The sequence below is a fragment of the Flindersiella endophytica genome, from assembly GCF_054779015.1.
In genome coordinates, this window is sequence record NZ_BAAGYY010000036.1 from 362,247 (window position 1) to 418,204 (window position 55,958).

53 protein-coding genes and 2 pseudogenes (1 of these 55 only partly in view) are annotated in these 55,958 nt (G+C 70.2%); 32 read left to right on the forward strand and 23 right to left on the reverse strand.

The features are described from left to right. Positions 1–76: 76 nt before the first annotated feature. The 6 genes from ACYVF6_RS40215 (at position 77) to ACYVF6_RS40240 (ending at position 6,206) form a co-directional block, all read left to right on the forward strand. On the forward strand, positions 77–2,512 hold the full coding sequence (locus ACYVF6_RS40215; RefSeq protein ID WP_460530091.1) for an alpha-mannosidase: 2,436 nt from the start codon (positions 77–79) through the stop codon (positions 2,510–2,512). Between the two features lie 158 nt (positions 2,513–2,670). Further along, on the forward strand, positions 2,671–3,441 hold the full coding sequence (locus ACYVF6_RS40220; RefSeq protein ID WP_460530093.1) for an ABC transporter substrate-binding protein: 771 nt from the start codon (positions 2,671–2,673) through the stop codon (positions 3,439–3,441). Next, complete coding sequence (locus ACYVF6_RS40225) at positions 3,438–4,007, forward strand: type 2 periplasmic-binding domain-containing protein (RefSeq protein ID WP_460530096.1); 570 nt, start codon at positions 3,438–3,440, stop codon at positions 4,005–4,007. Before ACYVF6_RS40220 ends, ACYVF6_RS40225 begins: the two co-directional genes overlap by 4 nt. Before the next feature lie 7 nt (positions 4,008–4,014). Then, entirely contained in the window at positions 4,015–4,782 is a 768-nt protein-coding gene (locus tag ACYVF6_RS40230) for a carbohydrate ABC transporter permease (RefSeq protein ID WP_460530099.1), read from the forward strand. Then, the gene (locus ACYVF6_RS40235) at positions 4,779–5,597 is read left to right on the forward strand and encodes a carbohydrate ABC transporter permease (protein ID WP_460530103.1); all 819 of its coding nucleotides are present in this window, start codon (positions 4,779–4,781) and stop codon (positions 5,595–5,597) included. The genes ACYVF6_RS40230 and ACYVF6_RS40235 overlap by 4 nt, the downstream gene beginning before the upstream one ends. A 6-nt stretch (positions 5,598–5,603) precedes the next feature. Then, a complete protein-coding gene (locus ACYVF6_RS40240; protein WP_460530106.1) occupies positions 5,604–6,206 on the forward strand; it encodes a D-sedoheptulose-7-phosphate isomerase in 603 nt (200 codons plus the stop codon). 55 nt (positions 6,207–6,261) lie between these two features. Here ACYVF6_RS40240 and ACYVF6_RS40245 read toward each other — a convergent pair whose 3' ends face one another. From ACYVF6_RS40245 to ACYVF6_RS40265, 5 genes are read right to left on the reverse strand one after another with little or no spacing between them, the layout of a single operon-like run. Further along, positions 6,262–8,544: a choice-of-anchor P family protein gene (locus ACYVF6_RS40245; RefSeq protein WP_460530109.1), complete on the reverse strand. Its 2,283-nt coding sequence runs from the start codon at positions 8,542–8,544 to the stop codon at positions 6,262–6,264. 60 nt (positions 8,545–8,604) lie between these two features. After that, positions 8,605–10,740, reverse strand: coding sequence for a hypothetical protein (locus ACYVF6_RS40250; protein ID WP_460530112.1), 2,136 nt, complete (start codon positions 10,738–10,740; stop codon positions 8,605–8,607). 25 nt (positions 10,741–10,765) lie between these two features. Further along, entirely contained in the window at positions 10,766–11,164 is a 399-nt protein-coding gene (locus ACYVF6_RS40255; protein ID WP_460530115.1) for a hypothetical protein, read from the reverse strand. Then, positions 11,161–11,628: an HIT family protein gene (locus ACYVF6_RS40260; protein WP_460530118.1), complete on the reverse strand. Its 468-nt coding sequence runs from the start codon at positions 11,626–11,628 to the stop codon at positions 11,161–11,163. Before ACYVF6_RS40260 ends, ACYVF6_RS40255 begins: the two co-directional genes overlap by 4 nt. Positions 11,629–11,647: 19 nt before the next feature. After that, positions 11,648–12,757, reverse strand: a complete 1,110-nt coding sequence (locus ACYVF6_RS40265; RefSeq protein WP_460530121.1) for a hypothetical protein — start codon at positions 12,755–12,757, stop codon at positions 11,648–11,650. Between the two features lie 131 nt (positions 12,758–12,888). Here ACYVF6_RS40265 and ACYVF6_RS40270 point away from each other — a divergent pair, with 131 nt between their 5' ends. Genes ACYVF6_RS40270 through ACYVF6_RS40280 form a run of 3 tightly spaced genes read left to right on the forward strand, consistent with a single transcriptional unit; the run spans position 12,889 to position 14,247 of the window. After that, positions 12,889–13,422, forward strand: coding sequence for a hypothetical protein (locus tag ACYVF6_RS40270; protein WP_460530124.1), 534 nt, complete (start codon positions 12,889–12,891; stop codon positions 13,420–13,422). Between the two features lie 10 nt (positions 13,423–13,432). After that, the gene (locus ACYVF6_RS40275) at positions 13,433–14,056 is read left to right on the forward strand and encodes a TetR/AcrR family transcriptional regulator (protein WP_460530127.1); all 624 of its coding nucleotides are present in this window, start codon (positions 13,433–13,435) and stop codon (positions 14,054–14,056) included. Continuing rightward, positions 14,053–14,247, forward strand: coding sequence for a hypothetical protein (locus ACYVF6_RS40280; RefSeq protein WP_460530130.1), 195 nt, complete (start codon positions 14,053–14,055; stop codon positions 14,245–14,247). The genes ACYVF6_RS40275 and ACYVF6_RS40280 overlap by 4 nt, the downstream gene beginning before the upstream one ends. Here ACYVF6_RS40280 and ACYVF6_RS40285 read toward each other — a convergent pair. Then, complete coding sequence (locus tag ACYVF6_RS40285) at positions 14,244–15,185, reverse strand: helix-turn-helix transcriptional regulator (RefSeq protein WP_460530133.1); 942 nt, start codon at positions 15,183–15,185, stop codon at positions 14,244–14,246. The genes ACYVF6_RS40280 and ACYVF6_RS40285 overlap by 4 nt on opposite strands. 61 nt (positions 15,186–15,246) lie before the next feature. On the opposite strand from ACYVF6_RS40285, the gene ACYVF6_RS40290 reads away from it, so the two are divergent. Together ACYVF6_RS40290 and ACYVF6_RS40295 are read left to right on the forward strand one after the other, a co-directional pair. Continuing rightward, the gene (locus ACYVF6_RS40290; protein ID WP_460530136.1) at positions 15,247–16,248 is read left to right on the forward strand and encodes a GNAT family N-acetyltransferase; all 1,002 of its coding nucleotides are present in this window, start codon (positions 15,247–15,249) and stop codon (positions 16,246–16,248) included. 20 nt (positions 16,249–16,268) lie between these two features. Beyond that, complete coding sequence (locus ACYVF6_RS40295) at positions 16,269–17,237, forward strand: GIY-YIG nuclease family protein (RefSeq protein ID WP_460530139.1); 969 nt, start codon at positions 16,269–16,271, stop codon at positions 17,235–17,237. On the opposite strand, the gene ACYVF6_RS40300 is transcribed toward ACYVF6_RS40295, so the two are convergent. Next, complete coding sequence (locus tag ACYVF6_RS40300) at positions 17,227–19,479, reverse strand: UDP-N-acetylglucosamine--peptide N-acetylglucosaminyltransferase SPINDLY family protein (protein ID WP_460530142.1); 2,253 nt, start codon at positions 19,477–19,479, stop codon at positions 17,227–17,229. The two genes, ACYVF6_RS40295 and ACYVF6_RS40300, sit on opposite strands and share 11 nt — an antisense overlap. 95 nt (positions 19,480–19,574) lie before the next feature. On the opposite strand from ACYVF6_RS40300, the gene ACYVF6_RS40305 reads away from it, so the two are divergent. Then, positions 19,575–22,838 (forward strand): tetratricopeptide repeat protein, encoded by a 3,264-nt coding sequence (locus ACYVF6_RS40305; protein WP_460530146.1) that lies wholly within the window; start codon positions 19,575–19,577, stop codon positions 22,836–22,838. Between the two features lie 453 nt (positions 22,839–23,291). Here the strand turns inward: ACYVF6_RS40305 and add are convergent, their stop codons facing one another. Beyond that, positions 23,292–24,281: an adenosine deaminase family protein gene (add, locus tag ACYVF6_RS40310; protein WP_460530149.1), complete on the reverse strand. Its 990-nt coding sequence runs from the start codon at positions 24,279–24,281 to the stop codon at positions 23,292–23,294. Between the two features lie 68 nt (positions 24,282–24,349). Here add and ACYVF6_RS40315 point away from each other — a divergent pair, with 68 nt between their 5' ends. Continuing rightward, positions 24,350–24,931, forward strand: coding sequence for a GNAT family N-acetyltransferase (locus ACYVF6_RS40315; protein ID WP_460530152.1), 582 nt, complete (start codon positions 24,350–24,352; stop codon positions 24,929–24,931). A 43-nt stretch (positions 24,932–24,974) separates the two neighbouring features. Then, entirely contained in the window at positions 24,975–26,000 is a 1,026-nt protein-coding gene (locus ACYVF6_RS40320; RefSeq protein WP_460530155.1) for a class I SAM-dependent methyltransferase, read from the forward strand. Positions 26,001–26,085: 85 nt separating this feature from the next. Here ACYVF6_RS40320 and ACYVF6_RS40325 read toward each other — a convergent pair whose 3' ends face one another. After that, positions 26,086–27,165: a glycoside hydrolase family protein gene (locus ACYVF6_RS40325; protein WP_460530158.1), complete on the reverse strand. Its 1,080-nt coding sequence runs from the start codon at positions 27,163–27,165 to the stop codon at positions 26,086–26,088. Between the two features lie 558 nt (positions 27,166–27,723). On the opposite strand from ACYVF6_RS40325, the gene ACYVF6_RS40330 reads away from it, so the two are divergent. Genes ACYVF6_RS40330 through ACYVF6_RS40345 form a run of 4 tightly spaced genes read left to right on the forward strand, consistent with a single transcriptional unit; the run spans position 27,724 to position 31,245 of the window. Beyond that, on the forward strand, positions 27,724–28,689 hold the full coding sequence (locus tag ACYVF6_RS40330) for a glycosyltransferase family 4 protein (RefSeq protein WP_460530161.1): 966 nt from the start codon (positions 27,724–27,726) through the stop codon (positions 28,687–28,689). Positions 28,690–28,727: 38 nt separating this feature from the next. Continuing rightward, entirely contained in the window at positions 28,728–29,618 is an 891-nt protein-coding gene (locus ACYVF6_RS40335; RefSeq protein ID WP_460530164.1) for an ABC transporter permease, read from the forward strand. A 6-nt stretch (positions 29,619–29,624) separates the two neighbouring features. Beyond that, the gene (locus ACYVF6_RS40340) at positions 29,625–30,491 is read left to right on the forward strand and encodes an ABC transporter permease (protein ID WP_460530167.1); all 867 of its coding nucleotides are present in this window, start codon (positions 29,625–29,627) and stop codon (positions 30,489–30,491) included. A gap of 55 nt (positions 30,492–30,546) precedes the next feature. Then, positions 30,547–31,245, forward strand: a complete 699-nt coding sequence (locus ACYVF6_RS40345; protein WP_460530170.1) for a class I SAM-dependent methyltransferase — start codon at positions 30,547–30,549, stop codon at positions 31,243–31,245. On the opposite strand, the gene ACYVF6_RS40350 is transcribed toward ACYVF6_RS40345, so the two are convergent. Then, positions 31,235–32,494, reverse strand: a complete 1,260-nt coding sequence (locus tag ACYVF6_RS40350; RefSeq protein ID WP_460530518.1) for an alpha-amylase family protein — start codon at positions 32,492–32,494, stop codon at positions 31,235–31,237. The two genes, ACYVF6_RS40345 and ACYVF6_RS40350, sit on opposite strands and share 11 nt — an antisense overlap. 171 nt (positions 32,495–32,665) lie before the next feature. Beyond that, positions 32,666–32,935, reverse strand: a pseudogene (locus ACYVF6_RS40355) (MarR family transcriptional regulator); the annotation flags it as partial. A 541-nt stretch (positions 32,936–33,476) separates the two neighbouring features. Between ACYVF6_RS40355 and ACYVF6_RS40360 the strand changes: the two are divergent. Next, positions 33,477–33,872: pseudogene (locus tag ACYVF6_RS40360) on the forward strand (FUSC family protein); the annotation flags it as partial. A 30-nt stretch (positions 33,873–33,902) separates the two neighbouring features. Here the strand turns inward: ACYVF6_RS40360 and ACYVF6_RS40365 are convergent. After that, positions 33,903–34,355, reverse strand: a complete 453-nt coding sequence (locus tag ACYVF6_RS40365; RefSeq protein WP_460530521.1) for a TetR/AcrR family transcriptional regulator — start codon at positions 34,353–34,355, stop codon at positions 33,903–33,905. Between ACYVF6_RS40365 and ACYVF6_RS40370 the strand changes: the two genes are divergently transcribed. From ACYVF6_RS40370 to ACYVF6_RS40385, 4 genes are all read left to right on the forward strand, one after another. Next, positions 34,302–34,457 (forward strand): hypothetical protein, encoded by a 156-nt coding sequence (locus ACYVF6_RS40370; protein WP_460530541.1) that lies wholly within the window; start codon positions 34,302–34,304, stop codon positions 34,455–34,457. The two genes, ACYVF6_RS40365 and ACYVF6_RS40370, sit on opposite strands and share 54 nt — an antisense overlap. Before the next feature lie 11 nt (positions 34,458–34,468). Then, a complete protein-coding gene (locus ACYVF6_RS40375) occupies positions 34,469–35,374 on the forward strand; it encodes a phosphotransferase family protein (RefSeq protein WP_460530173.1) in 906 nt (301 codons plus the stop codon). Between the two features lie 150 nt (positions 35,375–35,524). Continuing rightward, the gene (locus ACYVF6_RS40380) at positions 35,525–35,779 is read left to right on the forward strand and encodes a hypothetical protein (protein WP_460530176.1); all 255 of its coding nucleotides are present in this window, start codon (positions 35,525–35,527) and stop codon (positions 35,777–35,779) included. A 24-nt stretch (positions 35,780–35,803) separates the two neighbouring features. Beyond that, entirely contained in the window at positions 35,804–36,664 is an 861-nt protein-coding gene (locus tag ACYVF6_RS40385) for a MerR family transcriptional regulator (protein WP_460530179.1), read from the forward strand. Here ACYVF6_RS40385 and ACYVF6_RS40390 read toward each other — a convergent pair. The 3 genes from ACYVF6_RS40390 to ACYVF6_RS40400 are packed head-to-tail and all read right to left on the reverse strand — an operon-like array spanning position 36,639 to position 39,610. Further along, a complete protein-coding gene (locus tag ACYVF6_RS40390; RefSeq protein ID WP_460530182.1) occupies positions 36,639–38,189 on the reverse strand; it encodes a cation:proton antiporter family protein in 1,551 nt (516 codons plus the stop codon). The two genes, ACYVF6_RS40385 and ACYVF6_RS40390, sit on opposite strands and share 26 nt — an antisense overlap. 51 nt (positions 38,190–38,240) lie before the next feature. Further along, the gene (locus ACYVF6_RS40395; protein ID WP_460530185.1) at positions 38,241–38,720 is read right to left on the reverse strand and encodes an anthrone oxygenase family protein; all 480 of its coding nucleotides are present in this window, start codon (positions 38,718–38,720) and stop codon (positions 38,241–38,243) included. 29 nt (positions 38,721–38,749) lie between these two features. Further along, positions 38,750–39,610, reverse strand: a complete 861-nt coding sequence (locus ACYVF6_RS40400; RefSeq protein WP_460530188.1) for a Rossmann-fold NAD(P)-binding domain-containing protein — start codon at positions 39,608–39,610, stop codon at positions 38,750–38,752. 81 nt (positions 39,611–39,691) lie between these two features. Here ACYVF6_RS40400 and ACYVF6_RS40405 point away from each other — a divergent pair, with 81 nt between their 5' ends. From ACYVF6_RS40405 to ACYVF6_RS40415, 3 genes are read left to right on the forward strand one after another with little or no spacing between them, the layout of a single operon-like run. After that, positions 39,692–40,639, forward strand: a complete 948-nt coding sequence (locus ACYVF6_RS40405) for an AraC family transcriptional regulator (RefSeq protein ID WP_460530191.1) — start codon at positions 39,692–39,694, stop codon at positions 40,637–40,639. 5 nt (positions 40,640–40,644) lie between these two features. Beyond that, positions 40,645–41,319, forward strand: coding sequence for a class I SAM-dependent methyltransferase (locus ACYVF6_RS40410; protein WP_460530194.1), 675 nt, complete (start codon positions 40,645–40,647; stop codon positions 41,317–41,319). A gap of 30 nt (positions 41,320–41,349) precedes the next feature. Further along, on the forward strand, positions 41,350–42,918 hold the full coding sequence (locus tag ACYVF6_RS40415; protein WP_460530197.1) for an MFS transporter: 1,569 nt from the start codon (positions 41,350–41,352) through the stop codon (positions 42,916–42,918). Here the strand turns inward: ACYVF6_RS40415 and ACYVF6_RS40420 are convergent. Further along, a complete protein-coding gene (locus ACYVF6_RS40420) occupies positions 42,853–43,704 on the reverse strand; it encodes a phosphotransferase family protein (protein WP_460530200.1) in 852 nt (283 codons plus the stop codon). The genes ACYVF6_RS40415 and ACYVF6_RS40420 overlap by 66 nt on opposite strands. 147 nt (positions 43,705–43,851) lie before the next feature. Between ACYVF6_RS40420 and ACYVF6_RS40425 the strand changes: the two genes are divergently transcribed. Continuing rightward, positions 43,852–44,190, forward strand: coding sequence for a YciI family protein (locus ACYVF6_RS40425; protein WP_460530524.1), 339 nt, complete (start codon positions 43,852–43,854; stop codon positions 44,188–44,190). Between the two features lie 16 nt (positions 44,191–44,206). Here the strand turns inward: ACYVF6_RS40425 and ACYVF6_RS40430 are convergent, their stop codons facing one another. The 4 genes from ACYVF6_RS40430 to ACYVF6_RS40445 all read right to left on the reverse strand — a co-directional run bounded on the left by ACYVF6_RS40430 (position 44,207) and on the right by ACYVF6_RS40445 (position 47,271). Then, entirely contained in the window at positions 44,207–44,779 is a 573-nt protein-coding gene (locus ACYVF6_RS40430) for a P-loop nucleotide/nucleoside kinase family protein (protein WP_460530203.1), read from the reverse strand. Between the two features lie 27 nt (positions 44,780–44,806). Next, complete coding sequence (locus ACYVF6_RS40435) at positions 44,807–45,628, reverse strand: LLM class oxidoreductase (protein ID WP_460530206.1); 822 nt, start codon at positions 45,626–45,628, stop codon at positions 44,807–44,809. Then, positions 45,625–46,539 (reverse strand): sigma-70 family RNA polymerase sigma factor family protein, encoded by a 915-nt coding sequence (locus ACYVF6_RS40440; RefSeq protein WP_460530209.1) that lies wholly within the window; start codon positions 46,537–46,539, stop codon positions 45,625–45,627. Before ACYVF6_RS40440 ends, ACYVF6_RS40435 begins: the two co-directional genes overlap by 4 nt. A 99-nt stretch (positions 46,540–46,638) precedes the next feature. Next, positions 46,639–47,271, reverse strand: coding sequence for a DUF2461 family protein (locus ACYVF6_RS40445; protein ID WP_460530212.1), 633 nt, complete (start codon positions 47,269–47,271; stop codon positions 46,639–46,641). 47 nt (positions 47,272–47,318) lie between these two features. Here ACYVF6_RS40445 and ACYVF6_RS40450 point away from each other — a divergent pair, with 47 nt between their 5' ends. From ACYVF6_RS40450 to argG, 3 genes are all read left to right on the forward strand, one after another. Further along, entirely contained in the window at positions 47,319–48,281 is a 963-nt protein-coding gene (locus tag ACYVF6_RS40450; protein ID WP_460530215.1) for a Rossmann-fold NAD(P)-binding domain-containing protein, read from the forward strand. A 43-nt stretch (positions 48,282–48,324) separates the two neighbouring features. Next, positions 48,325–49,182: an aminoglycoside phosphotransferase family protein gene (locus tag ACYVF6_RS40455; protein WP_460530218.1), complete on the forward strand. Its 858-nt coding sequence runs from the start codon at positions 48,325–48,327 to the stop codon at positions 49,180–49,182. A 100-nt stretch (positions 49,183–49,282) separates the two neighbouring features. Beyond that, positions 49,283–50,728 (forward strand): argininosuccinate synthase, encoded by a 1,446-nt coding sequence (gene argG, locus ACYVF6_RS40460; protein WP_460530221.1) that lies wholly within the window; start codon positions 49,283–49,285, stop codon positions 50,726–50,728. Positions 50,729–50,779: 51 nt separating this feature from the next. On the opposite strand, the gene ACYVF6_RS40465 is transcribed toward argG, so the two are convergent. Beyond that, positions 50,780–51,952 carry a S41 family peptidase gene (locus ACYVF6_RS40465; RefSeq protein ID WP_460530224.1) on the reverse strand — a complete coding sequence of 391 codons (1,173 nt, stop codon included), beginning with the start codon at positions 51,950–51,952 and terminating at the stop codon, positions 50,780–50,782. 94 nt (positions 51,953–52,046) lie between these two features. Then, positions 52,047–52,550, reverse strand: a complete 504-nt coding sequence (locus ACYVF6_RS40470; protein ID WP_460530227.1) for a MerR family transcriptional regulator — start codon at positions 52,548–52,550, stop codon at positions 52,047–52,049. A gap of 25 nt (positions 52,551–52,575) precedes the next feature. Here ACYVF6_RS40470 and ACYVF6_RS40475 point away from each other — a divergent pair, with 25 nt between their 5' ends. Continuing rightward, positions 52,576–54,048 (forward strand): MFS transporter, encoded by a 1,473-nt coding sequence (locus ACYVF6_RS40475; RefSeq protein ID WP_460530230.1) that lies wholly within the window; start codon positions 52,576–52,578, stop codon positions 54,046–54,048. Here the strand turns inward: ACYVF6_RS40475 and ACYVF6_RS40480 are convergent. Further along, on the reverse strand, positions 53,990–55,153 hold the full coding sequence (locus ACYVF6_RS40480) for a hypothetical protein (protein ID WP_460530233.1): 1,164 nt from the start codon (positions 55,151–55,153) through the stop codon (positions 53,990–53,992). The two genes, ACYVF6_RS40475 and ACYVF6_RS40480, sit on opposite strands and share 59 nt — an antisense overlap. A gap of 228 nt (positions 55,154–55,381) precedes the next feature. On the opposite strand from ACYVF6_RS40480, the gene ACYVF6_RS40485 reads away from it, so the two are divergent. Then, positions 55,382–55,958, forward strand: partial view of a hypothetical protein gene (locus tag ACYVF6_RS40485; RefSeq protein WP_460530236.1) — the 5' portion only. The gene runs 380 nt beyond the window's last position; the window shows 577 of its 957 coding nt (coding positions 1–577); its start codon is at positions 55,382–55,384; its stop codon lies beyond the right edge, outside the window.

The window sequence follows — 55,958 nt, forward strand, 5'->3', positions numbered from 1 at the left end:
TCGTTTGACGCGTTCGTGACCCGCCCGTACCGTCGTGTGGGAACGATGTCACACGAGCAGGGGCGAGGAAAACCAGATGCCGGTCCACGTACTCCACATGATCGGAAACGCCCACATCGACCCCGTCTGGCTGTGGCAGTGGCCCGAGGGTTTCCAGGAAGCCCGGGCGACGTTCTGGTCGGCGATCCAGCGCATGGACGAGTACGACGACTTCGTCTTCACCTGCGACCAGGTGGCCCTGCTCGAGTTCGTCGAGGAAAGCGATCCCGCACTGTTCGCGAAGATCCGGGAGCGGGTCGCCGACGGGCGCTGGGTGAACGCCGGCGGCTGGTGGGTCGAGCCCGACTGCAACGTGCCGACCGGTGAGTCGTTCGTCCGCCAGGGGCTCTACGGCCAGCGCTACCTCCGCGAGAAGTTCGGCAAGCAGGCGACGATCGGCCTGAACGCCGATCCGTTCGGCCACAACGCCACGTTGCCGCAGATCCTTTCCAAGCAGGGCATGCGCGGCTACTCCTTCCTGCGCCCGGGTCCGCACGAGTCGGAGCTGCCGGGCAACCCGTTCTGGTGGGAGTCGCCGGACGGCTCGCGCGTGCTGGCGTACCGGATCCCGCACGAATACTGCAGCCCGCGCGCCGACATCGCCCATCACACCGACAAGGCCGTCGCCCAGGTCACGCAGGGCATGACCGAGGCGATGGTGTTCTACGGCGTCGGCAACCACGGTGGCGGGCCGACCAAGGCCAACCTCGCCAGCATCCGGCGGCTCAGCGATCTCGGTGTCTACGGCGAGATGCGGCTCAGCAGCCCTGAGGCTTACGTCGAGGCGGTCGCGGCGTCCGGTGTCGAGCTGCCGGTATGGCGTGGCGAGCTGCAGCACCACGCGGCCGGCTGCTATGCCGCGCACTCCGGCATCAAGCAGTGGATGCGCACCACCGAGCACGCGCTGATGCGGGCGGAGAAGCTGGCCACCGTCGCTGCTCGCGCGGTGGGTACGAGATACCCCCACGCCGAGCTCACGCACGCGTGGAAGCTGACGCTGTTCAACCAGTTCCACGACATCCTTCCCGGCACGTCGATCGAGCCGGCGTACGAGGATGCCCGCGACCAGCTCGGCGAGGCGCGTGCGATCGCCCGCCGGGCGGTCAACCTCGCCGTCCAGACGATCGCGCGGGACGTCAACATTCCGTTCGACGAGGACAGCCAGCCGATCCTGGTGTTCAACCCCCACCCGTGGCGGGTGCGCACCGACGTCGAGTGCGAGTTCCCGACGACGCCGGAGCCGATGCGGATCGAGGACGACCGCCGCACCGCCGTGCCGAGCCAGCCCACCAAGCCGAACGCCACCACGTCCCGGCAGCGCCGCCTGGTGTTCCCGGCCGACCTGCCGCCGCTGGGCTACCGGCTCTACTGGGCGCGTCCCACCGCCGAGGCCGCCACACCGGTGGACGCGGGGAGTCGCGTGCTGGAGAACGACCACCTGCGCGTCGAGGTCGACCCCGGCACCGGATGGCTGCGCAGCCTGGTCGACAAGGCCTCCGGCCACGACCTGGTGCAGGGCAGCCCGCGACCGCACGTTGTCGTCTCCGACGACTCAACCGACACCTGGGGACACCGCGTCGTCACCTACGCCCGCGACGGCAAGCCCTTCCAGTGCACGTCGGTACGCCTGGTCGAGGCCGGGCCGGTCCGCTCGGTGCTGCGGATCGAGAGCACGTACGGAAAGTCCACGCTGGTGGAGGAACTGGCGCTCGGTCACGACGACGGGCACCTCGACGTGCGGCTCACGCTCTACTGGCACGAGCAGCTGGCGCTGGCGAAACTGCGTTTCCCGACGGCGCTCACGCAGACGGCCGCGACGTACGAGATTCCCTACGGCACGCTCGACCGCGCGACCAACGGGCACGAGGAGCCCGGGCAGTCGTGGGTGAGCGTGAGCGGGGTCCTGCCCGACGGCTCGCGGGCCGGGCTGGCCGTCGTCAACGACGCGAAGTCGGCTTACGACGTGCTGGACGGCGAGATCGGCATCACGCTGGCGCGCAGCCCGGTCTACGCCTGGCACGAGCCGCGTGAGCTGGAGCCGGACGTGCCGTACAGCTACCACGACCAGGGCCGGCAACAGCTGCACTACCGGCTGGTCCCGCACGCCGGAGACTGGCGCGCTGCCGGACTGGTACGGGCGTCGGCCGAGCTGCAGCAGCGGCCGGTCGTCATGTTCGAGTCGTTCCACCCGGGCTCACTGCCGGCCAGTCGGTCGTTCGGTGCGCAGGCCGCGGGCCCGGACTCCGGGACGGTGACCGTGTCCGTGCTGAAGCAGGCCGAGGACGGCGGCGAGCAGGTGGTCGTGCGCGCGTACGAGTGGGCCGGCCAGGCCGCTCGGCTGAAGCTGGAGCTGCCGCTGCTCGGCCGTACCCTCGAGGCGGACTTCGCGCCGCACGAGATCAAGACGCTGCTCGTACCCATCGATCCGGCTCGGCCGGCCGTCGAGACCAACCTGCTGGAATCGATTCCATAGTCGTCCGCGAAAGCCTTGACCACCCTGTAGCGTCCCGGTAACTTTGGCGCAACCTGGAATCGATCCCATACCAAGCGAGCGACAGGTGATCAGGGTGAGGGCACTTCGCATGGCCGTCGCGATTCTCGCGGCGGGGTTGATCGCATCATGTGGTGGGGTTGGAGAAGCGGGAAAAGACCGGCAAGCCGACGACGCTCAGCGTGTCCGGTTTCGGTGCCGACGACGAGATCGCCCAGATCCGGCTCGATCTCGCCAAGCGCGAGCTGGGCATCACTCCCAAGCTCAACAAGGGCGCGTTCGACGAGCAGCAGTTCCTGTCGGCGGTCGCGGCCGGCGATCCGCCCGACGTCGTCAACATGGGTCGTGTGGTCGCGTCCTACGCCGCCAGGGGCGCGCTCGAGCCGCTCGACACGTGCGTCACCGACGCCGGCATCGACCTCAAGCAGTACCGCGAGCAGGCGATGGCTCCACTCGCGTACGACGGCAAGACCTACGGCATCCCCGAGTTCTACAACTACTCGCTGCTGCTGGTGAACAACCGGGTCGCCAAGCAGGCCGGCATCGACCCGGCCAGCATCGACACCGGCAACTGGCCGCAGCTGCTGAAGCAGGCCAAGGCGATGACCAGGGTCGAGGGCGGCAAGCTCGTCCGGCTCGGCTTCGACCCAGCGCTGCCCGACTCCACGCTGGTCTGGGCCGCGGCTCACGGGGTCCAGCCGATGGCGGACGACGGCCTGACCACCCGGCTGGACGACACGGGGATGACCAACGTGTTCGCCGACATCAAGCAGCTCGCGGACGTGCAGGGCGGCTGGACGAAGGTCAAGTCGTTCAAGGACGGCTGGGACTGTGCTTATCCGGCCCCCGTGGGCGGCAAGCCGCCCACAACCCACCCCACTCCTTCTTCGGCGCCAAGAACCCGTTCGTGACCGACCAGGTGGGCGCGCTGGTCGTCGAGCAGTGGTATCTCACGGTGCTCGCCGAGACGGCACCGAAGGACGTCGACTTCACGGTCGTACCGATCAAGGACGTGAGCGGGACGCCGGTCACGCGCGCCACCGGCGGGGCGTGGGTGGTGCCGAAGGGCTCCAAGCACGCCGCCACGGCGTGCGAGTTCGCCAGGGAGATGACGTCGGTGGAGGCCTGGGTGGTCGCCGGCAAGGGCAAGGTCGAGGCGTTCGCCAAGGAGGGCAAGTACTACGCCGGCACCTATGGCGGCAACCAGAAGGCCGACGTGGAGATCTTCGGCAGCAACGGATCCGGCGGCATCTGGAAGCCGGTCGGTGGTGACATGAAGGTGTTCGACAACGCCGTGACGGCCGCGCTGACACAGCAGCCGAACGCCGTTATCAGTCCGGCCAGCCCGATCGGCGCCCAGTTCACCGACATCCTGCAGAAGGCGCTGAACCGTGTCCTGCAAGGCGAACAGGATCCGGCGGCTTCGCTGAAGCGTGCCCAGGCAGCCGCCGACAAGGCCGCGCAGGCGGTCAAATGAGCCCGAAATGAGCAGGGGCGAGACCCAGGCGGCCTACCTGTTCCTGTCTCCGTGGCTCATCGGGTTCGCGGTGTTCACCGCGGGCTCGATGGTGGCGAGCCTCGTACTGTCGATGACCGACTACGACGTGATCAGTCCGGCCACGTGGGTCGGCTTCGCCAACTACGCCGAGATCGTGTCCGATCCGGTCGCCAAGCGGGCGCTGCTGAACACGTTCTACTACACGGCTCTGCACGTTCCGCTCGCGACCGTCGTCGCGCTCGGACTGGCGATGCTGTTGAACCGGATCTCGCGGCTGCGGGGCTTCTTCCGTACGGTGTTCTACCTGCCGGCGATGACACCGGCGGTCGCCGTGGGCGTGCTGTTCCTGCTGCTGCTGAACGGCCAGACCGGTGTGGTCAACGACTTCCTCGGCCTGTTCGGTATCCCGGGTCCCGGCTGGACCACGGAGTCCGGCTGGATCATGCCGGGAATCATCCTGATGAGCCTGTGGTCGGTCGGCGGCACGATGGTGATCTTCCTGGCTGCGTTGCAGAACGTACCGAGGGATCTGTACGAGGCCGGCGCGATCGACGGCGTGGGGCGGTGGTCGCGGTTCTCCAGCGACGCAGCCACGCTCTACCTCATCTACCTGTTCCAGTCGGCGTTCACGTTCCTGCGGATGGGATACGCCTCGGCGCTGGCGTGGGTGCTGTTCGTCATCATCGTGGTCATCACGCTGGTCCAGGTACGGTTCGCCGATCGCTTCGTCTACTACGAATCCGAGCCGCGATGACCGCCGCCATCCGCTATGTCGTGGCGGTGCTGCTCGGCGCGCTGTTCACCTACCCGTTCGTCTGGCTGGTGACGGCGTCGCTGAAGCCGCGTACCCAGGTGTTCGACAACGTCCTGCTGCCCGAGCGGATCCAGCCGCAGAACTACGTCACGGTCTGGCAGGAGGCGCCCGTCTTCACGTGGTTCCTCAACAGCGTGATGGTGGGCGTCGCGGCGGCGCTGGCCGTGACGATCAGCAGCGCGATCGTGGCGTTCGGGTTCGCCTACTTCCGCTTTCCCGGGCGCAACGTCCTGTTCGGGCTGCTGCTGTCGACGATGATGCTGCCCGGAGCGGTCACGATGATCCCGACGTACCTCATCTGGAACGAGCTGCACTTCGCCGGAACGCAGGTGCCGTTGTGGGCCAACAACCTGTTCGGGTCGGCGTTCTTCATCTTCCTGTTGCGGCAGTTCTTCCTCACGATCCCGCGCGAGCTGTTCGAGGCGGCGCGGGTCGACGGGTGCGGTTACTTCGGGCTGTTCCGGCGGATCGCGCTGCCGCTGTCCAGGCCCGCGATCATCGTGGTGTTCGTCTTCGAGTTCCGCGAGAGCTGGACCGACCTGATCAAGCCGCTGATCTATCTGCGCGACGAGAGCCTGTTCACGTTGCCGCGCGGGCTGAAGACGATCCTGGACTCGTTCGGCTACGGCGGCGAGATGAAGTGGGAGATCGTCCTGGCCGCGAGCGTGATCGCTACGCTACCTCTGATTGTCATCTTCTTCCTCGGGCAACGTCACTTTGTCGAGGGAATCGCCACCACCGGACGAAAGGGCTGACCGCCGTTGACCACTGAGCAACCCGTGCCTGCCGACCTGGCCGCGTTACTGGCCGGACAGCTGGCCGACCATGTGGCCACGGCACAGGCGATGGAGTCGCTGCTGCCACCGGTGATCGAGGTCGGCGAGCTGCTGTGCCGGACGTTCGGCGCGGGCGGCCGGCTGTACACCTTCGGCAACGGCGGCAGCGCGGCCGACGCGCAGCACCTGGCCGCGGAGTTCATCGGCCGCTACAAACGCGAACGGCGGCCGTTGCCCGCCGTCGCGCTGGCCGGTGACCCGTCGGTGGTCACGTGCATCGGCAACGACTACGAGTTCGACGACCTGTTCGCCCGGCAGGTGATCGCGCTGGCTCGTCCGGGCGATGTGGTCGCCGGCTTCACCACGAGCGGCCGTTCGCCCAACGTGGTGGCCGGTCTGGCCTCCGCCCAGGACGCCGGCGCGACCACCGTGCTGTTCGGCGCGGGCGACGGCGGTGTCGCCGCGAAGTACGCCGACCACGCGCTGCTGGTGCCGTCGGGCGTGACCGCACGTACCCAGGAGATGCACGTGCTGATGCTCCATCTGGTCAGCGAGTGGGTAGACGACTGGGCCGCCCGCACCGACTGACGTTTCAGCGGTACGTGCGGCCCAGTCGCCCCCGTTGGCTCGTTGTCCCGCCGGCTCAGTCCGCGCAGTTGTGGACGTCGCTGGTGGCGGAGGCGATGATGACATCGGCCACGCCGGGCGACACGAGGTGGACGGCGTTCACGGTCAAACCGTGCTCGGCTCCGTTGACCGGCAGGTGCTCGTTGACGACCAGCCTGGCGGCGCCGGCCAGCTCGATCTCGGCGTTCACCTCACCGTCGACCTCGACGAGCTGCCCGCCGATGCGCAGGCGGAGGTCCGTCGTACCCGAGGCCGAGTCGTCGCCCTCGCACGTGCTGGTGGACCGTGCGGTGGCGCCTTCGACCTCGACCAGCGGCAGCCCGGGCAGGCCGAGGCTCACGTCCTGCACCACGGCGGTGGCGTCCGACGTGCCGGGCGCGAGCCTGGTGACGACCTTCGGGCACAGCGTGCCGGTCCGGAGCAGCAGCCCTTCGATCCCGGCGGTGCAGGCAGTGTCCGTCCGGGTGGCCCTGGCCGTGCGGATCTGGCCGGTGTCCGGGGTGGGGGAGAGCTCGAGATCGAGCAGGCCGAGCGCCTGCGCGTCGGCCCGCAGGCCGTAGGAACGTCCGGTGTAGTACTCCAGCAGCACCGTCGCGCGTTTGCCCGACTCGCGATAGAAGTCGTCGCCGGCGAAGCTCGCCTGCACGGGTACGGTCGCGTCTGCGTTCAACGGCTGGTCGACTGTCCTGATCGGGCAGGCTGCCCGTCCGTCGGCGTCGCTCTTGGCATTGCACGACTGCCGGTGCTCGCCCTTGCCGAGCACCAGCGTCACAGTCCGCCCGGAGACGGGTGGCCCGTCCGCGTTCTCCTCGGTCAGCACTGCCGCCAGGTCGGCGCGTGTGCCGTTCGCGACCTTCTTCGGTCCCGTGTAGGTCAGCGCGGTCTGCTGCTTCCGCACGATGAACGTCACACTGTCGGTGCTGGCGAGCAGGCCGCCGCCACCGGCGAACCGTACGGTCAGAGTGGTCGTGCCCGGCCGCTGCGACGGGGTCAGCTCGCACGCCGCCACCCCGGCGGAGTTCGTGGTGCCCGTGCAGGACTGGCCGCTACGCCCGTTCCCCAGCGCGAACTCGATCCTCCTGCCGGACAACGGCGTGCCGCCGTCGGTCAGTTGGGCGGACGCGGTGAACGAGTCGTGGTAGTCGACCGTGGTGGGTCCGGTGTACCTCAGCGTCGTCGCGGGGTCGCCCGGCTTGTCGCCGGGGTCGTTCTGGCTGAACAGCCGGCCCACGTGGACGTGCTTGATCACGTTGGCCTGGTTGTTCTGGTCGGCGTACTTCTTCGTGCCGGACTCGAACAGCAGGTACGACTTGCCGCCATGCGTCACCATCCCCTCCGACCGGCTGGGTGCGCGGAAACACCAGTTCTGCTTCGCCGGGTCGTAGTGCGTCCTCGCCCTGATCACGTAGATATAGCTGGCCTTCTGGTCCACGATCTGGTCGAAGTGACCGTCGAAGGGCGAGGTGCTGTAGACGAACTGTCCGTTCACGACAGTCATCCCCTGAGTCGCCCGCGGGATCCGGAACTGCCCGGTGAGCAACAGCTCGCCGTCGGCTCCGAGCTTGTACTCCTGCATGTCGGCCGGCTTGTCGTACTCGAACGGCCCGGCGTACAGCCTCGTGCCGTCCGTACCCAGGAACGAGGAGTTCCCGATCGGCGTGTCGGCATGACCGAGCTCGGGCAGCTCCGGCCACGGCGTCGTGCCGTCCTCGGACGCACGCAGCTGATGGCGTAGCTCGTCCATGCTGTAGTGACGGATCGTACGCTCGGACTCCTTGCCCTCTCCGATCGTTCCCGAGACGAACACCCAGCCCTTGACCACCACCACGCCGCCCACGTGGTCGCCCTTGATCGTCACTCCTCCGACGTACTTTCCGCTCGCCGCGTCGATGCCGTACATCCGCGAAGGCTCGTGGTCCTTGTACGCCGTGACGAGCAGCAGGTCCCGGCCCGGATGCCCGTCGGGGTCCCAGCCGGCCCAGTAGGCCAGGCCCTGGGGTGTGAAGTCGTTCTCCTGGAAGGGAATCGGGCTGTCGTCGCCGCCCAGCTGGGCGAACCGCTCGTCGTAGGTCCTGGAGGCGGAGAGCCCGGGATAGTCGTGCGAGGGCCGGCCGTCGGGTCCAGGCGGTGACGGATACCGGTCGCACGTTCGCACGGGCTGCTCCCGTGGCGCTTCGACGGGTGTGGACGCGGCGGGCGAGCCCGCCGTCGCGCCCCCGAACGTCGGCGTCCCGGCTGCGGTCGAGGCGGAAGGAACCAGCAAGGCGGCTGCGAGCAGGGCGAGGAGGATGGCGCGCATGGCCCGAATTGTCACGGCTGTGTGCTTACAGATCGCTTACCGCCGGGTTGTGGCGACCGCTCAGCCGGCGCCGCAGCGGGGTTGCCGGCAGGTCGTGACGTGCATCCGAACCTTGTCGCCGGACGAGCGTGCGCCCGCCCAGACGATCCGTGGACGGTCGTCCGAACCGACGATCATGTCCTTGGCGCCGAACCCGTTGTCCATCGGACCGAGATTCACGAGGTCTCGATGCCGGCAGTCCAGGTCGCGGCAGGACAGGAGCAGGGCGTACTCAGGCTCGTCGAACGGGTTGCCGAGCCCGTAACGGGTGCCGGTGATCAGGGCACGGCCGGTCGAGTCGAGCGCGAACACGGGTTCTCCGGCGAATTCGGGTAGGTCCACCTCGGTCACCCGGTCACAGGCCGGCGAAGAGCATCGGAGGAACCTCGTGTGGTACTCCGTGACACCGCTGAACCAGCGGTAGAGGATCACGGGCCGGCCATCCGGCGCGATCGCGATCTCGATGTCCTCGACCAGTTGGTGTGCTCGCCCGGTCGGCGGCCTGGTCACAGCAGGATGCCGGCATCGCGGGGTGTCGCAGGTGACGACGACGAGGTTGCCGGCTTTGTCCTCGGCCGCGATCACCGGCCGGTCGTCCGAGGTCAGCGCCATCGCCCCGCCCCTGGCGAACCCAGCGACCTGGAGTCCCAGGTCGACCGTGTGATGGCCGGCGCACGTGGCGTCGGCACAGGTCGTGAGCCGAAGGGGTGGGTCGTCCTGGCCTCCTGCGTGTGCGGCGACGATGTGGCCGTCGGAGGTCCGTGCGACTTGGACCCACGAGTCGCTCCGCTCGGCGCGCGCGAGCACCCGGTTGCTCCCGCGCTCGCAGGTGGTCCCCTCGCATCGATACAGGCGGAGGCTCCACTGTGGTTCGGTCCACTGGAAGGCCGCCCCGCGGTCCAGGGTCCAGGCCAGCGTGGCGAGCTTTCCGTCGCCGAGACCGACGAATCCCGGTGGGAACTCACTCGTCGCCGGCTTCGTGAACTCGTGCCGAGCGCTGGCGGAACGGGCGCATCGATCGTCGACGCAGCCGGTCAGGGTGAAGCTGTCCGAGTCGTGCGGGCGGTTGAACACCGCGATCTGGTCGGCGCCGGTCTGGATCGCCCCGGCCTCGCCCAGGCCGTCCACCCGGACCGAACCGTCGATGTCGGCGTTCACGACGTGCTCGGACACAGCCGGCGTTCCGAACGGGTTCAGCCAAGTCAGGCCGGTCACCGCGAGGTTCGGTACGAACAAGGCGAGCAGGACGAGGGGAAGGAAGCGAGCCCGAAGCACGCCGCCGGAGTGGCGGCGTCCCGCGACCTCGGCGAGCACCTGCCGGACCCGAGCCTGATCCGCGCCCGGTCCGATCCCGGAGCCGGCGAGAAATCGGTGCGGCGCGCTGCGTAGGTACAGGCCCGCGAGTGCCAGGTTCCACAACGGCACCATGAGCATCGCGGCCAGGGGGCCGGCGAGCGTGTGTGCTCCGAGTTCGGCCCGGTGCTCCACCGGCTCGAGTGCGCGCTCCAGTCCCACGGCGACGGCGAAGGACAGGCCGAGCAGCAGGATCAGCGTCAGCCGGGTCCGGAACCCCCACCCCACGAAGGTCTGCCGGACCGCCGGCAGCGCACGAACGGGGTTGAGTCCCTCGAGCACCACCGCGGGCAGGAAGAGCAACAGGTACGGCAGCCCGCCGAATCCGACCGCCACGACCACCGTGATCACCACCCGGCCAGGGCCGTCCGCCAGTGCCCACCACAGCAGGGCACCCACGGCGACCGCGGCGACCGGAACGGACACCAGCAGCCCCGCGAGGATCAGCACCGGCAGCCGGCGCACTGCGGCGCGCAGGGCGTCCAGCACGCGCACCGGGCACTGCAGCAGATGGCCGGCCGTCACCAGGAGCCCCGCGGCCTGAGCGATCAGGAGGCCCAGGCCCAGCGCCAGCAGGGTGACGATCGCCCAGACCCGTTGTCCGGCTGACGTCCCGACCGCCAGCAGGTCACCGTTGACGACCACGCTCCGGTCGCCCAGTACGAGCACGTACGCCACCGACACCACGAGCCCCAGCGGCACGATCACCGAGGCCACCGGGCCGAGCAGCGGACCCCAGTGCGGTACGACCTTCCAGGCGGCTTTCCAGCGCACACCCGCGTACTTGTCCCGCTCCTCCGTCATGCGGGGTGACGTTAGGGAGCGGCCATTACGGATCCCTTGTTTCTTCCTTGTCCTTCGCTACACGGGCCCGCAGGCCGAGTACGCCGACCGCGACGAGCGCCGCACCGAGTCCGACGCCTGCGATCCGCGCCACGGCGTCCGGGATCACCACGCCGTACAGGCCGACGACGACTCCCGCCGCGACCTGGAAGCCGAACGCCGACCGCTGCCCACGACGCAACAGGAGCGCGCCGCCGACGAGCAGGAGGAGGGGCGGCAGGAGCAGCAGGCCGGCCAGCGCCCCGAAGATCAGGGTGTAGCCGTGTGGGTCGGCCGCCGGTTTGGCATAGGACCGCACCCACAGGGCGACGAGCAGCACGAGCAGCACGAGGACGACAGCCAGCACGAGGGCGTTGACGACCCGGTTCCACCGCCAGACGTTCATGAGGACAGACCGTACGCCAGTCGCAGACGCTCCGCGTACGGACGGCGCTGCACAGCCGTCAGGAATCCCGGCAGCGGAGGGGTGCTGTAGAGCTCGTCGTCCTGGTAACGAGGGAACACATGGACGTGGTAGTGCCACACGTCCTGGTTGCCGGCCGGCTCGTTGTGCTGCCTGACCGACGTGCCGTCGCAGTCGTACGTCGAACGGATCGCGATCGCTGTCTCCCGGACCAGGTCGTGCACGGCGTGGCCGTACTCCGGCGGCAGGTCGTAGATGTTCTCGTGGTGAGCGTTCGGGATCACCAGCACATGACCGACGTTGTTCGGCCATGCCCGCGGGCAGACGAACGCTGTTGCAAGCGAGGTCTGCCGCACGATGTCGGCCTGGGTTCCCAGCTCGTCCTCCGCCCCGGCCAGTCGGGCGCAGAACGGGCACAGATAGTCGTCGGGCGCGTGGTTGAACATCGGTGCATTGTGTCGTACGTCAGCAGTCGGGCACACCCGGAAGTTTGTTGTCGGGCGAGCTGACGTAGATGTTGGTCATGTAACCGCCATAGGCCGGCAGGTACGCCCACCATTCGTTGCTGTACGGCGGAACGTTCACCACCTGGCCGGCCTTCTGGCACGACACGAGCACCTCGACGCCGGCCGGCAGGGTCGCCTTGATGGCCGACGAGGTGGTGGTGTCGGCGCGCACGCGCACACCCGAGCCCCACGTTCCGAACCAGGAGCCGGCGAGCTTCGTGGCCCCCGGGACGTTCAGCGAGCGCACCAGCTGCCCGACCTTGGAGTACGCCGTGCCGTACGCCGTCCCGTTCGGGTGCAGCGTGAACACCGCGATGATCGAACGGTCACCCTCGCCGACGACCCCGGTGGTGTGCAGCGCCTCGCTGGCGAGGTCGACCGCGCTCGAGCTCACGCCGGAGGCACAGCCGCCCGAGATCGAGAAGCCGGACCAGCCCTGCTTGATCGCCCATGACTTGGTGTAGGTCGAGGGGATGCCGAAGTACTGGTCGAAGCCGTCGGTGCCGCACCGCGTCGCGGCGCGCAGGTTGCCCATGATGTAGTCGCGGACCGGCGCCGGCGCCTGGTCGAGGATGTAGCGGTAGATCCGCACGGTGTCGGCCGCGGTCAGCGCGACGTACCCCCAGTAACCCGGATATCCCGACGGCGGTCCCGCCGTGCCGGTCAGCCCGAGCCGCGGCACCATCCGGTTGATGATCTGCACCTGGCCGCGGTTGGACCAGTAGTAGCTGGCCGCGCTGTCGTCACTGCTCTTCAGCATCACGTCGAGCCGCGTGCGGTCGGCCGCGGGGATGTCGTAGGCCGGCCCGCGGTCCCAGAGGAAGTCGAGCACGATCAGCAGCTTGACCACCGAGGCGGACCGAAATTGCGTGTTGACGTTCAGCTGCTCGGTGAACGTACCGGTCTGCCGGTCGAACACCGCGACACCCGCGGTCACGTTCGGTGGCACCACCACCTGCGGCGTAGGCATGCCTGGAGATTCTGCAGCAGGCTGCGACGCGCTCGCGGCGGGCGCGACGCTCAGCAGGCCGAGCAGTCCGGCAACGGCCACGATCAGCTTTCCCCTCATGGCCCAACTGTCGGAGCGGCCTCTGCTCCGATCAAGCGCGCGGCAGCTTGCTGCCTGATCCCTCCAGCGGGGGATCGGATCCGTTCGCGCGCGGGAGGTCGTCCGGCCGGTCGAACGGAAGCCTGGCAGGCATGCGAACACTGCCGAACGTCCCGCGCTGGGTCAACGTCCTCGCGCATCTCGTACCGCTCACCACGCTGCCGTCGGGCCTGTGGCGGATCGCCCTCGGTTTCGGCGTCCCCGTCGGGTTCACCGGCGAGCTCGCCGAGCTCTACCACGCGCCCGGCTGGATCACGCCGTACGTGATCGTGCTCAGCCTGCTCAGCGAAGGGCTGGCGCTGCTGACGCTCGGCCTGGTGCAGCCGTGGGGAGAGGTCGCGCCGCGCTGGCTCCCGGTCATCGGCGGACGCCGGATCCCGCCGCTGGCGGCCGCCGTGCCGGCGGCGCTGGGCGCGATCTCCGTCACGCTCGTCACGCTGCAGGGCCTGCCGGCGTGGTGGGAGAACGAGCCCGGATCGCCGCAAGGGATCGCGGCCCTTGTGATGGCTACCTGCTACGCCCCACTGCTCGCGTGGGGACCGTTGCTCGCTGTCGTCACCGTCGCCTACTACGTCCGGCGTACGGAGGCTACGGAACTGCTCGTTCCGGAACCGAACGTTCCGTAGGATCGCGCATGTGGAGGGCGCGGAGAGCGTTGCGGGCAAGGGGATTTCGCGCGTCGGCCGGCACCGAGAGCAACGAGTCGACCACGCGATCGTCCGGGCGGCCAGGGAGCTGCTGACCGAGAAGGGCTACCGCGCGCTCACCGCCGACGCGGTCGCCGAACGGGCGCACATCGGCAAGGCGGCGATCTACCGGCGCTACCGCACCAAGCAACAGATGGTCTTCGCCGCGACCGTGCCCGGGCTGGCGGCCGAGCCGCCGTCCGACACCGGGTCCCTGCGCGGCGACCTGCACGCGTTCACCGACCTGCTCGTGGCCGGCCTCGCCGACCCCACCAGCCGCGCGACGCTTGCCGGTCTGGTGGGCGAGCTCCACAACGACGAGACGCTGGCCGGCTGGTTCCGCACGACGTTCGTCGCCAAGGCCCAGGCCGGCATCGGCGAGCTCCTGGACCGGGCGATCCGCAGGGGAGAGCTGCACGCCCGCCCGGATCCGGAACTGATAAACGCGTTGCTGATCGGGCCGATCTTCAGTTGGCTGTTGCTGCAACGCGAGGTGGACGCCGAGCAGTTCGGCGCCCGGCTGGCCTCGCTGCTGACGGATACCTTGATCCTGGCGTGGCCGGAGGAGACGTGACCCGCATCGAGGCCTGCATCGTCAACCACACGTTGGGCCCGGCCACGCTGGTGACGGCGACGCATGAGCTGCGGCAGGTGCTGTCGGCGGCGACCGTCGGCCACTACCACCGCGTCACCTATCCCAGCGACGAGAACCCGCTGGACTGGAAGCTCGACGACTGCCGCCGGCGGCTCGCAGAGTTTCGCTAGCGGTGTCTCGCGGCGATCGCGAGGGCGTGGCGGCGCAGCTCGGTGCGGAGCTCGGGCGGGTCGAGCACTTCGAAGTCGTACGAGAGACCGGCGGCGTACGTCGCCAGGGAGGGCAGGTCATCGGCCGCGACGCGGAGGATCGAGCGGCCGTCGCCCGCGTCCTCGACCACGACTCCGTAGATCGGTGGGAACGCACGCTGTGCCTGGTCGTACGGCAGCTCCAGCCGGATCCGCGCCTCGTACCGCCGGACGGCGAGCTTCGTGCCCTCCAGCACCAGCGCCACCGCGTCCGGCGGGTCGGTGATCCGGTGCCGCTGGCCCGTCGCGACCACCGACGAGATCCGGTCGACCCGGAATGTGCGCCAGGCCTGCCGGTCGCGGTCGCGCGCGACGAGGTACCACCAACGGCCCGAGTGGACGATCTGGTACGGCTCGACCCTGCGCTCGCTGACCCGGCCGGCGTGGTCCTCGTAGCTGAACCGCAGCCCTTCGCTGTCGCGGCAGCCGGTCGCCAGCACGGTGAGCACCGACGGGTCCAGAGCCGGGCGCGCCGGGCCCGGCAGCTGGACGGTCGACTCCTGCAACGCACGCACCCGTTCGCGCAGCCGCGGCGGCAGTACCTGGTCGAGCTTGCCGAGCGCCGCGACCGCCGACGTGCCCGCACCCGCGACGGCGGCCAGTTGCAGCCCGATCGTGGTGGCCACCGCCTCGTCGTCGTCCAGCAGCAGCGGTGGCAGCCGCCCGCCCGGACCCAGCCGGTAGCCGCCCTCGCGGCCACCGGTCGCCGAGACGGGGTAGCCCAGCTCGCGCAGCCGCGTCACGTCACGTCGCAGTGTTCGGGCCGAGACCTCCAGCCGGGCGGCCAGCTCCGGGCCCGGCCACCAGGGCCGGGCAGGCAGCAGCGACAGCAGCCGCAGCAACCGGACGGCGGGATCCATGCGCTCATTGTCCACCGTTTCGCGGCCATCATCTGACCGCGAAGCGTTCTATCGTCCGTGCATGCCGACGGTCACCACGCTCACCCGCCTGCCGGACGTACGCAGCGCCACCGACGCCGACCTCGACGCCGCCGCGGCGCACTTCAACCGCCTCCGGGCCGAGACCCACCCCGACGACCCGCCGGCACCGATCGCCGAGATCCGAGCCCTGCGCAACATCCCGCCGACGGTCGACGTGTGGCCGTGGTGGCTGTGCCGCTCGAGGAACGGCGACGTGGCCGGCGAGTGCCATCTGTTCGGCGGCACCGGCGCCGACGCGCACGTCCTGTTCGTCGAGCTCGGCGTGCGGGCCGACCACCGGCGGCGGCGAATCGCCACGCGGATCCTGCGCGAAGTCGCGGAGGTCGCCGAGGCGAACGGCCGCACCCTGCTGCGCGCCACCACCACCGAACGCGTACCCGCCGGCGCCGCGTTCTGCCACCGGCTCGGCGCGCAGCCGGTCGCCGCCAGGCACACCAACCGGCTGCGCCTGGCCGACCTCGACCACGCCCAGCTCACCGCGTGGAGCCAGGCCGCACCGGAGTACCCGCTCACCGCGCTGTCCGGCCCGTGCCCGTCCGAGCTGCTGGAGGCGCTGGCGGAGATCCTGCGCATGGTGAACGATGACGAGAGCTTCACCCCCGAACGGATCCAGGAGGCCGAGCGGATGGACCAGGCTGCCCGGGCGACGCGGTGGCTGCTCACGGCCGGCGACGGCCGCGGCGGGCTGGCCGGTTTCACCGAGCTGAGGTGGTACGCCGCCAACCCTCTGATCATCCGGCAGGGATGGACGTTCGTCCGCCCGGAGCATCGCCGGCGCGGTCTCGGCCGGAAGCTGAAGGCGACCATGCTGCTGCGCGTCCTCGCCGAGGCGGAGGCGGAAGCCGCGGAGTACGTCGACACCGGCAACGACGACACCAACGAGCCGATGCTCGCGATCAACCGCGCGCTCGGCTTCCGCCCGCACGTCGCCGAGACCACCTGGGAGCTCGGCGTCGACCGGCTGCGGGCGCACCTGGCATGAGCCCTGGTATGAGCCCTGGCATGAGCACAGCGCGATCGACTGCCGCCCGGCTGCCGCTGGAGCCGGGCGTCTACCGCTTCCGCGACGAGACCGGGCGCGTGCTGTACATCGGCCGGGCCCGCAACCTGCGCCGCCGCGTCCAGTCGTACTGGACCAACCTCGGCGACCGCCGCCACCTGGCCCGGATGGTGAGCCGGATCACGCGGATCGAGGCCGTCTGGTGCGACTCCGAGCACGAGGCGGCCTGGCTGGAACGCAACCTGCTGGAGCACGCCAAGCCGCGCTGGAACCGCGCCGAGGGTGGCGCGGAGGTCGCGGCGTACATCCGGTTCGATCCCGGTCCGGCCCAGCCCGGGCTGCGGTTCGCCCACGACACCAAGTCGAGCGCGCGCCACTGTGCTCATCCAGCCCCCGGGCGGGCTTCGCCCACCCCGCACCCACCCCACTCCTTCGGCCCGTACCTCGGCGGCAGGCGGGTCCGGCTGGCGATCTCGGCGCTGAACCGCGTCATCCCGTTGCAGTACGCCACCGCCACCAACGGCTCGGCCCGCGAGTTCGCGGAGCTGTTCGGCATCGGCCCGCAGGACCGCGAGCCACTCACCAAGGCCGCGATCGCCGTCCTGGAACGCGATCCGGCCGCTGTCGAGGCCCTGCGCGCCGAGCTGGTCCGCCGCCGCGACAAGGCGTCGGCCGAGCTCCGCTTCGAGTTCGCCGCCAAGCTGCAGGACGAGATCGCCGCCTACGACTGGATCGTCGCGGAGCAGAAGGTCGCCTCGCAGGAGCCGCACGATGTCGACGTCTACGGCTGGGCCGACGGCCTGCTCCTCCATTTCGAGATCCGAGCCGGCCGGATGTCGAAGTGGACGCAGCGGGCCGTCTCCGAGGCCGCGGCCAAGCAACGCCTGGCCGCGACACCCCCTGCCTGGCAGCCGTTCGCGCGCCGCAACGCCGAGCTCGCCGCCCGGCTGGCGAACGCTGCTAGGCCGTGAGCGCCTTCTGGGCCTGGGCGATCAGGCCGCCGTCACCCAGCAGCCGCGCCAGCCGGAGGCTGGTCTCGTACGCCGCCCGGCTGCCGGCCGCCTCCTGCTGCCGGCCCAGCAGGTCACCGAGGTCCAGCCCGAGCAGGACGACGTAGCTTGCCAGGTCGCGTGTCTCGGCCAACACGTCTGGGTACGCCCGCTCGGCACGAGCAGCGTCGCCGCCCAGGATCGACAACCCACACAGGGCCGCCGGTCCCGTGTCGCCTGGCAGCTCGCCGGCCGTCCGCAACGCCGTAGCGGCGTCATCGAGCTCACCGCCGACGATGAGCAGCAGGCTGAAGAAGAACCAGCCGCGCGGCACCAGCTCCGGCGATCCGATCTCGGTGAGCCGCCCGAGTGCGGTCTCCGCGCCCGCCATTCCCTCGTGCATCCAGAACACCAGCGCGACCTGAGCCGCGCCCTCGGCCGCCCGGACCGGGTGCCCGGTGTCCATCGCCTTCTCGAACGTACGAATCGCCGAGGCGAGGTCGCCCTGGGCGAGAAGCTCCCGGCCCGCGTGTACGGCGGAGGCGCCGACGAGGTTCAGGTCGGCGAGGTCGAGGCTCTGCGCCCGCTCGTGCACCTCGTCCAGCGAGCCGTGCCGGGCCAGCTCGTCGAGCAGGCCGCGGCCCTTGGCCCGGTCGTCCTCGTTGCCGACCTCGACCGCGATCTCCCAAGCCGCGTGGGCACCCTTCACGTCCATCTGCTTGGACAGGAGGATGCCGAGGTTGACCGCGGCTTTGCCGCTGTATTCCGGCTGCCGCAGCGCGACCGCCTGCTCGTAGGCCTGCCTGGCCGTGTCGAGGTCACCGGCGTCCTCGACGATCGTCGCCAGGTTGAACAGCGCGGCAGCCCGCGCGCCCGGGTTGTCGGAGGCCGCCGAACGCCGCAGTTGGTCCAGCGCGGCCTCCGGATCGCGCAGCCGGTGCGCGTACAGCACGCCGAGGTTGACGCCGGCCAGCGCGGCCGACCAGCCCGTACCGGCCTGCGCTTCCCGCAGCACCTCGACCGCCCGCTGGGTCTCGCCGCGCTCCAGCAACAGCTCCGACAGGTCGATCGCAGCCATCGGCGCGTACGTCGGGTGCCCGGTCGCGAACGCCGCCTCCAACCGGGCCAGCGCCGCATCGGCGTTTCCGTCCAGCCGGAGGCTCGCGCCGGCGTAGGCCTGCCCGGCCGCCGAGACATCCAGATGCGGGCAGGTCTGCGCCTCCTCGAACGCTTCCACGGCACCGGCGAACTCACCCGCGGCCAGCAGCAACCGGCCCCGCCCGATCACGGCCCAGCCGCAGACCTCGTCCGGCGACGCCGGCTCGGTACGCGCCACCGCACCGGTGGCCTGGGCGATCATCGCGAGGTTGGACGCCGCGACGTCGGCCACCTCACCCTGGCCGTGGTCGGCGGCGTACCGGAAGGCCGTCATCGCCGCGTGCAGGTCGTCGTCGGCCAGCAGCGTGCCCACACGCAACGCCGCGTGCGGTCCGCGCTCGGGGTCGCCGCTCGCCACGATCTGGGAGAAGCAGTACAGCGCGGTGGCGTGGTCTTCCTCCTCCACCAGGAGCTCCGCCAGTGTGCCGATCGACGTCACCGCGAGATCCCGGTCCGGCAGCTGGGCGGCCAGTGCCAGCACGCCCTTGGCAGCCTCGTTCTCACCGTTCTCCACCAGGAGCTGGCCGAGCACGTACGCGCCCGCGGGTGCGTGCTCCGGATGGCCGGAGTTGACGGCCACCCACAGCGCTTCCCGCGCGTCGGCCGGGTCGCCGTACTGCGCGAGGTGCGCGCCGAGCCGGCACGCCGCCAGCGGCGCGAACTCCTGGTCACCGGAGTCGATCGCGCGGGCGAACGCCTCTCTTGCCCCGGCAGCGTCTCCGATCGCGAGCAGCTGGCAACCCTGCTCGTACGCCGCTTCGGCGGGACTGTCGTGGCCGGCCGAACCAGCCTCCTGGCCGAGCAGCGCGGCCGCCAGGCCGGCCAGCGCGGAGGTCGCTTCGTCGTCGGACATCGCCGCGAACTGGTAAGCACGTAAGGCGCCCTGCCCGTCGCCCGCCTGTTGCAGCAGCGTGCCGAACGCGAGCGCGGCCTTTGGCGCGATGTCCGGGTGTCTGGTGTGCATCGCTTGCTCGAACGCCGCTCGCGCTCCGGCCGGGTCGCCGGCCGCGGCGAGTCTCCGGCCGGTTTCCAGCAACTGCTCCGGCGACTCGGCGCCCATAGCCATATAGGGTTCGTCCCTCCACGAAGTGCCCAGACCTTCTGGCAAGGCTGGCATTCGTACCACAGAAGGCCACAGTTCGGCGAAGGGGCGAGCCGCAGATGAGCGCGACGGAGTACGCGTACAGCCGAGGAGCGATCCTGGTCGGTCAGGACGATCTCACCGGTGCGCTCGCCAGCTTCGACCAGGGCAGCAGCCCGGAGTCCGGCTTCGCCCAGCGACTGCTCCGCGGCGAGCAGCAGCCGGCACGTACGACACTGGCCGGGATCGGTGACAGCGGCGACGACGCGGCGTGGCACCGGGCTTCCAGGCTCGCGCTGGAGGTGGCGCACAGCCTGCAGCGCCGCGACGAGATCACCGCGGCGGCCGAGGCGCTGCGGATGGTGGTCGAGCTCGGTCACGCCGACAGCCGGGCCGAGGCCGCCATGTTCCTCGGTGCCCTGTGCAACGACGCAGGCGACTCCGACGGCGCCTTACGGGCGTGGGAAATCGCCGAGGCCGACCCGCGGTTCACCGCTCAGGTGGCGTTCGAACTCGCCTGCCTGCGCCACGACCGTGGCCACGAAACCGATCTGGAACGAGCCGAGGAGTGCTACCGGCAGCTGATCGCGGAGGGCGGCGACCAGGCCGAGGCGGCGCGCTACCAGCTGGGCCGGCTGTTGTTCACGACCGGGCGCTACGACGAGTCCGACGACACGTTCGCCGCGCTCGGCCGGGACCGGGCCGCCGTCGCGCTGGACGCGGCGGGCGCGATCCGGCGTACCGGCGCGCGCGACAGTACGGAGGCGGCCTACGTCGAGGCGGCGGAGAGCAATGACCCGAAGCTCGCCGGACCGGCCGCGTTCAACCTGGGCACGCTCCGGCACGAACGCCGCACCGGTGCCGACTCTGCAGACGCTGCCGACTCCCGCGACCCGGCCGGCGCGATCGCCGCGTACGAACGTGCACTGGCGACCGGCGATGCCGACGTCCGGGCCCGGGCGCTGAACAACCTCGGCGAGCTACACGCCGACCTCGGTGACCTGGCGGCTGCCCGCCAAGCGTTCGAGCGCGCGATCGACTGCGGCACCGGTGAGTACGCCGCGCGGGCCGCGTACAACCTCGGCATCCGGTTGCAGGCGGCCGGGCGCGTGGAGGAGGCGAAGGCCGCCTACGCGCTGGCCGAGACCTACGACGATCCGGTGGTGACCGCGCACGCGCGCCGGCGGGCGGGCACGGAGTCGGCCGCCGAACAAGGGTTCCGGCTGGCCGGAGACAACGACCTCGACGGTGCGCTGGCGGCCCTGGGCGAGGCGTTCGGCCCGGCTGTCGCCGAGTTCGGGCTGGCCGCGCACTCCGGAAAGGTCGGGCTGGCGCGTACCGAGCTGGAACGGCTCGCGGCCGTCGGCGGATCGGACCACGCCGAGGCCTCCAGGCTGGGCGTCCAGCTGGCCAACGCGTTCCACCGAGAAGGCGAAGCCGTGACCGCGCGGGCCTTGCTGGAGCTCGTGGTCACGACCGGCACGCCGGTGGAGGCGCAGCACGCCAGGGTGGACCTGGCCGCCGTGCTGAGCGACCTCGGTGAGGCGGCCGCGGCCCGGGCGGAGTACACGCGGGCGATGGAGTCCTCCGATCCCGAGCCCGCGACGGTGGCGGCGTTCAACTACGCCGTTCTGCTGCGGCAGGCGGGTGAGCCGGACGCGGCGCTGGCCATGTACAAGAAGGCGTTCGACCGCGTCCCGGTCGCGCATGCCGAGTCTTCTGCCCGGGCCGGGCATGGGATCGCTGAGCTGCTGAAGGAACGCGGCGATCTCGCCGGCGCGCGGGCGGCGCTGGAGCGGGTCGCCGCGATGGAGCCTTCGGAGCAGCCGGTGCTGTCGGAGCTGCGCGGTGACGCGCTGTTCGAGCTGCTCCAGCTCAGCCGGGAGGCCGGCGACCTCGACGGCGTGCAGGAACTGGCGGAACGGGCAGGCGTCGCGCATCCGGAGGTGGCGGTCGCCGGCTACGACACGCTCGGCGGAGCAGCCTGGCGGGCCGGCGACGTGGCGGCCGCGGCCGGTTGGTACCAGAAAGGCGTCGCGGTCGACGATCCGGAGTGGTCACCGCACGCGGCCTACAACCTCGGGCTGGCCCGGCGGCAGCAGGGCGAGTTCTCGGCTGCCCGCGAGCTGTTCGAGCGGCTGCGCGACTCGCGCGAGGCGAAGGTCGCCGCGCTCGCAGCTCACCAACTCGGCTACTTGCTCTACAACGACCTGGCCGACCCGGAAGGCGCCGCGGCCGCATGGGCACGGGCGTCGACCGGCGAGTTCGACGAGGCGGAGGTCGCGCGAACGAACGTGCTCGCGGTTGCCGACGAGCTGCACCGGGCCGGCGCGGACGAAGCTTCGGCTGGAGCGCTGCGTGCGCTGGCCGCTGCCGGCAGCCTCGCGGCGGCCGTCGAAGTGGCCGAGGAGTTCGCGGCCAACCGGCAGGACGCCGGCGACGCGGCGGCCGCGATCCCGTACCTGCGGTGTGTCTTCGACTTCGGTGACACGTCGCAGCTGGCATGGGGAGGCCTGAAGCTCGGCGAGCAGCTGACGACGATCGGCGATCACGCGGCCGCCCGGGAGGTGTTCGAGCGGGTCGGGCGGGGCAGGGTGCGAACGGCCGCGGGGCTCGCCGACTTCTACCGCTACGAGCTGCTGAAGCTGAGCGAGTCGGAAGCCGACCAGGCAGCCGCTGAGGCGTTGCTGCGGCAGATGGCCGACGACCCGGCGCACGCGCTCGTTCGGCAGGCGGTGGCGGGCGGCAATCCGTACGCCACGTTGGTCTATGCGACGAACCTGCGCGAGATCGGACGCCGTGACCAGGCTGAGCAGCTGCTGCGGATGGTGGCCGAGGCGGGTGCCGAGGCCAGCGGGGAGGCCGCGCTGAGCCTGGGCGCGATGGCGTACGAAGCAGACGACTTCGACACCGCTCACGGCTGGTGGCTGCGCGTGGTCGCGTCGGACGACCAGAGCCTGGTGCGGCGTGCGACGAACAATCTCGGCCTGCTGGCTAAGCGGCGCAGGGACCTGCCGGAGGGGCTGCGGTGGTTCGGCCCGCTCGCCGACGCCGACTCCGACGCGCCGGACGCCGATGTGGAGAAGGCCGCGCTGGCGGCCGCGCACCTCGGCGAGCTGTGCTACTGGCTGGAGGAGTTCGACCAGGCACTGCGGTGGTACCTCCGCACGCTGGACGGCACGACCGACCCGGAGCTGATCGCTGAGGCGGCCTACCGGGCCGGCGAGATCCTCAACGCGGCCGGCGAGGTGGAACAGGCCCGCGCCATGCTCCGCCGGGCGGCGGCCAGTGGCGACGCGACGTTCGGTTCGCAGGCCGAAGCGCTGCTGGGCAAGCTCGGCTAGGGGGTGTCCTGTAGGTGTCGGTGGATAGCGAGGACGCCCGGCGGCGTAGCCGCCACATGAGCACAGTGGCGCCGGGCTGGCACCACGGTGGTGGTGCGGAAGGGTGCCGGGCTGGCAAGGCGGGCGGAGTCGTTCGCACAAGGTCATACGGGCGATCTTCGTCCAACGCAGCCAGCGTGGGGCCAGGGCCGCCGCAGCCCGGCGACACTTGCAGGACACCCCAAGCCAAGCGCAAGCTCCCGCGAATGACCACGTTAACCACGTAATTGGCGGGTTAACCACGCCCCGGCACGTGGCGAACCACCGACTGGCGTGGCGAAGCATCAGCGGCGTGGCGGTTGCCCCGCCTGTGCGGCCCACCGTGCGTGGGCGAATGACCACGTTAACCACGCCAGTAGGACCTTCGCCACGCTTCGGGGCGTGGTTAACCCGCTGAAAGCGTGGTTAACGTGGTCATTCGGGGCCGGCGAGCCAGGTGGAGATTCCGTCGGTCAGGGTGGCCTTGAGGGTAGGCGGTGCGAACGAGGCGGCCACGCCGTTGCGGGCCAGGTCGGCGAGGACGGTGTCGTCGAAGCCGAACGTGTCGCGGACGCGGGCGTACTCCTCGGTCAGGGTGGTGCGGATCATCGTCGGGATGTCGGTGTTGAGTGTGACCCGCAGGCCGGCCTCGTACAGGCGGGGGAGCGGATGGGCTTCCAGCGAAGGGAAGAAGCCGAGCGAGACGTTCGACGTCGGGCAGACCTCGAGCGGGATGCCGGCGTCACGGACCTCGGCGATCAGGCGTGCGTCGTTGTGCAGCTGGACGCCATGGCCCAGCCGCTGGGCACCGGTGGCGATGGCCTCGCGGATGCTGTCGGCGCCAAGGGCCTCACCCGCGTGGTGGACGACGTGGATGCCCTCGGCCAGCGCGGTCGCGAACACTTCGGCGAACGGTGTGGCCGGGTGCGCCTCGTCGCCGGCCAGGCCGATCGCGACCACCTCGTCCGGGTGCTTCCTGGCCAGGTCCAGGGTCCGCCAGGCCCGGTCGACCGAGCGGCGGCGCGAGTGGTCGAGCAGCACGCGGACCTCGATGCCGTACCGCTCGCTGCCTTCGCGCAGGCCGTCCAGCACCGCGAGCAGCGGCAGCTCCAGGTCACCCAGCCGCTCGCCATGGCCGGCCGCGGTGAACGACACCTCGGCGTAGCGCGTGCCCTGGGCCGCCTCGTCCTCGCAGTACTCCAGCGCGATCCGGCGGAAGTCCTCGGGCCGGCGCAGGCACTCGCGCAGGATGTCGTTCTGCACGAAGAAGTCGTTGAACCCGCCGAACTCGTAGTCGCCGCTCGCGAGGTGCGGCGGGATCTCGATCCCGTTGGACGCACCGAGGTCGGCCAGAGTCGACCATCGGACGGTGCTCTCGAGGTGGACGTGCAGGTGGACCTTGGGCAGCAACAGGAGATCACGCACGACGCCCGACCCTACCGCCGCCAGGAACGACGGCCAGGATCTGACCGCGATCAGGGCTATCGTCAACCATGGACATCCACCCGGTGACCTCCGAGCGCTTCGGCGACCTCGCCGACCTGTTCGAGACCAACGGGGCGACTCGCGGCTGCTGGTGCATGTCGTTCCGGCGCAGACGTAAGGAATGCCAGGCCGACTGGGGCGCCGGCAACCGGAGATGGCTGGAGTCCGCGGTGGCCGAGGACGACCCGCCGGCCGGGTTGCTGGCCTACCGCGACGGCACGCCCGTCGGCTGGTGCGCGCTCGGCCCGCGATCGCGGTTTCCGCCGGCGATCGGGCCGCGGGCGGTGGTGCTGAAGGACCGCGACCCGGCCGAGGACGACACGGCCTGGCTGGTGGCGTGCTTCTTCACTCGCGTCGGCTATCGCAAGGCCGGAACGAGCCACGCGTTGTTGACCGCCGCGGTGGAGCTGGCCCGCGACTACGGCGCACCGGCCATCGAGGGCTGGCCGCTCGCCGGCGCCGGCCCGCACGGCGCCGACCGTTACTTCGGCACCGAGCCGATGTTCGAGGCCTGCGGGTTCACCTGTGTCGCGCGGCCGACGCCCGGCCGGGCGTTCATGCGCCGCGAGCTGACGGACGCGGCGGGCTGAAAACAACTGGCAGGCGCCCGGCGCGTTCGGCAGGCTTGGCCGGATGGGCTATCTGCCAGTGGGGTGGGCCGACGTCGATCGGCTGACGATTTCCGAACTGACCGTCGTTCCCTACGGTGACGACGTCAAGGGCTGGGTGCTGGCGGTGTCCGGCGGCCGGTTCGTGCTCCCGTCCGGTCCGGTGCTGCCGGAGGAGAATCCGCTGCTCGACACCGTGCTCCGGGTGCCGCTGGAGGTCGCGGGCTTCCGCCGCCAGGCCACGTTTCCGTTCGCGGTCGACGGTGAACGGCTCGCGGTGTGGGTGTCCGGAGGGCGCTACCGCGGGGGCCGCGCGCACGCCAACGTCCCTTGGTGGCAGGGCGACGCGGGCGCGGCGGCCGAGCTGCTCGCGGGACAGGGCGACCAGGAGCAGGCCGAGCTGATGCGCCTGGCCGAACAGGCCCGCGCGACGCTCAGCGACGAAGAGTTCTACCTGGCGATGACCGGGCTGCTCGAGCCGGCTTATCTCGCGGCCGGCACACCGCAGGGCGGCTCCGGCTTCGGCGGCGACGCCGACGAGTGGCGTTCCGCGCGGTCGATCGTCGCGGAGGTCTTCGAGGCCGATGGCACGTTCCTCGACGTCGGCTGCGCCAACGGGCACCTGATGGCGAGCGTGGTGGGCTGGGCCGCCGAGCGCGGCATCACCGTCGAGCCGTACGGCGTCGACCTGGCCGGGGGACTGGTCGACGCGGCCCGTAGCCGGCTGCCGCGGTGGGCGGACCGGATCTGGCAGGGCAACGCGCTGACCTGGACGCCGCCGGACGGTCTGCGCTTCGATGTGGTGCACACGCTGCTCGACTGCGTACCCGGACACGCCGTGCGCGGAATGCTCCAGCACCTGCTCGACACCGCGGTCGCGCCCGGCGGGAAGCTACTGGCCAGCAGCTACGTCGACGCCGTGCACACCCATCTGCACGCCGCGACTCTGCTGCGGGACTACGGCTTCGAGGTCGCCGGCGAGACTCGGGCACCGATCCGTACCGACGGCCGGATCCAGGCTCCCAGTGCGTGGATCCGCAAAGCCGGCTAGCGCCTCGACTCGTCCGTTCTCGCCTGCCTTGGCCGGATCGTCCGGCAATGGCTCCTGCGACTCCCGATTTGTGAAACGCACGCCGTCATCCCCGCAGCCCCGTGCTCGTGGCAAACGAGATGCCTCGGCGTTCGGCCTGCCGAACGCCGTCCAGCTCGAACGGATCGGCGGGGCTCACCGCGGTGTAGAAGTGGTAGAGGCGGCCCTCGAGGCTCACGACCGCGGGCTTGTGGGCGAACGTCGAGTCGACCGTTCCCACCGGGCCGACGTCGACCAGGATCTCGCCGCTCTTGGTCCAGGTTCGCAGGTCACGCGAGACGGCGTAGCTCTCGCGGGCGTGCCCGTCGTAGGAGAACCCAAAGTAGAACATCACCCAGAAGTCGCCGTCGCGCAGCACACACGGGTCGGACGCGAACCGCTCGTCGAAGTCGCCCGGCCCGCCGTGCGGAAGCACCGGCACGGTCTGTGGCCGGCTCCAGTCACGCAGGTCCGGCGAGACGGCGTACCCGATCTGCTCGCGCCAGTCGCGGTCGGCGCGGTTCTTGGCGTTGTAGAAGCAGTAGAACAGGCCGTCGTGGCGCAGCAGCCAGGACTTGTACAGGCCGCCGCGCTCCCACGCACCACCGTCCTGCGGGCGCAGGATGTCGCCGGTGTCCTCCCAGGTCGTCAGGTCGGTGCTGACGCAGAAGCCGATGACGGCCGGGCCGGCTTCGTAACCCGCGTTCGGATACGCGTGGTACGTGCCGATCGCGCGGCCGTCCACCCTGGTCAGCTGTCCGGACGAGGCCAGCCGGTTGTCGCGGACGACCGAGGTCAGGGCCGCGTTGAACCGGCGGTACGGATGGCCGGGGTCGCGCGGCAGGATCAGCTCGCCGGGCTCCCAGTGCAGCAGGTCGCGGGACCGGGCGAGCGCGGTCTGGTAGCCGACGCCGTCCCAGCCGACGTAGGTCATCAGGAACTCGCCGCCGTCGGAGAACACCGCGGCACAGTCGACCGCGAGGCTGTCGAAGCTGCCGGGCGACCTGGACGGCTCGACCACCAAACGTCCCAGCTTGTGGGGCGTACGAACCCGCGCGGCGTCGAAGGAGTCTGTGGCCGGAGCGTGGACGGGAGCGTGGACACGGACATGGGCAGGATCATGGACGGGCACCGGGTCGATGGGCACGTTCTCGTTTGTAGCCGACGTCTCGCGGCCCCGCCGGCCGGTTGCCGGGACCGGTCGCGGCACACCACATCGCCCCTGCTGTCCCGGATCGGACGCCCGGTTGTCCCGATATCCGCAACAGACCCGTGACCGGCATCGGACAGATTGCTGACCGCCGGCCACTTGTCGGACCTGACGTTCCGCAACCAGCCCCCGGCCACGCACTGTCGCGCTCCCGCGTACGACGGCCGGATTTCCGGCCCGATCGTCACGGTCGGCGAAGATACTGACGAGTATCACAACGGCACGGCACGCCCACTGCTGCGAAACCGCCGGGTCCGATTTCCCGACCGCGCGCGAGGATCTCGACTGCGCTGTCCGGAATATCGAAACGAGCAAGGCGGAAGCTGTGAATCACACATGACGAAGCGCAAGTTCCGATGCCCGTTTCTTCAGTTCGCACAATTAGACGACTGATTGGCAAGGAATGAGGGCCCTGATATGTTCAGCATCGGGTAGCAAGATCGACGGACACACGACACATCGAGATGGCTGACCGACGCCGGGAGGAGCCCGCGGGTGCGCATCGTCGCCTACACGAATCTGTATATGCCGACATGCCGGGCAGGTGCGCAGATGATGCTTCGCGACCTGCTCCGTCCACTGCAGGAGCGGCATGACATCTCGATCGTCATCGACAACGGACGCGGCCTGACCGAGCCATACACCTGGGAGGGAATTCAAGTATTCCCAGATGCCCAGCGCGCGCACGAATTGCGCGTGACGCATTCCGCCGATCTCATTATCACGCATCTGCAGGCGACTTTTCCGGCCACTCAAATCGCGCAGGAATGCGATATCCCCGTCGTTCAGGTTCTGCACGCCAACGAAATTGGCGAACACGAATATTTGCGGCACAAATGCGATCTGGTCGTGTTCAACAGTTATTCGGTCCGCGACTCCTTTCCTTATTTCACCGGTCCGTCGATTGTCATCTACCCGCCGGTCAGCCCCGAGGAGTACCGCACCCAACCTGGCAAGGAGGTGTCGCTCGTCAACATCGCAGACATCAAGGGCAGCGGCATCTTTTACGCCCTTGCCGAAGAATTCCCCGATGTACAGTTCCACGGCGTTCTGGGTGGGTACGGAAACCAGGACGTCCGCTCCATGCCGAATGTCACGATCGGCGAGAGCGTCGACGACATGACGCAGGTTTACGGCCGTACCAAGATCGTATTGATGCCGAGTGTCTACGAGTCGTTCGGCCGGTGTGCGATTGAGGCGGCCGCGTCGGGCATTCCCACGATCGCCGCATCCACGCCCGGCCTGCGGGAGTCGCTCGGCGGCGCGGGCATCTTCTGCGATTACGACGATCTGCCCGCTTGGCGGGCCGCTCTCCAGCGGTTGCTGGTCGAGGACAACTGGGCCGAGGCCAGCCGGCGCACGCTCGAGCGTTCGTCCGTGCTCGCCGAGGTGACCGAGACCCAGATGTCGGAGTGGTGCGAGGCGATCGAGTCCTTCGAAGGCGTTCCTTCCGTCGTGTGAGCTGCCAAGGGTGAGTTGGATAGGGGCCTGACAAGACGATGGGGGACAGTGGGAGCCTGGCCCGATTAGCCGGCAGTGCCGCGGGCGGGCCGGCTCCATCTGCCGGTCTGGGGTGGCCGGCGAGGTTCGCGGCCTACCGTGAGCTCGGGCGCATCCAGTTCTGGACGTTGCTTGCCTACCGCGCCGACTTCGTGTTCGGCGTCGGCGTCCTGCTGCTGCAGATCTTCCTGTTCCGCGTCGTGTGGACCTCCGTCTACGCCGAGCGGACGGAGATCCAGGGCAGCGGTGGCGCGGGCTCCATCAGCCTGTCGGTTCAGATCGCCTATGCGACGCTGGCGGCGATCCAGTTCTGGCTGTTCAATCCGTGGGCCAACCAGCTCGCCCGCCGGGTCTACGACGGAAAGATCGCGATCGACCTGTCGCGGCCGGTCGGGCTGATCCAGCAAGCGGTCTCGGGCCAGGTCGGGGTGACGCTGGCGCTGTTGCCGTTCGCGCTGGCCGCCCTGCCGTTCGCGATCTTCGTGGGCGGCGCGTCGCGGCCCGCGTCGCCCGGCGCGCTGGCCGGCTACCTCCTGGCGATGGCGCTCGCGTACGTCGTCAACGTGCTGCTGACGACGCTCGTCGGCATGATGGCGTTCTGGACGCTGGAGATCAGTGGCCCGACCGCGATCTACCGGCTGGTCGCCCAGGTGATGTCGGGTGCGATCGCGCCGCTGTGGTTCATGCCCGACTGGCTGCGCCTGATCGCCCAGGCGCTGCCGTTCCAGGCCACGACCTACACCCCGGTCGCCATCTATCTCGGCAAGCTCCAGGGCACGCAGCTGTGGACGGCGCTGGCGATCCAGCTGCTGTGGGTCGGTGCCCTGTGGCTGTTGCTGCGCCTGGTGTGGTCGCGCGCTCTTCACCGTGTCGTGGTTCAGGGAGGGTGAACCCGCTTGGCTGACTCCGACTCTGGATCTGGCACCGCGACCGCCGTCCGCGAGCCCGGCAGACCCGGTCCGGCGCGCACGCTGCGGCTCTACGCAGCGCTGACCCTCGCCTCGATCCGCGCCCAGGCGCAGTACCGCGGCAATCTGCTGCTGATGGTCGTCGGCGGGTTCGCGTTCCAGGCCGTGGGTCTCGCGTTCATCTGGATCGTGATCGACCGCTTCGGCGCGATCGGGGGGTGGTCGCTGGCCGAGGTGGTCTTCCTGTATGCGCTCCGGCTGTGCGCGCACGGCCTGTGGCTGTGCTTCTTCAACCAGATCGTGTTCGTCGACCAGGTGATCCGGGAGGGGGAGTTCGACCGCTATCTCGTCCGGCCGCTCAACCCGCTGGTCCAGCTGATCACCCGCGGGTTCGCGTTGACGGCGTTCGGGGACCTGGCCGGCGGCGTCGCGCTGCTGGTGGTCGCCAGCACGCTGCTGAACGTCGACTGGTCGCTGCTCGCGATCCTCTACATGGTGCTGGCGATCGCCGGTGGGGCGCTGGTGGAGGCCTCGATCCAGCTCATCCTCGCCAGCCTGGGCTTCCGGCTGCTGTCCACCGGCGGCATCAGGTTCGTCGGGGACGACCTGTTCAGCACGTTCGGCCCGTACCCCCTGAAGATCTTCCCGATCGCCGTCCAGTTCGGCCTGACGTTCGTGGTGCCGCTGGCGTTCGTCGCCTACCTGCCCGCCGCGGTGCTGCTGGGGCGGACCGGACAGCTCGCGGTGCCCGCTCCGGTCGCCTACCTGGCTCCGCTGCTCGGTGGTGTGCTGATCGTGGTGGCGTACCGGTTCTGGCGATACCAGTCGCGTTACTACACCTCCAGTGGACACTGAGGCATTCGCCTTATCCGATTGCGATCCGAGCCGGGCGCGGTCGAGAATCGTGCGCATGAGCAAGCCCTGGATGATCGACGAACTGGCGCACGCCGGACCTGAGCACCTCGACCCCGGCTTCATCACCGGATACGACCGCAAGCAGGGCCGTCCGGATCCGGAGGAGGCGCTGGCGGCCTTCGAGTCCCACGGCGTCGGCGACTCCGCGACCGTGGTGGACCTCGGTGCGGGCACCGGCCAGTTCGCGCTGGCGGCGGCCAAGCGGTTCGGCCGGGTGGTCGCGGCCGACATCTCGCCGGCGATGGTTGCGCACCTCCGCGAGCAGGCCGTCGAGCAGGGGCTCGGCAACCTGGAGATCGTCCGGGCCGGGTTCCTGTCGTACGAACACAGCGGCGAGCTCGTCGACGGCGTGCACACCCGCCACGCGCTGCATCAGCTGCCGGACTTCTGGAAGACCCAGGCGCTGGGCCGGATCGCGGCGATCCTGCGTCCCGGTGGCGTACTGCAGGTACGTGACCTGATCTACGACTTCCAGCCCGACCAGGCCCCGGAGATCTTCGACGGCTGGCTGGCGCGCGCGTCGGCCGACCCGGCCGCCGGCTACACCGCCGAGGACTACATCGAGCACATCCAGACGGAGTACAGCACGTTCCGCTGGCTGTTCGAGCCGATGCTGGAGGCCGCGGGCTTCGAGATCGTCGCGGTGGCCTACGAGGCGTCGGTGTTCGGTTCCTACACCTGTCTCAAGCGGTAGCCACCAGCCAGCCGTAGGCCGGCAGCGCCGCGTGGCCGTCGCGGAGCTCGCCGGTGCCCAACGCACGCTGCCAGTGGCCCTCCGGCAGGGCGACCTCGGCCGGCTCGTCGGCGACGTTCAACGCCGCGACCAGCCGGTGTTCCCCGTCGCTCGAGACGTAGGCGATCGCGGTGTTGGACAGCTCGGCCGTGGTCGTACGGGCCTCGACCAGCCAGGGGAGCCGGCGGCGCAGGCCGATCAGGTCCTGGTGCAGCCGGTAGTAGGGCCAGCCGTCCGGCGCCAGGTCGTCCGGCCCGTCCGGGAACGCCGGCCGGATCGCGTCGTCGCCGCCCTCGCGGTGCTCCTTCACGCCGCGGAACGCCTGCTCGTCCCCGGCGTAGATCGACGGGACACCACCGACGGTGGTCAGCACCACCAGGGCGTGCTCCAGTGCGCGCTCGTCGGTCAGCTGGCTGGCCAGCCGGGTCACGTCGTGGTTGCCCACGAACGTCTGCGGCACGAACGACTCCAGCCACTGGTTGTGCCGGTCGAGTGCCCAGGCCAGCTCGAAGAAGTTGCGATCGTTGAGCGAGCTCCAGATCGCCTTCCACAGCTCGTACTGCGTCACGGAGTCGAGCCCGCCCTGCTCGGTGAAGGCGGCGTAGTCGCCGTGGATCACCTCGCCGACGAACCAGGCGCCGGGGTACGTCGCACGCACGCGGTCGGTGACGGCACGCCAGAACGGCAGCGGAACCTGGTAGGCCACGTCCAGCCGCCAGCCCGCGACACCGCGTTCGAGCCAGTAGGTCATCACGTCGACGACGTAGTCGGCCACGGCCGGCTCGTTGTGGTCGAGCGCGACCAGCTTGTCGTGGCCTTCGAACGTGGCGAGCCCGCCGTCGTCGTGGCGGCGAAACCACGCCGGATCCGGCGCCACGAAGCCGCGGCCGACGTGGTTGAACACGCCGTCCAGCAGCACCCGGACACCGCGGGCGTTCGCCTGCTCGACCAGGCGGACGAGGTCGGTCTCGTCGCCCAGCCGCGGGTCGATCCGGAGGTGGTCGACGGTGTCGTAGCCGTGCGTCTCCGACGCGAAGACCGGGCCGAGCGCGAGCCCGTTGGCGCCGAGCTCGACGAGGTAGTCGAGCCAGCCGGCCAGGCGCGGGAGCCGGTGGTTCGGCTCGGTGCCGGGCGGGAGTGCTTCGTGTTCGGCGCCAAGGAAGCCCAGGGGGTAGACCTGCCACCAGATCGCATGTTCGGACCAGCCCATCGGGAGCTTCCTTTTCGGTTGGTTTGCGGGTGGGGCGTCGGCGAGCCGGTCCAGCAGGGAGCCCGCCAGCCGGAGCACCTCACGTTCGGTGCGGTTGAGCCCGGTCAGCGCGAAGCTGAGCCAGGCGTCGCGTTCGGCCATGTCGGCGACCAGGGCGGCCTGCCCGGACGCCGTCAGCGCGATCACCGCCTGCCGGCCGTCCTGGTCGCTGCGGCTCCTGGAGATCAGCCCGTCGCGTTCGAGGTCGGCGAACACCCGGGTCAGCGACTGCGGCTGCTGGCGCTCGGCGGCGGCCAGCTCGCCGGGCGTGGACGGGCCGCGCTGGTGCAGCTGGGACAGCACGCTCACCTTGTTGGCGCTCAGCGCGTCCGGTGAGCGCTCGGCACGCAGGCGGCGGGCGAGCCGGGTGACACCGCGGCGAAGCTCGCTGACACCTTCCATAGTTCTAAGCTATCACTTAGTATTTTTGGCTATGAAGCTGGGACGAGTCTGCGGATACGGTTCGGTGTTGCTGACTTTCCTCTCGGCACTCCTGCTCGGCGCGCCAGACAGTGTGCTTGTGCTGGCCGTCGTCCTGGCAGTGTCGCTGGAACGAGCAGAACGCGGCACGGAGCTTCGCCGGCGCGTGCCGGCGTTGGTGGTGCTGCCGGCAGTCGCTGTCGCGGCCGCGGGGATCGGGCTGCTGCTCGACCGGCTGCCGGGCTTCGGAGACGTCGTGTTCACCATCGCGCTGGCCGCGACGGTGTGGATCCGCCGGTTCGGGCCGCGGTTCACCAAGCTCGGCACCTGGGCCGCGCTGCCGTTGCTGGCGGTGCTGATCTCACCGCTGCCACCGAGGGGCGCGGCAGATGTCGGATGGGCCGCGCTGGTCGCCGTGCTGGCGTTCTGCTGGGTGAGCGCGGTCCAGCTCGTGGCGCGCTCCACCCCCACGGCGGCTCCAGTCCGCCGGGTCAGTGCTCTCCGGCCACGGCCGAGCACGCGGATGGCGATCCAACTGGCGGTGGCGGTCGGTGGTGCGTTCCTGATCGGCCGGCTGGCGTTCGGTGAGCACTGGACATGGATCGTGTTGACCGCGTTCGTCGTCTGCAGTGGCAACCGCGGTCGCACCGACGTCGTACGCAAGGGCCTGCTCCGGCTGGCGGGCGCGGCGGCCGGAACGGTGCTGGCGACGTTCCTCGCCGGCCTGTTCGGCCCGCTCGACTCGCGCTCGATCGTGGCCATCTTCGTCGTGCTGGCGATCGCGAGCGGGCTGCGGACGTTCAGCTACGCGTTCTGGGCCGGTGGCGTGACCGCGATGCTCGCGCTGCTCTACGGCTACTACGGCCAGGCCGGCGCGGACCTGCTGGCGACCAGGTTGCTGGCGATCGGGCTCGGCGCGGTGCTCGCGATCGGAGTGTCGTGGTTCCTGCTACCGGTCCGGGGTCGCAAGCCCGTCCCTGACCAGGCCCAGCAGCCTGGCGAGCTGGTCGTCGCCACTGCCGGCGAGCGCGATGCCGTGGGTCAGGGCCAGCAGGTCGCCGAGGCCGAGGTCGGACCGGACGGTGCCGTCGCGCTTGGCGCGGTCGAGCAGGGCGGCGGTGGTCTCGCGCATGGAGTCGTGCCAGCGGGCGAACAGCTCGGAGCGCCGGCCGTCCGGAACCGACAGGGTGAGCTCGCGCTTGGACGCGACGTGGCCGATGAGCAGGCGTAGCCAGCCGAACAGCCCGCTTCCGGAGTCGGTCGCCGCGAGCAGGTCACGACCCTGGGCGCACAGCGCCTCCACCTCCTCGGCGTAGACAGCGACGATCAGCTCCTGCCGGGTGGGGAAGTGGCGGTACATCGTCGCGTTCCCGACGCCCGCGGCCTGCGCGATCAGGTCCAGGGGCGCGTCGGCACCCCGTTCGTCGAAGACCTGCCGGGCGGCCGCCAGCAGGCGGTCGTAGTTGCGTTGCGCGTCGGTCCGGCGGGGTCTCATGCGTTCTAGGATCGTGCACCATGTCGCACAAGCTGCCCCCGGACCTCGCCGAACGCGCCGGCCCGCTCGCTCCACTCGGTGCCGGCCAGTGGTCGCGGGCGTATGCCTTCACGCTCGACGGGCAGGAACTGGTGGCCCGGTTCGGTGCGTACGTCGACGACTTCGAGAAGGACCGCGTGATGAGCGCGCACAGCTCGCCGCGGCTGCCGATCCCCGAGGTGCTCGAGGTCGGATCGCTGGGCGACGGCGACTACTACACGATCTCCCGGCGGGCGCACGGCGAGTTCCTGGACGCGCTGGACGAGGCCGGCATGCGGCAGGTGCTGCCGGCCGTGCTCGACGCGATGGCCGCGGCCCGGGCGATCGACACGTCGGCGAGCGCCGGCTACGGCGGCTGGGTCGCCGGCGACAACAACGCACCGTTCGCGAGTTGGCCCGAGGCGATGCTGGCCAACCTCGACGACCTGCCCGGCCGGCGGACGTCAGGCTGGCGCAAGGTGCTGGAGCAGACCCCGGCCGCCGCGGCCGCGTTCGACGAGGCCGCCGACGTGCTACGCCGGCTCGCGCCGCTGTGCCCGGACCGCCGCGAGCAGATCCACCAGGACTTCCTCAACCGCAACGTGCTGGTCGACGGGCCCCGGCTGACCGCTGTGCTGGACTGGGGCAACGCGATGTACGGCGACGGCCTCTACGACCTGGCCTGGTTGCTGTACTGGTGGCCCTGGTATCCACAGTGGTCCGGCATCGACATCCAGCGCATCGTCGCCGACCACGTGGCCGGCGAGCCGCGGGCCGCCGAGCGGCTGCTGTGCTACCAGCTCCACATCGGGCTGGATCACATTTCGTACACGGCTTACATGGGTCGCGGCGACGACCTGGCGAGGAACGCCGAGCAGTCGCTCGCGTTGGCCCGTTCCGTCACCTGAGGAATTCAGGCCCGAATCTGGCCGGAATGGCATCTAGCGTCGTCGACATGAAGATCCTCGTCACCGGCGCGACCGGTGTGGTCGGCCGCGACGTGGTCCGGCAACTGCCCGACGCCGGCGCGGACGTCCGCCGCCGCACTCGGAGAAGAGGTGCGCTACGAGGAGGTGAGCAGGGAGCTGGCCCGCGAGCTGATGCACGCCCAGGGCGGCTTCGCCGCGGAGTACGCCGATCTGCTGCTCGGCTTCGTCGACTACGGCGGCGAGGCGGCCTCCGGCGAAGACGGCGGCTTCTCCGATGACTGGTCGGAGCTGATGAAACCATGGCCGGACGTCCAGCGGGCCACCGGCAAGCCGGCCAGGACCTATCGCGAGTGGGCGAAAGACCACGTTGCCGACTTCCGCTAGCCGGTTTCGTTGCAAGATGGCACCGTGAACCACGAGCAGGCCGACCCGCTGCTGAGCATCGGCGTGTTCTCGCGCCGGTCGTGGCTGTCGATGAAGGCACTGCGGCTCTACGACCGGCTCGGCCTGCTGCCTCCCGCCGATGTCGACCCCCACTCCGGATACCGGCGGTATCGCGAGAGCCAGCTGTTCACCGCCCGCCTGATCGAGATGCTGCGCCGCCTCGACATGCCGCTCAACCAGATCGCCGAGATCGTTGCCGCGCCCGGGCCGGAGGGCGCGGCGATGCTGACCGGCTACTGGGACGAGGTAGAGCGGCGGATCGCCGCCCAGCGCTACGTCGTCGACCGCCTTACCGGCAGCCTGCAGGGCGGCGACGAGCGGTTCGGCAGCTTCCAGATCCGGGTCCGTACGGCACCGGCGCAGTACGTCCTGTCCGAGCGGCGCCGCCTGCACTGGACGCAGCTGGGCGACTGGCTCCGAAGCGCGAAGCTCGCCCTGACCAAGGCCGCCGCCGACTACGGCGGCCCGGCCGGCGAGCTCTTCGTGATCTTCCACGGCCCGGTCACCGGCGACCTGGACGGCCCGGTCGAAGCCTGCCTGCCCATCGCTCCGGAGCACGGCCCCGCCACGCCCGACCAGGCCACCACCCGCTGGGAGCCCGAGCATCGCGAGGCGTACGTCGGCATCACCAAGGCGCAGTTCGAGCTGCCACAGATCCTGACCGGCTATGACGCGATCGAGCGGTGGATCGACGCCAACGGCCTGGCCATGGCGGGCTCGCCGCGCGAGATCTACCGTCCCGGAGTCGACGTCGCCCAGGCGGCCCAAGCCGACCTCGTGTGCGAGGTCGCCTATCCGATCACTCGACGACCTCTCGCTGAGTGAGCCGGACCTCCTCGACGTCGAGCCTGGCCTGGATCTGCCGCAGGACGGTGTCGTCGATCTTCTGCTCGTCACGCAGCCGTACGACGGTCTCCCGCTTGAGCGCGAGCAGCTCCAGCCGCAACGCGGCGTAGTCGGTCTCCGCCCGCACCGCCGCCTCGCGGACCGCCTCCTCGCCGTCCTTGCGGACCAGCTCCAGGTGCCGTTCGTACTCACTGAGGGTGCGCTCCAGCGCTGCCTCGTCGGTGCCCAGCCGATCCGCGACCTGGCGCAGCGCGGCGTACGCGGCCTCCGACGCGGTCTGTTCGGCCAGCTGCCGTTCCTTGACCAGTGCCTCGTCCTCCGGATAGTGCGACCAGCGCACGACGGCGGGCAGCAGCAGCCCCTGGACGACCAGGGTGATCACGATGACGCCGGAGGTGACCACGATGATCAGGTCGCGCTCGGGGAACGCCTCCGGAATCGACAGGGCCGCGGCCAGTGAGACAGCGCCGCGGAAGCCGGCCAGCGCCAACGGCAGCCGTTGCCGGGCGCTCACCCGGCGCAGGCGTTGCTGCGGCCGCCGGTCGAGGATGCGGATGAGGTACGGCGTGGTGTACATCCACGCGAACCGAGAGCCGATCACCGTCGCCGCGACGATGCCGGTCATGGCCAGCGCCCGCAGCGCGTCGTCGGTCGCGGCCAGCCCGCGGATCGCCGTCTGGGCCTGCAGCCCGATCAGCACGAACAGCGCGGAGTTCAGCAGGAAGGTCGTCAGCGTCCAGAACGCCCGTGCCTGCTGCCGGGTCTCCGCCCGTACGACGCGCGGGCCGTACTGGCTCAGCGTCAGCCCGCACACCACCACCGCGAGCACACCGGACGCGTGCACGGTCTCGGCGAGCAGGAACGCCGCGAACGGCGTCACCACCGAGACGAGGTTCGCGTGCAACGGGTGGTCGAGGTGCCGGCGGACGAGCACGACGAGCCAGGCGACCGCGAAGCCCGCGGCGGCACCGCCGGCGTAGGCGAGCAGGAACAGCCAGCTCACGTGTCCGGGGCTGAGGTGTTCCTGGCCCATCGTCACGCCCACGGCCAGGCCGTAGATGACCAGCGCGGTGCCGTCGTTGATCAGGCTCTCCGCCCGCAGCGTGGTCATGAACCGGCGGGGCAGCGCCCGCGCGAGCACGCCGATCACGGTGGCGTCGGTCGGCGCGACCGCGGCGCCGAGCACCCAGGCCGGGCCCCACGCCATGCCGAGCGCGTGGGCCACCGCCGCGACCGCGAACGCCGTCGCGATCACCAGGACCGTGCTCGCCAGCACCACGACGCGCAGGTTGGACCGGATCTCTCGAAGCGAGGTGGTCAGGCTCTCCCAGTAGAGCAGTGCCGGCAGGAACAGCAGCAGCATGATCTCCGGGGGCAGGCTGACCTCACGCAACGCCGGGACGAAGCCGAGCAGGATGCCGCAGGACAGCAGCAGGATGGCAGCGGCGATGCGCAGTCGCCGGGCGGCGACTGCGCATACCAGGATCGTGATGCCGAGGATCACGACCAGTTCGAGTCCGAGCAGGATCTCCTCCGGGAAAGTCGCAGGTGGCGATCAGGATACGAGTGCCTTGACGAACGCGGCGGACGCCGCGGCCGCGGCGATCGTGCGGACGGTGTTCCAGTTGGTCCAGACCCGGAGGTACCTCGTCCACAGCTCGGCCGCCTCGGGCGTCGCCGGGTCGACGGTGGCCAGCGCGTTGTTCAGCGGGACGTTGAACGCCATCGTCAGCGCGAAGCAGCCGACGACGTAGAGCACGGCACCGACGATCAGCCAGACCGAGCCGGGCTTGCCCCAGCGTACGACCGCGATCACGACGGCGACGATGCTCAGCAGGACGGCGCCTGAGAAGCCGAGCATGAACGGCGGCCGCACGGCCGTGATGTTGATCCCTTGCATCGCCGCGATGCCCTGCGGCGCCGGGATCCTGCCCAAACCCTGCATCACGAACGAGGAGAAGGCGTAGAACGCGCCCGACACCAGGCCGTAGACGATCGCGGTGAGCAGGACGAAGCCGAAGAGCAAGCCGTTCATGCGGGAACCTCCGTTGCTTGGTTGGGACATCATGCACTCCACACACCGGTCGCGGCGGTGAGTCGGGCGTACTCGGAGAAGTCGCGGCCGGGCCGGCCGAGCGCCTGCTCGATCCCGTCCATGACGTCGGCGTTGCGGCCGTCCAGGATCGAGGTGAACATCTCGGTGATGCCGGCCGCGGCCTCGATCGGCAGCCCTTGGGCGACGAGCAGCTCGGTGCAGCGTTCGGCGGAGACCGGCACGTAGCGGATCTGGCGGCCGGTGACCTTCGACAGCTCCTCGGCCACGTCGGCGAACGTCAGCAGGCGCGGGCCGGTCACCTCGTAGACCCGGCCGATGTGGTCGTCGGTGGTCAGCGCGGCCACGGCGATCTCGGCGATGTCCTCCACATCGGTGAACGGCTCCGGGACGTCCTGGGCCGGCAGCGCGATCTCGCCGGAGAGCACGGAGTGCAGTAGGAAGTCCTCGCTGAAGTTCTGGCTGAACCAGCTGGAGCGGATCACCGTCCACTCCGCGCCGCTTGCCTGCAGCGCCTCCTCGCTGCGCCGGGCGCCTTCCTCGCCGCGACCGGACAGCAGCACCAGCTTCCGGGCGCCCGCGTTCACGGCGAACTCCGAGAACGCGCCGATCAGCTGGTCGACACCGGGGAGGGCGAGGTCGGGGTAGTAGGTCACGTAGACCGCCCGGACGCCTTCGAGGGCGGCGGCCCAGGTGGACTGGTCGTCCCAGTCGAACGCGGGGTCGGCCGAGCGGGATCCGATCCGGGCCGGCACGCCATGTGCCTCGAGTCGTTCGGCGACGCGGCGGCCCGACTTGCCGGTGCCGCCGAGGACGAGCGTCAGGTCGCCGGTGTTGTCGCTTGCCTGGTTGGTGTTCTGGTTCGTCGTCATGGCTCCAGTCAAGCCGTCCGCGAGCTGCTGGAACATCGCTGAGAGGCGCACCCGCATGTGCGAGCGTCTACGCTCTCAGCCATGGACGAACTCGCCGGTTTGCTGGAGGCGCCCAGGGCCCGGGGCGCGTTCCTGATCCAGGCCCTGATGAGCCCGCCGTGGTCGATGCGCGTGCGTGACGAGGCACCGCTCACCATCCTGTCGTTCGTACGCGGCGAGGGCTGGGTGGTGCCCGACACCGGGCAGCCGGTTCGGCTGTCGCCCGGCGACGTCGCGGTCGTCCGCGGCCCCGAGCACTGGACCTGCGCGGACAGCCCGGAGACGCCGCCGCAGGAGGTGGTGCAGCCCGGTGGCTGCTGCACCTCACTGGACGGCACCGTCGACCTGTGCGAGAGCCTCGATCTCGGCGTGCGCACCTGGGGCGCCGACCTCGACAGCCCGACCACGGCGTTGATCGGCACCTATCAGCTGGGCGGTGACGTCAGCCGGCAGTTGCTCACCGCACTGCCGCACGTGGTCGTGGTGCCCGCCGCGGCACTGGACTCGCCGCTCGTACCCCTCCTGGCTCGCGAGATCGTGAAGGACGAGCCCGGGCAGGACGCCGTACTCGACCGGCTGCTCGACCTGCTGCTGATCGCGACGCTGCGGGCCTGGTTCGCGCGGCCGGACGCGGAGCAGCCGGCGTGGTACCGCGCCCAGAGCGACCCGCTGGTCGGGCAGGCGCTGCGGCTCCTGCACAACAACACCGCCCATCCGTGGACGGTGGCGGAGCTGGCGTCCCGGGTCGGGGTCTCGCGGGCCGCGCTGGCCAGGCGGTTCTCCGACCTCGTGGGTGAGACGCCGATGGCCTACCTCACCAACCGGCGGCTGGCGCGGGCCGCCGAGCTGCTGCGCGAGCCGTCGCTGACGCTGGGCGCGGTCGCGCGGCAGGTCGGGTACGGCGACGGATTCGCGCTCAGCACTGCGTTCAAGCGGGTGCGTGGCGTGAGTCCACAGCAGTTCCGCACGCGCGCCGAACCGGTACGGTGACGGTCGTGAGTGGAGTGGACCCTGACGAGCATTCGCGGCAGCTGGCGGCGAAGTCGCTGGCCGACGACGATCCGACCGGCTGGTTCGAGCAGCTCTACACCGACGCGGCGTCCGGTGTGACCGAGGTGCCGTGGGACCGCGGCGGGCCGCACCCGTTGCTGCTGGAGTGGGTCGAGGCGGAGTCGCCGCGTGGCACCGGGCAGCGGGCGCTGATCGTGGGCTGCGGACTCGGCGAGGACGCCGAACTCGTCGCGGGCCTGGGCTTCGACACAGTCGCGTTCGATGTCTCCGAGACAGGAGTCGAAGCGGCCAAGGCGCGCTTTCCCGGCTCGGCGGTGTCGTACGTCGTCGCCGACCTGCTGGCGTTGCCGCAGGGGTGGCTGGGCACGTTCGACTTCGTCGTCGAGAGCCTCACGGTGCAGGCGCTGCCACTGCGCTACCGCGCGGCGGCGATCGCGGCGGTCGCCTCGACGGTCGCGCCCGGCGGCCGGCTGCTGGTGATCGCGGCCGCCCGGCCCGATGACGCACCGCCCGATGGTGGGCCGCCGTGGCCGTTGTCGCGGGCGGAGCTGGAGTCGTTCGGGCGGGACGGGCTCTCGTCCGTACGGATCGAGTCGTTGGCGGTGCCCCGCGACCCGGCGGTCCGGCGCTGGCGGGCGGAGTTCCAGCGCGGCCGATGAGTTTTCGCCGCCGGGCCGGTCCAAGCTGTCATGAACACGACTTCACGGGCCGGCCGGCGGGAGTGGATCGGCCTTGCCGTACTGGCGTTGCCTACTTTGTTGTTGTCGCTCGACACCAGCGTGCTCTACCTCGCGTTGCCACACCTGTCGGCCGACCTGAGGCCGACGAGCACGCAGCAGCTGTGGATCATGGACATCTACGGCTTCATGATCGCCGGTTTCCTGGTGACGATGGGAACGCTCGGGGACCGGATCGGCCGCCGCCGGCTGCTGTTGACAGGCGCCTCGGCGTTCGGTGTCGCCTCCGTCCTCGCCGCCTACTCCGTCTCGCCCGAGATGCTGATCGCGACCCGCGCGCTGCTCGGCATCGCCGGCGCGACGTTGATGCCGTCGACACTGGCGTTGATCAGCAACATGTTCGCCGATCCACGCCAGCGCGCGACCGCGATCGGTGTCTGGCTGTCGTGCTTCATGGGCGGCATGGTGATCGGTCCGGCGATCGGAGGGGTGCTGCTGGTGACGTTCTGGTGGGGTGCGGCGTTCCTGCTCGGCGTGCCGGTGATGCTCGTGCTGCTGATCGCGGGGCCGAAGCTGCTGCCGGAGTACCGCGACCCCGCGGCCGGGCGCCTCGACCTGACCAGCGTCGGGCTGTCGCTGGCGACCGTGCTGCCGATCATCTACGGCCTGAAGGAGATCGCGAAGGACGGCCTGCGGGTCGTACCGGTGCTGGTGCTGCTGGCGGGCGCGGCGTTCGGGTACGTGTTCACGCGGCGGCAGCGGCGGCTCGCGCACCCGCTGATCGACCTCGGCCTGCTGCGTAACCGCGCGTTCTCCACGTCGCTGTCGATCATGTTGCTGACCGGTGTGGTGATGTCCGGCGCGTCGTTGTTCGTCGCGCTCTACCTGCAGATGGTGCAGGGGCTCTCGGCCCTGACCGCCGGGCTCTGGATGATCCCGCAGGCGGTCGCGATGATCGTGGGCTCGATGGTGGCGCCGCGGTTGGCGGGCCGGTTCCGTCCCGGTGCGCTGATCGCTGCCGGGCTGCTGATCTCGGCCGCCGGGCTGTCGTTGCTGATCTTCGTGGGCAGCACGGGTGGACTGCCGATCGTCGTGACGTCGTTCGTGATCGCGTCGCTCGGCATGGCGGCACCGGTGACGCTCGTGACCGACCTGATCGTCGGGTCGGCGCCGCCGGAGCGAGCCGGCTCTGCGTCGTCGATGTCGGAGACCAGCGGCGAGCTGGGCATCGCGCTCGGCGTCGCGACGCTGGGCAGCGTGGGGACGGCCGTCTACCGCAGCGTCATCGACATCCCCGCCGGCGTGCCGGAATCGGTGGCCGGGCCCGCGCGGGAGGGCATCGAGGGCGCACTCGGAACCGAACTGCTCGGCGCTGCCCGGGAAGCGTTCACCGTCGGCCTGAACGTCACCGCCACCGTCGCGACGGTCGTCCTGGTCGGGCTCGCGATCCTCGCCGGCGTCGGGTTGCGACACGTTCGTTCGCACGGCGAGCCTCCGGCTGACGAGCCCGCCGAGTCACCGCGGCGCGTAGCTCCGGAATCCGGTGAGGTCGAGGTCCGCGTCGGGCCAGCGCTCACGTAGGAAGGCCGCGACCCTGCGGGTCCAGCCGGCGAGGTGCGGAAAGCCGTACGGGCGTTCCGCGACCTCGGCCGCGGACTCCAGGGTCGCGACCAGCTGGACGCGGCTGTGGTCGCCTGGCTCGCGGCCATCGACGACCGGGAACCGGTTGAACCGCTCGAACGCGTGCGCCAGGCAGGTGGCCGCGAGCCCAGTTCCGAACCGCCGGTCGTCGCCGGCTTCGGGGATCGCGCCGGCGACCCGTTGCCGGTAGTCCGCCGTCAGCTCGCCGGCGATCGGGTCGGTCACGGTGATCCAGGCCGGGCCCGGCACGTACAGCCAGGCGAGGTTGGCGAGCCCGTGCCGGTAGCCGGCGAACTCGAAGTCGATGATCCGGCCATCCTCGCCGTCGACCAGGAAGTTGTTCGGGTTGGAGTCGCCGTTGGTCAGGACGAGAAACGGGCCGGGCTCCGTCAGCTCCTGCTCGACGGCCGCCAGTTCGCGCTCGGCCGGCCCGGGCAGGGCGAGGCCGAGTCCTGCCAGCTCGCCGAGGGTGACCGGCCAGCGTGGCCCGAATCGATCGGCGCGGTCGGCCTTGGCATCGACCGGGCCGTAGCGCGCCCGGTGGGCGTAGAAGGCGTCGAACCGTCCGGCCGTCGCGACGTGCAGGTCCGCGATCGCCCGCACGAACGCCCGCATGCCGGGTGCCGCACCTGGCACACCGCCGGCTCGCAGCAGGTCGTCCAGCGCGGCCCTGGGTGCGAGGTCTTCCAGCACGAGGATTCCGGCGGCGAGGTCGCCCGCGTACACCTTCGGCGCCAGCCCGAGGCCGTCGAGGAACTCCAGCGCGGCCTGCTCGGTGGCGACCTGCCGCCGCGGGATGTCGAGAGCTCACCGGCGGCTCCGACTTCTCAGTGACAGGTAACCGAAACGGCGAGGAGCCAGGCTGTGAAGTACATGCTGCTGATCTACCAAAACCCCTCCGACTGGCCGGAGCTCTCGGAGGACGAGCGGCAGTCGCTGATGAACGACGCCGGCACGATCATGGCCGAGCTGGAGAAGACCGGCGAGTGGGTCGGGGGAGAGGCGCTGGCCGACGTGTCGCAGACCAAGACGATCCGGGTCCGCGAAGGCGTCGCCGCCGTCACCGACGGCCCGTTCGTCGAGGCCAAGGAACACCTCGCGGGCTACTGCCTGATCGACTGCGAGACACCGGAACGTGCCGTGGAGATCGCGACGCGCTGGCCGGACTCGCGGCACTGGGGTGTGGAGATCCGGCCGCTGCACCAGGGCTGAGACCCGCACGCCGGCGCTAGCGCCGATCGGCGCTGTCGACGAACGCCGCGATCTCTTGCAGCGTTGGGTGGTAGCCGTCGGTGGTGTCGACCGTCAGCGCCGGCACCGGCAGCGAGACCGGAACGAACCAGTCGTGCGACGGCGCCGCCAGAGCGGCCTCGTCCTGCAGCGCGCTCACATCGGCGTGCGCCATGCGGGTCGGGTCCTGCTCCAGGCGGCGCCGCTTGCGTTCGAACACCACGCCCGGATCGGCCTCCAGGTGGACGATCCGCATCTCGCACAGATCCAGCAATGGCTCCAGGCCGGGCCGCCACAGCTTGTCCTGGAACGCCGACTCCGCGACGACGGTGACGCCGGCTCGCAGCAGGAGTTGCAGGGTGTCGAAGAACGTGTGCAGCGTGCGGAGGTTGAGCGGGTCGTTCGCCGTCGGCTGGTAGCCGGGGTTGGCGTGCACCATGCCTTCCTTGATCTCGTCCCGGCAGATCGCCGGGCAGCCGACGATCTTGGCGAGCTTGTGCGCAAACGTGGTCTTGCCTACGCCAGGCGGGCCGCTGACGACAATGAGCGCGGGAAGGATGGGAGAGGTCACGCTGGTGAGATTAGCGACCGTGCGTGCTCACGTTCCCGCCAGCCGGTCGACTACCGGCGCGAACGCCTCCAGATATGGTTGCGCGATAGTCACGTAGGAGATGCCGAGCCGGTCGCGGCGGCGCCGCAGCGTGTCGGCGATCTGGTCCGGCGTTCCGCTCAGCCTGGTGTAGGAGTCGGCGGGCAGCGAGCTGACCAGCGGGCGCATCGCTTCGGGTACGGCACCGTCTCCGACCACCAGGACGTTGGCCGCCAGCTCCAGCTCGTCGAACCTGCTGCCGGCGACCGCACGCAGCTGCGCGACCTTGGCCGCCAGGCCCTCCTCGTCGTGGTGGAACGGCGCGGGCAAGGCCAGGCTGTCGGCTTCGGCGGCCGCGAGCTCGAACACCCGGCGGCTGACACCGGCCAGCAGCAGCTTCGGCACGGTGCGCTGGCCGGCTGTGAACCGCTGCTTGACCGCGGCGATCGTCTCCGCGACCTGCTCCACGCGTTCCCGGTGGCTGCCGAACGACCGGCCCAGCTGCTCGGCCTCGGCGGCGCTGTCCGGCCGGCCGGTGCCGAGACCCAGCTCGAACCGCTGGTCGGTCAGCAGGTCGAGCGTCTCCGTCTCGTGCGCGATCATCGCCGGCGACCGCAGGGGAGCGGCCAGGACGTGCGTGCCGAGGTGGAGGCTCGAGGTGACGGCGGCAGCGGCGCTGAGGCCGGGGAACGGCGACATCATCCACAGGCCGTCCGGCATCAGCAGGCTGTCGTAGCCGAGCTGCTCGACGCGCCGAACGATCGCGAGCCACTCCTTCCCGCTGGAGGTGAACGCGGCTGCCGCACCGAACCGGAAGGGCCTGGTGGTCATCGGGACCTGCTTTCGTTCTCGTTGAAGGCGTGGAGATGGGTGAGCTTGCCGGGGTTGGCGATGGCGTAGATGCCCTGGATCTGCTCGCCGTCAGAGGTCAGATCGAGGACGAGAACGACGTAGGGGTCGTCGCCTGCGAACACCAGCGCGGCCGGCGAGTGGTTGACCTGGAGGTAGCGGACGACCAGCTGCTCGGGCCGCCGGGCGGCGTACCCACGCAGCAGGCGGATCGTCTTGTCGCGCCCGGTGACCGGACGAGGGCCGCCGCCGTCGGACCAGATCGTGACGTCTGGGGCGAGCAGCCGCAGCAGCGCGGCCAGGTCACCGCCCAGCGCCGCGGCGATGAAACGTTGGGTGACCTCCCGCTGGTGCTGCCGGCTGGTCCGGAAGCGCGGCCGCCTGGCCTGGACGTGTTCCCTGGCCCGGTGGGCGAGCTGCCGGATGGCGGCCGGCGTACGGTCCAGGATCCCGCCGATCTCGGGGTGGGAGTAGCCGAACACGTCGTGCAGGACGAACACCGCGCGTTCCAGCGGGGTGAGGGTTTCCAGCACGACGAGCAGCGCCATCGACACCGACTCGCCGGTCTCGGCGGGGTCGGCCGGGTCGGCCGGGTCGCCACCCGCGGCGGTGCCGGTCGTGAGCAGTGGCTCCGGCAGCCACGCCCCGACGTAGGTCTCCTGGCGGCGGCTGATCTGGGCCCGGCGGCTCAGCGCCTGGTTGACGGCGATCCGGACGAGGTAGGCACGCGGGTTGGCGACCGGCTCACCCGGACGCTCAGCGCGGGCGGCCCAGGCCAGCCAGGTCTCCTGCAGCACGTCCTCGGTGTCGGTCACGCTGCCGAGCAGGTTGTAGACCAGCGAGAACAGGAGCTCCCGGTGCTCCACGAAGTCTTGCGTCGGCTCGTCCGACATGCGCGCCACCTCCTTCGCGACTCGCCACCTAAGAGCGAGACCGGCCACCGAGGTGTGACATCGGCGCGGGCAGATGTGACGCAGCCCACCAGGCGGTGGCTAGGGCTCCACGTCCAGCGAGGTGTGGTCGGCCAGCCAGGACAGGAACGGGCGCAGGTCCTCAAACGTCGCGAGCACCCGGTGGACGGCCTCGGGTGTGTGCAGCCACTGGTCGCAGCCGAGCGGGAGCTTGGCCAGCAGCGACCGGTGCCGAAGCAGCAGCTCGCGTGGATGGTCCGGCGGATAGCCGCGCGGCACCCGCCGCATCACGTCGCCGTCGATCTCGAACCCCTTGGTCTGCAGGGCCTCGACGATCCGGGCCAGCTCCGGCCCGCTCGACTCGTCGGCCACCGCGGCCCGGAAGCGCTCCTTCTGCCCCGGGTCGGCGTACCACCAGGCGCCCTGCACGTGCAGCCCGTCGAGGTCGAACCGCAGGCCGACCTCGACGCACCGGTCGATGCGTACGATCGCGCACTGGTGCTGCCACCACCATGCGGTCTTGCGGAAGTGCGTGACGAGGTGGTCGCCGTAGGCGTCGTCGATGTCAGCCACGGCTTGCACCAACTCGACCATGGGCTTGCGCACCAGCCGTTCGCGGTCCTTGCGCACGCGCTCGCGTACGGGCAGCGGCGGATCGCCCTCGAGCTGCTCGAGCACGTCGAAGGCTTCCGTCGGCCAGCCGGTGAACGACATGAAATGCATTGTCCAACCGAGCACCGACATCAGTACTGTCAGGCCATATGCGCCTCCTTGTTCTCGGCGGCACGGCGTTCGTCGGCCGGATGATCGTGACCGAAGCCCTACGCCAGGGCGCCGACATCACCCTGTTCAGCCGCGGAAGGACCGGTGCCGACCTGTTTCCCCAAGCCGACCGCAGGTTCGGCGACCGCGACACCGGCGACTACGCCGCGTTGGGCGACGGCAGGTGGGACGCTGTGGTCGACGTCAGCGGCTACGTGCCACGCCACGTCGGGCAGGCGATGGACGCGCTCGGGACGAGGGTCGGCCGGTATCTCTTCATCTCCACCAACGCCGTCTACCAGCGCACCGGAGTCGGGCCCGGCAACGACGAGGACACTCCGCTGCGGCCGGCCGAGCGCAGCGGCACCGAGGAGCTGGACGACGACACCTACGGGCCGTGCAAGGTCGCCTGCGAGGAGGACGTGCTCGCGCGGTTCGGCGATCGCGCCACGATCGTGCGTCCCGGCAAGGTCGGTGGGCCGTACGACCCGCAGGACACGTTCACCTACTGGGTCCGCCGCGCCGCGCGCGGCGGGCGAGCCGCCCTGCCGGGCGACCCGGAGCAACCGGTCCAGGTGATCGACGTGCGCGACCTGGCCGCTCTGGTCGTCCGTCTGGTGCTGGACGACCGGGCGGGCGCCTACAACGCCGTCGGCCCGGCCGAGCCGACCACCCTCGGTGGCCTGATCCAGACCTGCGCCGACGTCGCCGGCACCCAGCTCGAACTGGTCCGCGTACCGCCGGAGTCCGTGGGACCGTTCTTCCCGCTGATCCGCCCCAACTGGGCTTCGCAGCAGCGCAGTGCCGCGCGGGCCCGAGCCGCCGGCATGCCGTCGACACCGCTCGCCGTCACCGCCGCCGACGTCCTCGCCTGGGACCGCGGCCGCGGCGAGCCACCACTGTCGATCGGCATCACACCGGAAGAAGAGGAGAAGCTACTCGCCCGCTCCGGGCACTCGTGATGATCGCTACCAAGACTGCACAGGCAGGGGAGAGGACACAGAGATGGAAGCAGCTGAGGCGCGGCGTGCGGTCGCCGCGGCGATGTCGACCGCCTCAGAGCTCGGCTTGGCCGTCGACGACGCGATGGTTCTCAGCGACTCCAACCGGCTCGTCATCCGCCTGACGCCATGCGACATCGTCGCCCGGGTCACGCCCCTGACGCATTTCGCCAGCGCAGAGCAAGAAGTCGAACTGGTGAGACGGCTCGCGCAGCTGGACAGCCCGGTCGCCCCGCTCGATCCTCGGGTCGAACCACGCGTCTTCGTGCATGACGGCTTCAAGATCGCCATGTGGGCCCACGTCGAACCTGTGCAGTCGCCAATGCTTCCGCCGGCCGAGTACGCGCAGGCGCTCGCACGTCTCCATGCCGGCCTGCGGCGGATCGAGGTCGCGACACCGCACTTCATGGATCGAGTGGCCGCTACGCAACGAGACGTTGCCAGCCGTGACGTCACTCCCGATCTCACCGACACCGACCGAACACTGCTGGCCAGCACGCTGCGCGATCTGGGGCGATCAATCGTCAACCGGCGCGCCCCCGAACAGCTGCTGCACGGCGAGCCGCACCCAGGAAACCTCCTCACCACCAAGAACGGGCCGCTCTTCATCGACTTCGAGAACACCGCCCACGGGCCCGTCGAGTACGACCTGGCGTGGGTGCCCAGCCAGGTCAGCCAGCACTATCCCGACGCCGACCAAGATCTGGTCGGCGAGTGCAGGGGAGTCGTACTCGCGATCATCGCGACGCATCGCTGGAGTCGCGACGACCAACACCCAAGCGGCAGAGAATCGGGAGTGGCGTTCCTGCACGTACTGCGGGAGGGTCCGCCGTGGCCGGCGCTCGACGATGTCGTCTGGTAGCGCCCTGCCGCCGGATCGCCTCCGCTGACGCAGTCCGAGTTCGGCGCACGATCGACCCCCGGTGTTGCATAACCATGCAGTGCTCTGCATAATTGTGCTCATGTCCAAGGTCCTCAACTCCCTGCCCGTCGGCGATCGCGTCGGCATCGCCTTCTCCGGTGGCCTCGACACCTCGGTCGCGGTCGCGTGGATGCGCGACAAGGGCGCGGTGCCGTGCACCTACACCGCCGACCTCGGGCAGTACGACGAGACCGACATCGACTCGGTACCCGGCCGGGCCATCGCCTACGGCGCCGAGATCGCGCGGCTGGTCGACTGCCGCGGCGCGCTGGTGGAGGAGGGGCTGGCCGCGCTGGCGTGTGGCGCGTTCCACATCCGTTCCGGCGGACGCGCGTACTTCAACACCACGCCGCTCGGCCGCGCCGTGACGGGCACGCTGCTCGTCCGCGCGATGCTCGAGGACAACGTGCAGATCTGGGGTGACGGGTCGACGTTCAAGGGCAACGACATCGAGCGGTTCTACCGCTACGGCCTCCTGGCCAACCCGAACCTGCGGATCTACAAGCCCTGGCTGGACGCCGCGTTCGTCACCGAGCTCGGCGGCCGGAAAGAAATGAGCGAGTGGCTGCAGGCCCACGGCCTGCCGTACCGCGACAGCAAGGAGAAGGCCTACTCCACCGACGCGAACATCTGGGGCGCGACCCACGAGGCCAAGACGCTGGAGCATCTCTCGACCGGCCTCGAGACCGTCGACCCGATCATGGGCGTGCGGTTCTGGGACCAGTCGATCGAGATCCCGACCGAGGACGTCACGATCGGCTTCGAGCGGGGCCGGCCGGTTACGATCAACGGCAAGGACTTCGCGACCGCCGTCGACCTGGTGCTGGAGGCGAACGCGATCGGCGGACGGCACGGCCTCGGCATGTCGGACCAGATCGAGAACCGGATCATCGAGGCCAAGAGCCGCGGCATCTACGAGGCGCCGGGGATGGCCCTGCTGTTCGCCGCGTACGAGCGGCTCGTCAACGCGATCCACAACGAGGACACGATCGCCAACTACCACGCCGAAGGCCGGCGGCTGGGACGGCTGATGTACGAGGGTCGCTGGCTGGACCCCCAGTCGCTGATGCTGCGGGAGTCCCTGCAGCGCTGGGTCGGCGCGGCGATCACCGGCGAGGTCACGCTGCGGCTACGGCGGGGTGAGGACTACTCCATCCTCGACACGACCGGCCCGGCGCTGAGCTATCACCCGGACAAGCTGTCGATGGAACGCACCGAGGACTCCGCGTTCGGGCCGCTGGACCGGATCGGTCAGCTCACCATGCGCAACCTCGACATCGCCGACTCGCGGGCCAAGCTGGAGCAGTACGCCGGGCTGGGGATGATCGGCAGTGCCCACGCCGAGCTGATCGGCGCGGCCACGCCACACGCCGAACTCGTGGGGGAGATGCCCCTGGGCGGAGCCGAGGCGATCGCCTCCCGCGGCGAGGTCGACGAGAACGGCCAGTTCCTCGACCGCGCCGCCATGGAGTCCGGCACCGACTGACCGGCTTCTACGGGTCCCGGAGCGAGCGCCGTTTCGACACTTCCAGGCCAGCTATTCGGCAGCGGGCTCGGACGCTTCCGCGTACAGGCGGTCGAATTCGACGGCAATGTCGAGCAGGGGAGTTCCCGGGTTGATGGTGACGTCGACGGGCAGGCCGACCATCTCGACGTCGTGCCATCCGAACCAGTGGGTGGCCAGCCAGAGGGCCAGGCCACTGCGTGGCAGGAGGTATGGGGTGATGTCGCCGAAGGTGAGGAAGCCGCCGGATGGCCCGCCGACGAGTTTGGCGCCGAAGGCTTCGCGCAGCATCCATGCTGTGCTCTCGCCGGCGGAGGCGGTGAGACGATCGGTGAGGACGAGCATCTGCCCTCGCCACGGGGAGACGCCGACTCCGAGCGTCTCGTCATCGGCCTCCAGCGTGAGTTCGGCGTCCGGACGCGGGACGGGCGTGGCGTCCCGTTGCAGGTCGGAGATCGAGTCCGAGCCGGCGATGGCTATCTGTTCGACCATCAGATTCCACGCCGCCAGCCGTCGTCCGTCGTAGCGCCAGGCCCGGTCGGTGACGTACCGCACCTGGTGCGGTACATGGTCAGCGATCCATTTCCAGATGAACTCGTCGCTGCCGCCCGGGTTGCTGCGGACGTCGACGATGATCTTGTCGTGGGAGAAGTGCCGGGCGTGGTCTTCCTGAAACTGGAGCATGGCTCGCTCCGCCTCCCGGCTCCGCCCACCACATTGGCGCAGCCGGAGGCAGAGCACGCCGTCGACAACCCGCTCCTCCAGCCATGGCCCTGCTTCTCGGCCGTAGACCAGTTCGTCACCGCGGCGGTCGGTAGCCCGGAGCAGATCTGTGTCCTCCCCTGGAACTCTGAGATGGTTGTCGCCAACGAGCCAGCGAAGCCGATGGAAATCGGTGCCCAGTGCCGCCCCCACGGTGTCGGGGCGTTCGGTCTCAAGGCGCCTCGTCCAGGAGGCCGCCCACTCGGCGAGACCGGCGGAACCGGCCATGCCGGTGGCCAGACCGATATGCCGTTTCCGGAGCAGGACGAGCACGTCCGGCACGTCGGCGATGAGCGCCGCTACGTCGCACGGGGTGTCGGCGGACCGCTGATCGGCCGCCGCCAAGCCGTTGAGAACTGTCGACGAGTTCGGATCGAGCATCCACGGCACACCCACCGCGGACGGGTCCAGGTACAGCGCGCGAAGCTCGGCGGTTCCTGCCATGCTCAAGATTGTCGTGGAGTGCACCGAATCCCACAAGCCGTGCTGTCAGCTCCCCAACGCCTCAAGGGGCGTTCACGAGGCTGACCGGCGCCGACTAATCGGCGCCGGCAGTTGGCGCTCCCGCCCGTTGCTTGTTCTGGCGCCTGGGCGCCCACAACTGGTCGGCGTCGCCGGCGGCGAGGCGCCCGCGGTAGACGTCGATCTTGTGGTCGATCAGCTCGAGGTTCTCCTGCAGCTCGGCCAGCTTCGCCAGCACCTCGGAACGATGCGTCTCCAGCAGCTCGAGCCGTTCCAGCTCGTTGCCGTAGCCGGCCGACACGAGCTCGGCGTACCGCCGGATCGCCCGGATCGACATGCCGGTGGCGCGCAGCCGGGTGCAGATCTTGATCCATTCGAGGTCGAGCTGGTGATATCGCCGCCGCCCGCCCGACGTGCGATCGACAGCGGTCACGACCAGGCCTGCCCGTTCGTAATACCGCAGCGTATGGGCGCTGACGCCCGTCCGGCTGGCCGCCTCGGCGATGCTCAGCCCGGCCGCTGGGATCGGCTCAGCAGCCGGTTTCGGCTTTGGCTTCGACTTCCGCTTGACTTCGAGCACGCTCTAAATTCTACCGTCGTAAACCATGACCACTTCGACGTTGAACGTGCCCCCGAGGAGCACGACCATGGAGCTCAGCCCACGCCGTAAGCTCCTCGTCCTCGCGATCTGCTGCGCCAGCGTGATCGTCGTCGTGATGGACATCTCCATCGTCAACGTCGCGCTCCCGGCGATCCGCCACGACCTGCACGCCACGGTGTCCGGACTGCAGTGGACAATCGACGCGTACACGCTCGTGCTGGCCGGTTTCCTCGTCCTGGCCGGCTCGACCGCCGACCGGATGGGCCGCCGGCGGGTCTTCCAGATCGGGCTCGCGAGCTTCGGGCTCGGCTCGTTGCTGTGCGCGCTCGCGCCGGGCATCGGCTGGCTGATCGCCGCGCGGGCACTGCAGGCCGTCGGCGGCACCATGCTGAACCCCGTCGCGATGGCGATCGTCGCCACGACGTTCCCCGGCCGCGCCGAACGAGCCAGGGCCATCGGCGTGTTCGGCGCCATGTCCGGCCTGTCGCTCGCGCTCGGCCCGATCCTCGGCGGTCTGCTGGTCGACGGCTTCGGCTGGCAGTCGGTCTTCTGGGTGAACGTCCCGATCGTCGCCGCGGCGTTCGTGTGCGTCGCGCTGTTCGTACCCGAGTCGCGCGCGGCCCGAGCACGCCGGTTCGACCCCGTCGGGCAGCTCCTGGTCGTCCTGCTGCTCGCCGGCGTCGTCTACGCGATCATCGAGTCCCGCACGCTGGGGTGGACGTCGCCGGTGATCCTCGGCCTGCTCGGCGTGGCGCTGCTCAGCGGAGTCGGGATGGTCGGGTACGAGTCGCGCCGCGCCGACCCGCTGCTGGAGCTGCGCCTGTTCCGCAGCGTTCCGTTCAGCTCGGCGATCCTGATGGCGCTGTTCGCGCTGTGCGGCTTCGGCGCGTTCCTGTTCGTGACGACGCAGTACCTGCAGGACGTCCGCGGGCTGTCTGCCCTGGCAGCCGGACTGTGCGTACTCCCCGTAGGCGTGCTGGTCATCGTGCTGTCGCCGGTCAGCGGCCGGCTGGTCGGCACGCTCGGCCCTCGGCTACCGCTCGTGATCGCCGGGGGAGCGCTGGCCCTCGGCGGCGTCGCGTCGGTCTGGCTCGGACCTTCGACGCCGCTACCTGCCGTACTCGCGATCTACCTGCTGTTCGGCGTCTTCCTCGGCATGGTCAACCCGCCGATCACCAACACCGCGGTCTCCGGCATGCCGTCGTCGATGGCGGGCCTCGCGGGCTCGCTGGCATCGGTCGGCCGGCAGACCGGAACCACCCTCGGTGTCGCCATCTCCGGGACGATCGTGGGCTCCACAGCCACCCACGGCGGGACGGCGTTCACCTCCGCCGCCCACGCCGTTTGGTGGCTGGTGTTCGGGCTCGGCGCCGGCGTCCTCGTACTCGGGCTGCTCAGCACCAGCCGGTGGGCGCTGCTCAGCGCCTCGCCACCGCCAGCAGCCGCTCCAGCGACGCCCGCGTCATCGGGCTCTTGAGCAGATCGGCGGCCTCGACCTCGGCGAACGCCCGGTGGTCTGCCGCTTTGGAGTTGATGGCCGCGCAGACCGTCTGGTACGTCCAGTTGAGGTAACCGGTCACGGCGATCGCGAACGAGCGCAGCTCGAGATCGGGCCAGCCGCCGGCGGTCGCGGCGTAACCGTCGCGGAACGCCGCGGTGCCCTTCGGGTTGAGCGCTGGCTGCAGCGTCCAGTGGGCGAGCGCCCAGCCGATCTCGAGCTCGGGCGTGAGCGACCCCGACAGGTCCCATTCGGTGACGACGAGCTCGTCGTTGTGGCCGACGCGGACGTTCTCGGGGTTGATGACGCGGTTGCAGAGGATCAGCTCGTTCTCGTCGACGGTGGACTCGATCGTGCTCAGCTCGAACAGGGTCGGGAGGATCTCCTGGAGCCGGCCGGCCCACGGCTTGCCGGCGGCCCGGGCCTCGTTCGCGAGCGCGTGCCAGGCGGCATCGGGCCGCCTTTCGGTGAGGTACGAACCGATCGGTGCCTGGCTGGGAATCGCCAACGAGTGCAGCGTTCCGAAGATCGCACCGGCCCGGCGAGCGACCGATGCCGGTGTCGCGACCACCGGTGACGGGCCGACGTCGATCCACTCGTGTACGCGCCAGTTCTGGTCCCGGACGATCTCGATCAACCGGCCGCGCGGGCTGCGTACGGTCCTCGGCGCGGCGATGCCGGCGGCGACCGCGGCGTCGCGGAGCCGGACACCGACCTCGGCCTGGGCGTTGGTGGTCCAGGGCACGGTGACGGCCAGCCAGCGACCGTTGTCGGTGGTGATCGACCAGCACCGGCCCATGGGCGTCAGCGAGATCGGGACGGCGGGCTTGGTGACGTCGCCGAGGTCGAAGGTGGCCGCCAGTGCGTCGGCGAGGCCGGCGGGTGGCTCCGGCGGTCCGGCGGCGACGCGGCGTTCGGCCTCGGCTTTCAGCGCTGTCCAGTCGCGCAGGCCGTACTGCACGGCCAGTGCCTGCTGCGCTTCCGCGAGCGACACGCCGGGCTCGGACTCGCGCAGCGCGGCGAGGATGTCCTTGGCTTCCTTACGCAGGAAGGCGAGATTGGGCTGGTCGGGGAGCAGTCGCACAATGCGTCCTCTCGTGCCCGGACTCGCACGGGCGCGGGCGCCAAAGTGCGCTTCGGTCGACCAATCGATGCGTCGGGGTGGCTTCCAGCCTTCCGGCGAGTCTCGACGCGGCCCCTTCCACGTGCGCTTTGACGGTACACGAGGCTTGATCGGCGGGTCAACGCGTCGTTGTCCGGTGCGCCAAACGACTGGTACGGATCGCCGGGGGAGTCCTAGCCTGGTTGACCGATGGACTTTCCACCTGACGGGCTGGCGCCGCCCGACACCGACCTCGGCCTGCTCCAACGCGGCCGGGGTGCCGGCTGGCTGCGGGCGCGGGCGGCCGGAAGTCGGGCCGGCGCGGACCTGCTGCTGGCCTGCGTCGCGCACGATCCACGGTGGGATCGTCAGGTGGAACCGCGCGGCGACTACTACGCGCAGCTCGCCTTGCACCTCTCCGTACCGCCGGCGGCGTTACCGGTTGCCGCCGATCCCGATGACGACTGGCTGCGGCTGCAAGTCCTGCAGGGCATGGCATCCCGCGGCTCGGCGGCAGCCGCGCGTTTGCTCGCCGACGCTGGGGGAGTGGACGACGGGGAAGCGTCCGAAGCGCCATCGCGACAGCAGAACTTCATCACCGCGGACGCGCCCGTCGAGGTGCTGCTGGGTACGGCTGCTTCGCTGATGAGCTCCCACCGCAAGGCGATCCTGCAGCGGCTGCGGACCACGTCGGACGAGTCGGAGATCGCGGCCTTGCGCAGAGCCTCGCTCGAGGTCGACTCACCCGGCTGGCGCCTCGCCATCCAGGTCCTCGCCCAATGCGACG

Bases quoted from the DNA above. Each gene is read 5' to 3' on its own strand.
- ACYVF6_RS40215 (WP_460530091.1), top strand. From the start codon at position 77: ATGCCGGTCCACGTACTCCACATGATCGGAAACGCCCACATCGACCCC.
- ACYVF6_RS40230 (WP_460530099.1), top strand. From the start codon at position 4,015: ATGAGCAGGGGCGAGACCCAGGCGGCCTACCTGTTCCTGTCTCCGTGG.
- ACYVF6_RS40235 (WP_460530103.1), top strand. From the start codon at position 4,779: ATGACCGCCGCCATCCGCTATGTCGTGGCGGTGCTGCTCGGCGCGCTG.
- ACYVF6_RS40245 (WP_460530109.1), bottom strand. From the start codon at position 8,544: ATGCGCGCCATCCTCCTCGCCCTGCTCGCAGCCGCCTTGCTGGTTCCT.
- ACYVF6_RS40250 (WP_460530112.1), bottom strand. From the start codon at position 10,740: ATGACGGAGGAGCGGGACAAGTACGCGGGTGTGCGCTGGAAAGCCGCC.
- ACYVF6_RS40255 (WP_460530115.1), bottom strand. From the start codon at position 11,164: ATGAACGTCTGGCGGTGGAACCGGGTCGTCAACGCCCTCGTGCTGGCT.
- ACYVF6_RS40260 (WP_460530118.1), bottom strand. From the start codon at position 11,628: ATGTTCAACCACGCGCCCGACGACTATCTGTGCCCGTTCTGCGCCCGA.
- ACYVF6_RS40265 (WP_460530121.1), bottom strand. From the start codon at position 12,757: ATGAGGGGAAAGCTGATCGTGGCCGTTGCCGGACTGCTCGGCCTGCTG.
- ACYVF6_RS40270 (WP_460530124.1), top strand. From the start codon at position 12,889: ATGCGAACACTGCCGAACGTCCCGCGCTGGGTCAACGTCCTCGCGCAT.
- ACYVF6_RS40285 (WP_460530133.1), bottom strand. From the start codon at position 15,185: ATGGATCCCGCCGTCCGGTTGCTGCGGCTGCTGTCGCTGCTGCCTGCC.
- ACYVF6_RS40290 (WP_460530136.1), top strand. From the start codon at position 15,247: ATGCCGACGGTCACCACGCTCACCCGCCTGCCGGACGTACGCAGCGCC.
- ACYVF6_RS40295 (WP_460530139.1), top strand. From the start codon at position 16,269: ATGAGCACAGCGCGATCGACTGCCGCCCGGCTGCCGCTGGAGCCGGGC.
- ACYVF6_RS40300 (WP_460530142.1), bottom strand. From the start codon at position 19,479: ATGGCTATGGGCGCCGAGTCGCCGGAGCAGTTGCTGGAAACCGGCCGG.
- ACYVF6_RS40305 (WP_460530146.1), top strand. From the start codon at position 19,575: ATGAGCGCGACGGAGTACGCGTACAGCCGAGGAGCGATCCTGGTCGGT.
- ACYVF6_RS40315 (WP_460530152.1), top strand. From the start codon at position 24,350: ATGGACATCCACCCGGTGACCTCCGAGCGCTTCGGCGACCTCGCCGAC.
- ACYVF6_RS40320 (WP_460530155.1), top strand. From the start codon at position 24,975: ATGGGCTATCTGCCAGTGGGGTGGGCCGACGTCGATCGGCTGACGATT.
- ACYVF6_RS40335 (WP_460530164.1), top strand. From the start codon at position 28,728: ATGGGGGACAGTGGGAGCCTGGCCCGATTAGCCGGCAGTGCCGCGGGC.
- ACYVF6_RS40345 (WP_460530170.1), top strand. From the start codon at position 30,547: ATGAGCAAGCCCTGGATGATCGACGAACTGGCGCACGCCGGACCTGAG.
- ACYVF6_RS40350 (WP_460530518.1), bottom strand. From the start codon at position 32,494: ATGGGCTGGTCCGAACATGCGATCTGGTGGCAGGTCTACCCCCTGGGC.
- ACYVF6_RS40375 (WP_460530173.1), top strand. From the start codon at position 34,469: ATGTCGCACAAGCTGCCCCCGGACCTCGCCGAACGCGCCGGCCCGCTC.
- ACYVF6_RS40395 (WP_460530185.1), bottom strand. From the start codon at position 38,720: ATGAACGGCTTGCTCTTCGGCTTCGTCCTGCTCACCGCGATCGTCTAC.
- ACYVF6_RS40400 (WP_460530188.1), bottom strand. From the start codon at position 39,610: ATGACGACGAACCAGAACACCAACCAGGCAAGCGACAACACCGGCGAC.
- ACYVF6_RS40405 (WP_460530191.1), top strand. From the start codon at position 39,692: ATGGACGAACTCGCCGGTTTGCTGGAGGCGCCCAGGGCCCGGGGCGCG.
- ACYVF6_RS40415 (WP_460530197.1), top strand. From the start codon at position 41,350: ATGAACACGACTTCACGGGCCGGCCGGCGGGAGTGGATCGGCCTTGCC.
- ACYVF6_RS40425 (WP_460530524.1), top strand. From the start codon at position 43,852: ATGCTGCTGATCTACCAAAACCCCTCCGACTGGCCGGAGCTCTCGGAG.
- ACYVF6_RS40435 (WP_460530206.1), bottom strand. From the start codon at position 45,628: ATGACCACCAGGCCCTTCCGGTTCGGTGCGGCAGCCGCGTTCACCTCC.
- ACYVF6_RS40440 (WP_460530209.1), bottom strand. From the start codon at position 46,539: ATGTCGGACGAGCCGACGCAAGACTTCGTGGAGCACCGGGAGCTCCTG.
- ACYVF6_RS40445 (WP_460530212.1), bottom strand. From the start codon at position 47,271: ATGTCGTTCACCGGCTGGCCGACGGAAGCCTTCGACGTGCTCGAGCAG.
- ACYVF6_RS40450 (WP_460530215.1), top strand. From the start codon at position 47,319: ATGCGCCTCCTTGTTCTCGGCGGCACGGCGTTCGTCGGCCGGATGATC.
- ACYVF6_RS40455 (WP_460530218.1), top strand. From the start codon at position 48,325: ATGGAAGCAGCTGAGGCGCGGCGTGCGGTCGCCGCGGCGATGTCGACC.
- argG (WP_460530221.1), top strand. From the start codon at position 49,283: ATGTCCAAGGTCCTCAACTCCCTGCCCGTCGGCGATCGCGTCGGCATC.
- ACYVF6_RS40465 (WP_460530224.1), bottom strand. From the start codon at position 51,952: ATGGCAGGAACCGCCGAGCTTCGCGCGCTGTACCTGGACCCGTCCGCG.
- ACYVF6_RS40475 (WP_460530230.1), top strand. From the start codon at position 52,576: ATGACCACTTCGACGTTGAACGTGCCCCCGAGGAGCACGACCATGGAG.